This is a genomic window from Lacibacter sp. H407, from assembly GCF_037892605.1.
Classification (GTDB): Bacteria; Bacteroidota; Bacteroidia; order Chitinophagales; family Chitinophagaceae; genus Lacibacter.
Genome location: NZ_JBBKTU010000001.1, coordinates 2,018,505 through 2,076,175, shown reverse-complemented (window position 1 = coordinate 2,076,175; position 57,671 = coordinate 2,018,505). Strand labels below are relative to the sequence as shown.

The following is a 57,671-nucleotide window of genomic DNA, read 5'->3' as shown; positions in this document are numbered from 1 at the left end:
TTATATCTCTACCCCGGCATGCTACACCAATTACGTCTCCATTTTTAGTAATGGGGTTGAAGATGATCTCATCCCAATGTTCATCCACCGCTCCTCTTTCCGCCGTATGTAATTCTATCGTGAACGATTCCCCTGTTAAAGCACGGGCATAGTGCTGACGCCAGAACGTTACATTTTCTTCTGAAAATACAGACGGAATTAAAACATCATCACCTGGCTTCAGGAATAAATCATCCGATAATTTCAAGCTTTCCAGGAAAGCCTTGTTGGCTGCAAGCAATTTATAATCGCTGCTAACGCTCCATATAAGATCGGTGGTGGTGTTAATGAGCGCTTCCTTATCGAGACGATCAAATTCTTTTTGTTGTTCGTATTTCTTTTGCTCGGTAATATCCCAGCTAACACCAATAATACCTGTTAATTTTCCATTTGTGTCAGTTACAGGCGAATTATATATCTGAGCAGTAAATGGTCCTTTGGTTCTATGCATTACCAAAAACTCACCCGACCAACTCTCACCTTGCGAAAGCCTGGCCATTATTTCAGCACCTTGTTCAATCGACATTTCTGTTGGTGTTACCTCCATAATGTTGATGCCAACAACATCTTCTCTTTTCCAACCGTATAATTTTTCAGCAAACCCGTTCCAAAATATGATCGTTCCATCCAGTTTTGTAACGATCACAGATTGCTGAATGGTATTCAGTAAATGGGATTGAAACTCCAATTCCTGTTCGTACAAATTTTCAATCGTAATATCTTTTAACACACCATACACACCCGTTATCTCCTGTTGAATATAGATGGGCATAAGAATCACATTCACCGACTTCCGTACGTTGGTGCTGGTAATAATAACTGTTTCGAAACGTTGTGTTTTTCCATTGACAACTTCCAGAAAATAGTTGATGATATCACCTGCTTTATCAACATCAATATACTGTACAAAATCACTTTTCAGCAATTGCTCACGTGATGCCTCTGCCAACTCTAATGCACCATCATTTACACTGGTGAATTTTCCTGTTAAATCAAATGATACCACCGCATCGGGGTGTTGCTCAAACAACGTTTTGTATTCCTGCTGGCTGATCGCCAACTCACGCTCTACTTCTTTTAGTTCAGTAATATCATGAAATACGCCAACCAACCGCACTGCATTTCCCTCGTTATTCAAAATTATTTTTGCCTTCGATACAATGTAGCGGATACTACCGTCGGGTCGTACAAATCGCTTGTTGGCAGCGTAGTCCCGTTTATTCTGTATTGCCTGTTGCATTTCTTCAACTGAAGAAGCTTGGTCATCAGGATGAATTACCTCCAATCCTTTTTCGAATGTTACTTCAAATGCTCCGGGCTGGTAACCGCAAATGCGAAACACCTCATCGGACCAATGCAATGTATTTGTTGTAAGATCAAGTTCCCAACTGCCAACATGCGCAATTGCTTCTGCCTGGGTTAAAAGCTCTCGCTTACTGATGATCGCCTTCAGTGCATTTTCTTCTACCGTTATTTCACGTACACTTACCATGAACCGATCACATAAACCATCATCACTCACAACTGGTAAATAGGAAAGTTGCAGAGTAGCTGTTTCGCCATTTTTCGATATTGTGTGTTTGTAACGGATCGTTTCACCGTTCAATACACGATCGTATATATTTTTCAGAATTTGATACCGTTCCGGATCTGCCCACTTCAACAGACTGTCTCCACGTTTCAATGGCATGGCCAACAGTTCGGCCGAACGTTCTTCGGCAGCTTTGTTATAGTTCACTAAGCGATATTCACGATCAATGATCATGAATATTTCTTCCGTATTGTTGAGGATGGAAGCCATTTCTTCCTGCGACTGACGCAACTTCAATTCCTGTTCCTTACGATCAGAAATATCTGCAATTACTGTACTGGTTCGTTCTTCTCCGTTTTTATCAATAAAAACATAGGATGAGAACTCAATTGGAAAATGCTGGCCATTTTTTCGAATGCCCGTCAGCTCACCGGAGGCAACCCCTGTTGCACTGCGTTCTTTTAGTTTTTCAGTTAGCCGTATATCAGTATGATCAATAATTGCCTGCCTTCCCAACTTGCACAATTCCTCTTCAGTATAACCAAACATTTCACAAGCAGCTCTGTTTGCTTCTAAAATAGTGCCATCAGGTTTTGTAAGAAAAAATGCCTGTAAGGAATTTTCAAAGATCGATTCAAATTTTATACGGCTGGCTTCAAGCAGTTTTTCTGTTTTCCGTTCATTGGTAACATCACGTATCGATTTTACTTTGAACCGTTGCCCGTTATCCTGTAACAGCAAATTTGCACTGTATGAAACAATGATCTTCTCCTTATTTTTTGTGATGCCTGTCCATTCTTTTTCACCGTCGCTATCCTGTCCGTTAAAAAAAGTAACATGTGCTTCGATGGCTGCCTGTATTTCTTCTTCAATATGAAGAATTGTATGCGGCTTACCCAGTAACTCATTACGCTCATAGCCAAACATTTTACAAATGCGGTCATTTACTTCCACCAGGCTACCGGCTTCATCCACTACAACAATACCAATGGCTGTGATATTAAAGACAGCTTTCAGTAACTGATCGTTACTTTGCAAACCGGCTGTATGCTGATCGTCTATATTACTTGATATGGATTTTGAAAAAGGCACGTTTACTTATTGCGTTTGCTTATGTTAAATTCGTTATGATCATATTCTGCTAACAGTTCTTCTCTTTCACTAAAAAATTCCCGCTGGAAGTTGTTCTACTTTGTAGCGAACATCTTCCAACAACTACAGCAATTGTTTTTCTTAGCCTTGTAAACAATTACCTGCATTGTCAACATGAAGTATTTTAAACAGAAGCGGTACAGCAGTCAGTTTTATGCTCATTACAGGTATAATAACAGATCGATCCTCTTGAATGACTGCATCCGGATGATCTGGCTCGTTTAAATGTGGATTTTGGGTCGTCATTCGCCGAATTTAAAGAGTTACGCCGTTATCTGAACTTGCTGAACAGGTTAATTCTTTTAAATTGGTAATGCTTTTACAAAAGTGCATAGAAACCCTTAGGTAAAGTATAGTGTAACAGCCTGATATAATGTAGTGTAGATTCTACAAGTTGTAAGCAAGACACAGAAAGAAGAGAATTAGCTGTAAACCCTTAGTATGTAAGATGTTTGGAGATGATTACCATCGGCGGGCTTTTACTCCGATTTAGTTGAATTGAGAATTGAACAGACGCACACAAACAATGAATGAACGTTCCCTATTCGTCACAACAACAAAAAAGCCCGGAATAATTACCGGGCCTGCATTCGTGTTTTTGAAAGGTCAGTTTGCGGTTGCATTGATCATGGCATCAGCCAGTGCAGTGTAACATTTGGTCCATGCTTCCTTTACTTCCGGTGTATAATCTTTTCCGAGCCCTTGTTCCAATGTCCACAACAGGGCTTCTCCTACTTTTTGGTATTGTGCCGGTTTTACACCATATGCTACATGACGTTGCGCCATTGCAGCTATATCGCTTGATAATTCTTCCAGATTGTCGAGCCGGCCTACTATTGTGCTGAGCATATCGATTAACTTCTGATATTGCTGATTCATTTCCTTTGGAAACATTTTACGTACCGATGGATTCTCAAGAAAAAGTTTCGAATAAAATGTATCACCCACAACAACCGGGTTAATTTCCCGGAAGAGCTTCCATGTACGTTTGATCAATATGATTTCTTCCTTTGTCATCTCTGTTCATTTTCTTCAACTGTAAAATTGCATGAAAGTAAAAAACAAGCAAAAAATAAGTGAGTGAAGTGTAGCAAAAATTGATTGAAGTGTAAAAGCCCCCGATTTATATCGGGGGCAGCATCAAACCTTATATACCAGGAGAACCAATTATGCACGTTCAGGTGCTTCAGCCGTTGCTTCCAACATAGCTGATGCCAATAGATTATAGCAGTTAGCCCAAGCCTGTTTTACTTCGTCAGTAAATAGGTTTGCCAATGCCTGCGCTAATGTCCATAACAAAGCACTGCCTACAATTTCATAATGCTCTTCCTGCACTCCATATTTCACGCGACGCTTTGCTAATTGTTTTACATCTTCAAGAATTGTATCCAGCTTATCAAGCCTGTTGATCACATAACCGATCATAGCCATCAATTTTTTTGATTGCACAGGAATTGATTCGCTGAACATTGGCTTTAAATAAGGTGCCGATTCAAAAAGACGTTTGTAAAAGATTCCACCTGCCACTACAGGATCAATACGTTCAACAACCGACCAGGAATACTTTACGAGGTGAGTTTCGTTAGCTGTCATTTTTATTTATTTTAAAGTGATAATTAAACAATTAAAATTCTTGAAAGGTCATCAGGGCAATAGCGGATGTGTACCAAATCGCCAACGTGTGGCTTCTGCTCTTTGTTGAGAAGAGTTTGCATGTGCCTGTAAGTAACAACACCTTTGATCTTCAACATGACCCACAGGCGTAGTTGCACATAACCAAGTAATTGGTCATTCTCTTCCACTATATCAAGAATATGTGCTGTTGCAGGAACACCGGTGCGTAACAGAAAGCGCTGCCATTGCAGTTGCTCGTATATCAAGCGCCTGTTATTTTTCTGAAGTAAACGATTGAACCATTGTAGCAACATATCCTTTGTTTTGCTTACAAATATTCAATCAGATGAGGGGGATTAAAAATTTATCCTGTTGAAGCGTATTGAAATTAAACTGAAGTGTTGTGTTATAACAAAACAAATTATTTGTCTACCCATTTTTTAAACACCGGCGCTTTTTCCCGGCTCATATCAATTTCAAATTTATGATTGGGTTCTTTCAGGCGGATAGTGAGCTTTGAATTCTCCATTGGCTTCACTGTTTGAATAGCATCGATGTTAATGATGTATTGGCGATTGGCCCTGTAAAACTGATCTGGGTTAAGCACCTCCTCAACATCATCCAGTGTAGAAAAATCAAGCATATAGCGATCGCCATTAAACAGGTACACATAGTTGAGCGCTTCTTTGGCGAAGCAGGCAATGTCACTTGTAGCAATGGGCATCCACTGGTTGCGGATGTTTACAAGGAATCGTTCCTTGTACTTATTCACCGACTGTTGCGGATTGGCCAATGCTTTCATTAACTCAGTGAAATCGGTAGCAACCGGATTCTTTCGTTCAATAATAGCTTTGCATTTATTAATCGCTCTTGTTAACTCCTCTTCATCAACTGGTTTCAATAAATAATCAACTCCGTTCACTTTAAAAGCACGAATGGCATACTCATCATAAGCTGTGGTGAATACAATGGGGCAATTGAGTTTAAAATGCTCAAGCAGTTCGAAACTTACACCATCGCTCAATTGAATATCCATAAATAAGATATCAGGCTCGGCATTATTGAAAAACCATTTCTTTGCCACTTTCAAACTGGGGATGATTTCAACTACATCAATGGAAGGGTCAACATTTTTGATCTTGCCTTGCAATACACGTGCAATGATGTCTTCGTCTTCAATAATAACTGCTTTCATATAACTGTTTTAAAATGTGATCAGATCAACGGAATACGGATAATGAATTCACTTGTTGTTTCTTCAATTAACACCGGTCTTCTGCTCAGGTATTGATACAATGATTGTAAGCTGGCAAGCCCCTGCTTGTTGGATGTTTCCACCAAATTCTTCTTCTGCAGATTATTCTTCACCAACAAGTAACCATCTTCGCTTACTATTTCAATGATCAATGGCGTATCAAGATCAATGATGTTATGCTTCATGGCATTCTCTACTAAGTTCTGCAACGTAACAGGTGCAATTTTTTTATGGAGTTCCTCTTCGCTTACATTCATCTTTACCTGCAAGCCTTCTTTGAATCGTGTTTTTTGCAGGTTGATGTACACCTGTACAAAAGCGAGTTCTTCTTTTAAACTCACCAGCTCACTATCCCTGTTCTTTAAAATGTAGCGATAGATCTTCGACATCTGCTCCAGGAAATTACCCGCCATCTTTTGATCGGTTTGGATAAGTCCTGATAAAGATGTTAATGAGTTAAACAGAAAATGCGGATTCAACTGTTGCCGTAAGCTTTCATACATCACCATTACTTTTTCTTTTTCCAGCAATTGTGCCTTCCCTTGCAGCTCCAGCAACTTTTGTTGCTGACGAATACGGTAGCGATAGAATACATACACAAGAGCAATAGCTATTAAAAAGATCATCAACCGAAACCACCATGTTTTATAGAAAACAGTAGCAATGTGAATGTTGATCGTTTTCTCTGTGCAATTCCATTCCATACGATCATCCGATGCTTTTACATGAAACGTATAATTGCCGCCGGGCAGTTTTGTATAATCAGCAAACCGGTTTTGTGTATACTTCCAGTCTTTATCTACTCCATCTAACTTGTATGCATACCAGGTGCCCGATGCATTTTCATAATTGATCGCCGCAAAACCGATCGTGAAAAAATTCTCATCGTGCTTCAATACGATCTCATCCTGCAACAGGGCTTGTGCCTGTTTGCCCGACAATGCAAATGAAGTAAAGAAGGGTACCAACTGCTTATGCTCTTTTGTAAATTGCTGTGGTGAAAAACGCACAAAGCCGTTTTGCGTAGGCATCATCACATCACCATCAGACAATACGGAAGCAGCATGCTCGGGAAATTCAATAGAGGGCAATCCGTGCTGCAATCCAAACGATGTAAAATAAGTGCGACTGCTATCCAGCATCATTAAACCAGCTCCCGTTGCGATCCATAACCTGTTTTGTACATCAACAGCAATTGCACTGGCACTGTTATTAATAAGTCCGTTGGTTTGATTATAATTTTTGATGGTTTTCGTTTCCGGATCAATCGACGTTAACCCGGTAAACGTACTGATCCATACAATTCCTTTCTTATCCTCTGTAATATCAACAATGCTGTTACCTGAAATACCTTGTTGCCCGTTTGTTGAAGCAACCCAATGATGAGAAGTATCTGCTGCTGCATCATACATGGCCAAACCACTTCCATTAAAGCCAAGCCAGTAACGTCCCTTACTGTCGTGAAATAATTTTCGTCCGCCGTTCCCTGCAAATCTGCTCAATCCCGGAAACGAACGGATGCTGTGAAATTTTTTTTCTTTTGTATTGTAATAGTAAAAACCGTCTCCGTCTCTTGTGGAAAACCAGAAGTTACCGCTTCGGTCTTTATCGGCAGAGAAATAAAAAACTGCTGGGATCGAATCTTTCGAAGTGTAAAAAATCATTTTATTTTCCTTCTGCAAGTATTGATTGATGCCTCTGCCGGTTGCGATCCAGATATTATTCTCATCATCACACAACAAACCACGAACAGAATTGAAATGGATCATTGGTGCTTGATCATCTCTGTTATTCCATTCACGATATTCGTTTGTAACAGGATCGTACTTCACCAATCCGTCAATTGTTCCAAACCATAGTTTGCCATTCTTGTCTTCGGTTGCTATCCTTGCCACGCGGCGGTTGCGGATGTCTACGTCTTTATTAAATACCGGGATAATGTGAAACAGATTTTTATCTGGATTGAAGTAATTAACACCGTTGTTACCTGCTATCCACATTACACCATCCTTGTCGCAGTAAGCACTGCTGTGCAGGTTGGTTGAAGGCGTCCATACTTTTAACGGATCGTGAAGAATGCGTTCAAACTTATTCAAACGTTCATTATAAAACAACAATCCATCTAATTGTGTGGTGATCCAGATCCTTCCTTTTTTATCGGAGATCATTGAGGTAAAATTTCCAATGGTATTTTTTCCTGATTCAAAAAACTCGCTGTACACTTCGTACTGTTGCAGATCAGGCGATACTTTTATCACCGCTTCTTTATCATTCACCACCAGCCAGTAATTCTTTTTGTGATCGATCGTCATAGCCATTAACGGCTTGCCTTCAATAAACGGGATACTGATCTTATTCACTTGCTCCGTTGTGGTATTGAACCTGTACAAACCGTCGGTACTTATAAAAAACAGGAAATTTTCTTTCCGCTCAAATGAAAACACCCGTCCCTTCAACACTTCAACTGGCCCATCTTTATAGTAGTATGCTTTTTTTGTTACGGGATTGTATTTCACCAATCCTTTACGGGTGGAAATAAATACAGTGGTTTTATTAATGGGTTCAATTTGAAACACCCATGTTCCCTCCAATGCCTTTACCGGTGTAAACCGATCAGTATTTGCATTGTACTCCAGCATGCCGTCTTCAAGACCTACGAGGAACCCGCCGCTGCTATCGGGCGACATAGCACGTGAAAGCGAAGTTGGTAGCGAAGTACTATCGCCGGCTATGTAGCTGTAACTTTTAACTGAATAACCATCGAATCTGTTAAGCCCGGCTCTTGTTGAAAACCAAATAAAACCCCTGCTATCCTGAGAAAGCGCAAGTATACCGCCGTCGTTCAGGCCATCAGCTACTGTAAGCTTCTTGAAAAAGAAACGGCTCTGCTGTGCAGATGCATCGCTTAACAGGAAAATGGAGAACAGGATGGAAAGAAGGATTTTCATGCGTCCTCAAATTTATTATTCCTGCGCTGATATGGAAATATATCGCTGAAAAACTGCAGAATGGGAGTTGAAGTGTAGGGAAAACGGGTTGAAACGTAAAAGCCCGGAATAACCGGGCTTTGATCTCTGTATTCTTTCAAATCCAATATTGGTGATTTCAATAACTGTAACTGTATGTACCAGATGCATTATTGATCTGATCATTTTCAGTAATTTTCACGATGCGGCCAAGTGCATCGTATTGCTGCACAAATTTATAGTGACTACTGAGTGTGCCGTTGGCGTTGAATAATTTGTTTTCTGTGTACGGATTCCTGACTGTTTTTCCAAATAACGTATAAGACGGCCAGCGATAAAATGGTGTTTCAGGAACACTGGTCAGCTTTGTAACATCGTATTGTACCTCATAATTGTAAACATGCGACCCTTTATACCAATACTTTCCCGAAACAACATTTCCATTTGACCATGAATATTCACGATCGTAAACATTTCCGTTAAGCGGATACTCGTCTTTCATTTTCGTCATGTAGCCTTCTGCATTATACGTGAATGTAAGAATTTCTGACACCTTACCATCCGGCAGAGTCAACTTCATGGAAGTAATAGCACCGGCATTATTTAACACTGCCTCAAAGGTCGATTTTAGTTCACCTGTTGTTTTATTTTTTCTTTTCACCAACATAGAATTGCTTGAAGGATATGTAAACTCATCCATTTCGTTATTAAATGCAAACACACTAATTCTTCCCTTATCATCGTAAGCAATGGTGCGCATGCTTGAATAATTCGGTTCCTGGTATTCGATCTTTGTGATCTTTTGATTGGCTGGTTGTTGCGCAGGAGAATCTACACTCTTCTTACATGATGAGATAATAAGCAATGTTGCAAATGCAAAAAAAACCTTTTTCATAATTTTTGTTTTTAGATGTTTTTTAATTGATAGTGCAAAATGCAATCACAAACTGCCGGTAAAAAATAAATACAAGCTATCCGAGGGAATTTACAGTTAAGGTGTAGAAGAATCAATTTTATTTGTAAGCAGTGCTTACTTAAATCAGATGAGACAAAAACGTAAAAAGCCCTGCATGATGCAGGGCTTTGATTTTGCAACATTTCTCTTACTGAAAAGAAAAGGTGTAAGTTATTGTACCTTGCCCGTTTAATGAATAGATCATCGTTTTAATGTACCCTTCAGCATCTGTTGCGTAACTGAGATTAAGCTCAACAAAATGCTGTCCGGAAGCATCATAAAGTTTAACGTTTTTTAGCAGGTTTTTCGATTGCTTTCCAAATTGAGCATCGGTTACAAATTCTATTCGTTTAAAGTCAAACAGATCAAATTGAATCGGATTACTGAGGTTTGTGTAATAATCAAAAACAAACGAGCCCATTTTTATACCGCCTATATAAAGCGATATTGAAGTAAGGTTTCCGTTTTGGTAGTCGTATACAGATTTTTCGAAAGTATTTGAACTTGTTAGACTAATTGTCTGTTCAATAAGATAACCTTCGGCATTGTATTTAAATTCCTGTTTAGAGATTAGTGCACCTGATTTGTAACGCTCAAGTTTTGTAACCCTGCCCTGCGCATCCTGTACCGCATTTTTATATTCACTTACAGAACCCAATGCTGTTTTCTTAGCCGAGAAAGGAATACCGGGTTTATAACTTATGCTCATTTCGTTATTTTTAAACGATAGCAGTTTGCGATCGTTTGCATAAAACATTGTCCATTCACTTTGGCCGGGAGCTGAAACAGAAATAAGATTCTTTTTAAATGCAGATATTGTATCTGCGGGTGCTTTGTCTTTTTTACAACTGCTGAAAAATGCAGCAAGAAGTCCGAATAATACTAATCTTTTCATTTTGTTTTTTTTAGATGTTTGTAAATTAATTTGCCAGTTAACACACTTTACAGATTTATGTAATCGTAAAATTGTTGAATACAGATTGACTTGATTATAAAAGGATACATAACAGTTATTCAAATTTGAATGTGTATTTCACATTATAATTATTTGCTTTCTCATCTAGCGAAACAGGATATCCTTCCGCATCAAGTATAAAATTGAATTGTGTTTCTGTAAAGACGTTTCCGTTTTTATCCAATACTTTATACTTTTTGATAAGATTTTTGCTGAATTTCCCGAATTGATCATCTGTAATATGGCCAATTTGATTAAATTCATACCAATCCAGCTGAAGAGGATTTAATGTGTTGAGGTCATATTCATACAGGTATGTATTTGTAAGCTGACCATTAGAATGGTTTGTGATTTTTACAAGATTTCCATTTTCATAAAAAAAGAAAAGTTCTGTTTTGCTTACTGCGCCATCTTTACTCCAGGAAGCTTTTGTAAGATAACCATCAGGGGAATAGTTCAGTTCAACTTTTGAAAAGAGTATTCCATTCTGGAATCGTTCCGCATAAATAATCTTTCCGGAAGCATTGCGTACTGTATTTTTTAAATCATAAACATTACCGCTGCTTAAATATGTATGTTTTGATTCAAAGGCCTTTTGCTGCTGATAAACAGTAGTGGTGAACTTTCCTGATGCGTTAGTAATAAGCCCCGCATTGTTATATGAAAAGTTATAATAACCGCCATTTGAAAGTTTCATTTCTGTTAGCTTTTTGTTGAAAGCTGTTGTTTGTTTGTCTTTTTTACAGGATAACAGTACTACTGCCGCTGTTACTGCGATGATTAGATGTTTCATAAATTTTAACTGATGTTTTAATTAATACTGTAAAAATGCAATTACAAACAGCCTGCAAAAATTTTATATCATCAATGCGAAAGAATTTGCAGTTAAGGTGTAGGAGAATAGATTTTATCTGTAACCAGTTTTGTTTATAAGTGCTGTTAGATATATCGCAAATAAAAAAAGCCCGGTTGAAACCGGGCTGCCGTACCAAGAGAACTGAACTATTGAAAAATGAAATTGTACTTCCTTATCGCTTCGTTACTGGTTTCAATCTCCATCGACTTCACATATCCATCTGCATCTGTCTTATAGATGTATTGAAATGCTATCCCTACCTGTTCATTGGGGATCACTGCCTTTATACTTTTTACAAGGTTTTTCGATTGTTTACCAAACTGTGCATCGGTTATAAATCCGATCTGCTTGAAATCAAAGAGATCAATGGCCACAGAATTGAAACGGTTATTATCGTATTCCATTAGTAATGTGGATTTCAGTACCGCATCTTCGTATTCCTCTATCTTAACCAGGTTACCCGCATCATACGTATAAATAAACTCCTGAACTATACCGGACCCTTCAACACTTAGCTTTCGCTTACTTAAAAATCCATCGCTGTTGTAAGTAAACTCTATGGTGGCTTCGGCAACATCCGCACTGAATTTTTCGAGTTGAATAATTCTGTTGTGTACATCCCGTTGCGCATGCTTATAGATAATTTTTTTGTTGGTCTCTTTCAACAACTCAGTAAGAAAATGATCGCTGCCGGGTTTGTAATAATAAACAGCAGTTCCTGTTGTATGTACAAGCAGCTGCCCATGCTCATCGTATAACAAATTGAACGTTTCGCCATGATCGGTGAGGATAGTTGCCGGTTGTTTTGCAGCAACAGGTGTTATATCTGTCACAGGTGTTATTCTGCTCTTTTTGCAATTCAACAGCAACAATGCCGCTGCCAGAAAAACAATAACCAATTTCATAGATTCTGTTTTGAGGCTGTAAAAATGCATCGTCGGCTGTGCGAATAAAAATAGAACTGAGTCAACGGTAAGTTTTGTTTATTCAAAGGTGGCAAAAGTCAAATAGAGTGCTTATACTTAATCGAAGCAATCGATTATTGACTTCTGTCTTGCATTACTACGTTCAACATTTTTTCAATAAACTATTCAACTGTCATTTTCTACTATTCAAAAGCAAACCCCCACACCAACAGGAGATAAGTTTTTAAATAGGTTGATTGTTTTCCATTTTTGATCCGTCAAACAAAAAATCATTTCATCATCAACACAAAACATCTATTTATGAAACAGTTTTTCACTTCAATTTTTTTACTATTATTTACGGCAGCTGTCTGGGCACAGGCTCCGCAGGCAATCAACTACCAGGGCGTTGCCCGCAATGCAAGTGGTGTAGCTTATGCGGGGCAACAAATCAATGTAAGATTATCAATTCATACAGGTACGCCTGAAGGAAACATTGAATACAGTGAAACACGCAGTGTAACTACCAACCAGTTTGGTTTATTTAATGTACAGATCGGCAGTGCAGGCGCATCTGCAATTCAGGGAAATTTTACAACCATCAACTGGGCAGCAGGTGCAAAATTTTTACAAACAGAAATAAGTGTAAATGGCCAGCCGTATGCAAATCTTGGCACTACACAAATGATGAGTGTGCCGTTTGCTATACACAGTTTACAGGCAAAACAGTTGGTCTTTCCATTCGACACAACTGTAAACAGCAATTCTTCACCGGTTTTTACGATTAAAAATAACGCTGTGGGTCAACTTCCGGCGATTAACGGAGAAAGTATTAACGGCGTTGGTATTGTTGGTGTGTCACAAACAAAAAGTGGTATTTCCGGCTACAGCTATACAACGGGAGTGGGTGGTGTAACAGGTGTAAACGGAACAATGGGTGGCTATGGAGTTCATGGATATACATCCGGATCAAATACAACGGGAGCTGGAGTTTTAGGACAAGCTTTGAATGGCTCGGGAATAAAAGGAGAAACTGCATTTGGTAACGGTATTTTTGGTGTTGCAACAGCCGAGGGAACAGGTGTTCGTGCAATGGCTAACGACCTGGGGTATGGTGTGTATTCTTCAGCTGGTAATGGTACTGCAATCTTTGGTATTGCTACAGGTAATTCAGGAGTAGCGGGGAAGTTTTTTCAAACAAACTCGGGAGGCAAAGCACTGGAAGTTGTAGGAAATGTAAAAATAAGCGGAGGCAATACAAACCCAAGTGCTGGTAAAGTATTAACAAGTGATGCTGCTGGTAATGCCACTTGGCAAAATTTACCACCCGCACCTACAGCTCCGCCTAAAGTTGCTTTTAAAGTTTCAGGGGTTTATCCCGGCGGACTTAATAATTACAGTGAAATTAACTGGTTTAAAGTTTTCTTTAATAATGTTGATTATGATTATGGAAACACGATTAGTGTTGGTGGTACAGCGGCAAATTCTGTTTTCACAGCACCTCACAGCGGTGTATATCATTTTGATGCCTCTGTTGGCATTAGATCCGATGGCGTTGTTGGCTGGGCTGAATTAGTTCGGGTAAACAGTACCGGACAAATAAGCAGCTTGAAGGTTTCCGCTTATGCTGAAACATTGATGGATAACCCTGACAATATTGGTCAAAGACAAAACTATTCCGTAAGTACCGATGCAAAACTTTCAGCCGGTGATAAAGTTTATGTACGATTCAGATGGTTCAATGGTGAATTTAATGATCCTGAATTAACAGGTGTATCAGCATCACAGGGCGGTGCATCGTATGTAAATGTTACACAGTTTTCAGGACACCTGGTATTTGCAGATTAATAAAGACCAATAAATCAGAAAAAATGAAATCAACTTTTTTGTCTGCTACACTATTGGTTATGATTGTTTTTTCAAAAGCCCAAACAATTCAACCAACCGTATTAAACAGCAGCGGCTCATCTGGCATAGCCAATAACATTCACTTTGAATTTAATCTCGGCGAAAGCTTTACAACAACCATCGGCAATGGAACTTTTATTACACAAGGTTTGTTGCAACCGATAACACTTGCACAAGCCCCTCTTCCTGTTCTCGGCCTCGAATTCAATGCCAAACGCATCAACAACAGTAAGGTGCAACTCGATTGGAAAACGGTGCAGGAAATCGACAACAAAGGTTTTTATGTGGAGTGGAAAAAAGAAAACGAAATCAACTTTACCCAACTCCACTTTGTAAAATCGGCAGCGCCCAATGGTAATTCATCATCACCACTTAACTATTCGCATGTTGATGCAAACGACTTCAGAGGTAAAACCTATTATCGTTTGAAGCAGGAAGATATTGATGGTAAGTTTATGTATTCAATTGTGCGGTTAGTAAATGGAAATAATGGAAAAGTGATTTCAATGAAAGCATGGCCCATTCCATCCACAGGGCCTGTAAACATCAGTGCAGACGGGATAGAAAACGATGTATTATTCGTATTTGATAACAACGGACGGTTGATGAAACAGCTAACCATAACGGCACAAACACCTGTTCAACTCACAGGACTTGCACCGGGTACTTACATTGTAAAACTTGGTTCGCAAAAAGAGCTGTACCAGAAAATAATTGTACAGTAGAAAAAAGAGGCACAATAACGTGCCTCTTTTTTATTTGGCTGCAATAGGAATAAAACAACCCCAACTATATCTGCAGCTTATTCAACACAATCGCAAAAAATAGATTTTTCGGGTACTCTTATGCCTGCAGTAAACAAAAAATTAATCGAAAACTACAGTTTAAATAATTTTTATATCCGTAACTTAGGAGAGATTGGAGCACGTTTGACTAAAACCAAAACCCAACTGTTACTACTAAAACCAATATCATTTATTGCTAAGTTGATGATGTATGGAACATTGATTTGCGTTACAAGCAAATCTGTTTCTGCTGCTGACAGTATCCGTATTCATCTGAAATGGTGGCATCAGTTTCAGTTTGCAGGTTACTATGCAGCTCAACTCAAAGGGTTTTATACCGATGAAGGGTTAAACGTAAAAATTATTCCTGCCGACAAAGATCATCCGCCTGTTGCAGCGGTACTCAATGGTACTGCTGATTTTGGCATTACCGGTTCTGATCTCATTCTCAACCATGCGATGGGACAAAAGATAGTGGTGCTTGGCACTGTGTTTCAGCACTCACCCTACACCGTTATTTCACCTGCTGCGGCAAATATTAATTTTCCATCTGATCTCATAGGAAAAAAGATCATGGCTTCACAGGATCAGGGATGGGTACAGCTGCAGGCGTTGTTCTTGAAAGAAGGTATCCCATTAGATTCTCTGCGGGTTATTCCTCATACCTGGAACAATGCCGATCTTTTGAATGGCCATGCTGATGCAATGACAGGCTACATTTCTGTAGAGCCCCGTCAATTGGAACTCACCGGTATTAAAGTAAACACAATTCTTCCTGTAAATTATGGGATCGATTTTTATGGCGACTTGCTGTTTACCACACAGGAAATGGCGAAAGAAAACCCTTTGCTTACAGAAAAAATAAGAAAAGCCAGTTTTAAAGGATGGGATTATGCATTGGCACACCCCGAAGAAATTGCTGAATATATTTTAACACTGCCCGGCGTGAAAGAGCGGAATGTTAGAAGAGAAGCATTGCTGTTTGAAGCGGCAGAAATGAGAAAGCTGATCCTTCCAATGTTTGTGGAGATCGGGCATCAGAACGAAGGCAGATGGCAGCATATACTTGATGTACATAAATCACTTGGAATTATTGATTCCGCTGTTACATTGGACGGATTTATTTACAATCCCGGCAAATCAGAATCAGGACGATTGTGGCGCATTATATTCATCAGCGGTATTGTAACCGCATTTATCATTACAATGTTCTTTGCATATGGCATTACCCTTCGCAAAGCAGTGCGTAAGCGAACACGTGAATTAGAGCTGGAGGTAAAAGAACGAACACGTGCACAGGAACAACTGCTCATTAATAAAGAACGATTAAAAATGGCGGTGCAGGCTGCAGGCATTGGCATTTGGGACCTTGATCTTGACAACGATACTGTTTCTCTGGGCGATTCATTTGCAACAAATCTTGGATACGATTCAAATGAGCTTGCAAACGACAGGAATTTTTTACGTTCACAGGTTCACCCGGATGATTTGCCAGAATTAGCCCAAACATTTCGAGCTCAAATTGAAACATCAATTGAAAGTCCTGGTATTATCATACGTTTAAAAACAAAATCAGGGGAATGGAAATGGTGCCTGCTGATCAGCAGAGTACTGAAAAGAGATCATAAAAACCGGGCTACACATTTAACAGGCATCTACCTGGATGTGGATGATCTGAAGAAAAAAGAAGTTGAATTGAGCGACTTGTCTTCTACTTTATTGAAACGAAATAGTGAATTACAACAGTTTGCATACATCACCTCTCACAATCTTCGGTCGCCTGTAGCAAATTTATTGAGCCTTACACGATTATTTAAAAAAGATGAACTGGGTGAAATAAACAGCTCCTATTTTTCAAAGATCACAGAGTGTGTTTTTATTCTGCATGAAACATTGAATGATGTAAATGAAATACTTTCCTTTCGCACTGCAGCAGAAGAAAAGCCCGAAACTGTACAATTAGAACAACTACTCAAAACAGTAATTACTTCAATTGGGGAATGGATACAACGAACAGAAACGAAGATCACGCATGAATTTGCGGTGCAGGAAATTGCATTTCCAAAACGAATTCTGCATAGTGTATTTCAGAATCTTATTACGAATGCCATCAAATACAGAAAACCCGGTTCAATAGCCGAAATACATATTACCACAACAGAATCAAAAGATTCGTATACGATCGCTTTTACTGATAACGGCTCAGGTATCGATCTGGAAAAGTATGGCGCTAAAATGTTTCAGCTTTTTCAGCGTTTTCATACTGGTGTCGATGGTAAAGGAATGGGACTGTATATTGTAAAATCACAACTTGAATCGCACAACGGCAGTATCCATGTAAGCAGCAAAAAAGATCACGGTACCGTATTTACCATCACCCTGCCAAAAACACCTGGAACAATATGAGCAAGGGGAATAAACATATTCTTTTGATTGATGATGATGAGATCAATAATTTTCTGAGCAGGGAAATTATCAGCATGTATATGCCTCTCACAAAAATTGATTCGTTTACCAACCCTGAAGAAGCGCTGGAATACATTCGTGAAAAATTAAAACTACAACAACCGCTGCCCGATATTATTCTGCTGGACATCAATATGCCATTGATGGATGGATGGGAATTTCTGAAAGCAATTGACAAACTTGAACAACGAAATCATTTTAACACAACTGTGTATTTGTACACTTCTTCCGTGTATCACGAAGACAAACTAAAAGCAAAAAACTTTTCCATCGTAAAAAAACTATTCACCAAGCCACTTACGGCTGAAGCAATTGAAGAAATGGACAGATAGTCTTGTTGTTTCGTATCTTACATATTCTACTATATTATTTCTGTTGCATTTCGCTTAGATCCTGAACTTGCAATTTCTGTTTTACGCTTCAACATTCGTTTACCACATTTCGATCTATTTGTACTGCATCTCAGTCAGTAATATTTTATGCTGCTATTTAACTGTTGCATTTTTACAATGTTAAACTGATATGAACATGCTGCTATCTATGATTTTACAGGATACTCAAAACAGAAAACACCGGAATGCATGGTCAATGCTGCTGAAAAACTCCTTTTCGATCTTTAAACAAGCGTTGCAGGTACCGACGGGTTTACTGCCGGTACTTTCTTCGCTGTTGTTGATCCTTTTTTTCTCTGCCTGCTCGATGAATAAAACTGCAGGTGTAAAAAAAGATCTTACAACCGGTCTTACTTCTACATATCAAAACATGGAGTTGGAGAAAGCAATACTGATGATGAATAATGAAATACTGAATCATACAGATATTCCGATTGGTGAAAGTTTTCTCCTCATCAATGAAAATGTAACGGGTATGCAGGAGAAAGATGGAAAGGTTTCTGTTGGCTGTTCCCTTCGCATCAGCGATGAAAACGGGAAAGTGCTGTTTCAGGATAAAGATCTGTTTGCAGGTAATGATGTATTTGAAAAAGAGGAAGCAACAAGATTAAAATGTACCATCAATACCGGCAAGCCCATGGAATGGGAAAAGAATTATAACATACAAGTGATTTTTTGGGATAAATATGGCGATGGGAAAATTGTGAACGAATGTACCATCCGGAGTATCGACATTCCCTGACCGTCTCATGCAGTTGTTTTGGTTTCAGCGTTGCTTATATTGGCGACGCTTTTTACTTTCCGATACAGAACTTACTGAAAATATAATCCAACCGGTCTTCATTGGTGATCTCTCCGGTGATCTCTCCGAGAAAATGCAAACATCGTCTGATGTCCAAGGAAAGCAGATCCCCTGAAAGTTTATTATCAAGTCCTGCTTTTATATCAACAAGCGATTTTTCTACTTCCTGTAACGCTGCATAATGCCTGGCATTGGTAACAATCGTATTCTCCGGCTGAATGGTTCCCTGTACAATTTTATCAACCAACCTTTCTTTCAATACATCAATGTGCTTATTTGATTTGGCAGCTATAAAAAATACGCCATCGCCTGAAAATTTTTGTTGTGCATTTTCTTCTCCCAGCAGATCAACTTTATTGCCGATCAACAAGTAACTTTTATTCTGCTCCTGCACTTGCTGTAATGCCGTTTCTAACTCAGCTTGTGATTCACTGTTCACATCAAACAGGTAAAGAACAAGATCGGCCTGCTGCATTTTTTCCATACTCTTTTCAACACCGATCACTTCAATTGCATCTGTACTTTTACGGATGCCTGCTGTATCAATTAAACGAAATAAAATTCCGTTGATATTGATGATCTCTTCAATCGTATCCCTCGTTGTACCTGCTATTTCACTTACAATAGCACGGTTTTCATTGAGCAGTGTATTCAACAACGTGGATTTGCCTGCGTTGGGTTTGCCCACAATAGCAACACTTACACCGTTCTTGATCACATTCCCTAACTGGAACGATTGCAAGAGGTCGGTAGTTACTTTTTGTGATCGGTGAATGAGTTCGTAAAATTTTGTACGGTCGGCAAACTCCACATCTTCCTGCGAAAAATCAAGCTCCAGTTCGATCAATGCAGAAAATGTGATCAGTTGTTCCCGCAATTCTTTTAATACCAATGAAAAACCGCCACGTATATTATGCAGCGCTGTTTTTTGCGATGCTTCTGTATTACTGGCTATAAGATCGGCCACTGCTTCCGCCTGAGTAAGATCAAGCTTGCCTTTCAAAAAAGCACGTTGTGTAAATTCACCCGGCTTTGCCAAACGTGCTCCGTGCTTTACAAGTGTGTTGATGACTTGTTCCTGTATAAATGGAGACCCGTGACAGGAAATTTCGATCACATCTTCGCCGGTATAACTTTTCGGATTTTTAAATAACGACACTACTACTTCGTCCAACACATGTTCTCCATCTTTCAACAACCCAACATGAATCGTGTGTGATGCTTGTTTTGACAGATCCTTCGAAGGGAATAATTGATTAACGATGTCAATTGTTTTTGGTCCGCTTAAACGGATCACTCCAATTGCCCCAACACCGTGCGGAGTAGCCAATGCAACGATCGTATCATCCCAGCCTACTAATTTTCCAAGCATAATGCAAAAATAGCCCGATGGAAGAGAATAGCCACATCCCTAATTTGCTTTATCCTGCAACAGCACATATTTTTTAATACCGGTGATGGTCATTTCATCCAATACATCCACCATTTCTTTGTAATTCGTTTGTGATGTTGGTTGAATGAGCACGGTGTATTGTTCATCAGAACCGAGTTGTTCAATGATACGTTCTCGCTTTTCAAGCAAATGCTTACGCAACGATTGTTGCTGATACAAATGTGTGCTGCCCTTGGTCAATACATGTGCTTCACTGCCTTCCAGATAATCAATACGTCCGTTTTCCAATAGGGTTAGTGTAATGGTTGCAGATAAGGGTGCCTGCGTTTCTATACCATCTTCCGGCATATGCAAACCAAATGCCTTTGGCTCCATTAAGGAAGTAGTAAAAACAAAAAAGGTAATGAGCAAAAATCCAAGGTCAACCATTGGTGCAAAGTCGATGCGGACGGCCCGTTTGTCGTTTGTATTTTCTATTGCAGACATAAGCGTTGTTTTATACTGAGATGATAACAACAACAAAATCCATAACAACAAAAAATTTTTACTGTCAACAAAAACCGTCGGACAAAAACAAAAATCCCCATCGGAAAAACCGATGGGGAACTTGCTTGTATATTCCTTCTTGAAAAGGTCTTAGGGTTGTTCGTCTGGCAGACGGAACGTAATTTTTTGACGACGCCATGCTTTTACCTGACGGCCGTTTTGAATAGCGGGAATCCATTTAGGTCCTTTGCGGATCGCATCTGTTGCAATACGTGCAAGTACCGAACCTTTCATGGTTAATGCTTCTACATTACTTACGTTACCTTCTCTGTCCACGATGAATTGAACCTCACATGTACCAGCCTGACCATCATCAACGAGGTCGTCAATATTTTTTTCAACGGCACGTTGTACATATTGGTTCCATTTACCTTCACCACCGGGAAACTGGGCTTCCACTTCCACTTTGGTAAATACCTGGTTGGGATCTTCTTTTGGAGCTTCCACTACTTTTGTTTCTTCTTCCACTTTAGGAGGATTCACAATTTCGGGATCCTTAATACCTTCCTGGTCAATTTTACCTACGTTGGTAATTTCTTCCTGTTCCTTCACTTCGTTTTTCTCTTCAAACTTTTCGTCTTCAACGATTTTTGGAGGAGTAAACTTGGTGATCTCAATTTTTGGTGGCTCCTGCTTAGGAGGTGGCGGGGGTGGCGGTTCAATTTTAACCGGCTCTTCCTGCTTAATCTCTGAAAGAGTAACATCGGTTGACTTAACCTTTGTTTTCTCATTGGCCGATACGCTGCGGCTCACGATCACCGCTACAAAGATCAACAAGGCCAATCCGGCCGTAATTGCCAATGCAGTTGTTAACCGCTTGCGGTAGTTTCTGCGGAGTTCATAAGCACCATATTCCTTATTCCTGCCATCGAACAGGATGTCGAGAAAATCGGCGCTTAATATTTTGTTTACTTCCATAATTAACGGTTTTAATATTAGATGCTGCAATCAGAAAATTCCATACGTACCATTACTTGCCACCGGCAGGAGTACCTTCGGTAACGCCAATCAAGGCATTTTCACCCTCGGCAATATCCACTACTGCATAACGCTTAATTTCCAGGATCTGCATTTCATCCAGCATATCTACTACGTTTTTGTAACTGGCCTGTTCATTTGGTTTAATGATCACTACGAAATCTTTTTCCGGAGTGTTGGCCTTTTTACGCAGGAGCTCTGCACGGATTTCCTTGAAATTGGACGACTTAAAGTTTTTTCCTTCAGCGTCTAACTGGCCTTCGTAGAAATACACATGATTTTCTTTACTGAGCAATACCGTAAACGCACCCGAAGCTTTTGCTTCTGTTTGCTCTTCGTCCTTGGCAGTATCGTCAGGAACGTTCAGCTTAAACGCTTTGGGCGTGCTCATTGTCGTTGTAAACACGAAGAAAGTGATAAGCAAGAATCCGAGATCCACCATGGGTGTCATGTCCACCTTGGTATCCTTACGGGTTTGTTTCTTGACCCCCGGGCCTTTTTTATGACCCCCACCTTCCGGTGCTGATACATCTGCTCCCATTGTTCAGTGATTTAATGTTAACTAAATTATTTTTTATTCTGTGTTTTGTACAAAGGTGTGCCCGAAGGAACCCCTTCTAGCGATGTTACCAACTTAAACGAGAAAATACCATTCTTTTTAAATGCAGCTAATACATTTTTGAAGTAGGGATATTTTGTTGCGTTATCGCCATTTAACATCACATTTGCCGGGCGACGGCCGCCGGTTCCGGTTAACATTGCACCCAGATAATCGTTCAACTGATTGTTCAATGTATCTGATACAGGTATACCGGGCTGTTGAAACGACTTGTACTCATCATCACTGAAAGCCAGAAAGCTTTTCAGATTTTGAACGGGTACACCGATACCGCCTACCGAGAATTTGATAAAATTGGAAATTTCAGTTGGTGTAAGACCCAAGCCTTTCTGCCGGCTGAGCACCTCTGCTGTAAGCTGGGCTTTTTCTTTGCCATCCTTATCGTTACTAAAACTGATGAATACTCTTCCGTCCTTATCAAACGATACTTTTAAAACATCTTTATCTTTCACGTTCTCAGAAGAAACCGACTTTGGATTCTCAATTTTAACCACTTCAGGTGGCTTAAATTTTGTTGCCAGCATGAAGAACGACAGGATAAGGAACGCTACGTCCACAAAGGCCGTCATATCCACCCATGTACTCTTCCTGGCTATTTTATTGAGTTTAGACATTACTTGAAAGTTTTGAAATATGAAGATTCAATTTCAGCTAAATTCCACACCATCATTCCGATTATTTTTTCGGAAGATTGGTTTGATTATTTATACTGAGTAGCAAAACTCTGTGTTAATGTGAAACTTGTTTCGTCGATACCGTATGTGATCGAATCGATTTTTGTTGTAAAGATATTGTACATGATGAGGGCGAACGACGAAGTGGCAATACCCAAAGCTGTGTTGTACAAGGCTTCAGAGATACCAAGGGCCAAGGCACCTGCATCACCACCACCACCTTCTTTACCAAGAGCGGCAAATGAACGGATCATACCTAATACCGTACCCAACAAGGCGATCAATGTACCGAGTGAAGTGATGGTAGATAAGAACACGAGGTTCTTTGAAAGCATTGGCAATTCAAGTGCGGTAGCTTCTTCTACTTCTTTTTGAATAGCGCCTACTTTTTGATCATGATCCAAATCTGTTGCAGATGTCATTTCACGATACTTTCTTAAACCTGCCTTCATTACGTTTGCAACAGAACCTTTTTGCTTGTCGCACTCTGCCAAAGCAGCATCAACATTTTTATTAGCAAGATGATATTGCACTTTGCGGATAAAATCAGTTACGTTACCTGCACCCATTGCCTTGCTGATGGTAAGGAAACGCTCAATAGAAAATACAAATACCATTAAGAACAATCCGATCAGAAACGGTACAATGATACCACCTTCATAAATCGCATTCAATGCACCTTTTGGTTTGTGATGTTTCGGCCAGAACCAACCTTCCGTTGCGGGCTCATCAAAACCACTTGGGTTACCTAAAATAAAACGCCAGATAGAGTAACCGGCAATGATACACACGATTGGTGCGATCCACGAAATAACGTTGCTGCTCTGCTTTGCTTGACCTGAAGTTGCAGCCTTTGCTGCCGTTGGTTTAGTTTCAGCCATGACAATTGATTTTTTGGTTTTTAATTAAGTAAGTTTTTAAAATCTTTAATAGTGGTACAATTCTATGAAATTTTCCTTTTCAAAAAATCAAACCATTTCCCTCATGCAGGGTGGCACAAGTTAGGGAAATATTTATTTTCCGCAACTCCCAAACATTTTAATTTTTTCTTTTCTCTATCAATCGTTTGCACCATTTATCACAATTCGCCGTCTGTCCTTAACTTTTTCCACTCGTTGGTTGTATAACTCAGGTTTCGGTTATTCCAATTACCTTCAATCGATTTTTTTAAACCCCATAAAAAGTATGATGAAAAATGTAAAATCGTTATGCCTGCTCGTTTTCCTGAGCGGTGCTTTAACTACTGTGGCACAAAACAGGCCCGGCAACCCGCCAACCGGCAATGGTACACAACCTCCAACCGGTATGATGCCCCCGGCGGCTCAACGTCCAACTGCAGGGCCAAAGCCATACAAAGAAGTAATCACCGATAAAGCCAAAACCGACGACGGTTTATTTAAGGTGCACACGGTTGACGACAAATCGTATTTCGAACTACCAGATTCTTTGCTGAACAGAGATATCCTTATTGTTACACGTATTTCAAAATCGGCAAGCGGCCTCAGCAATGGCTTTTCTGGTTATGCAGGTGATATTGTAAATAACAACGTGATCCGTTTTGAAAAAGGCCCGAATAACCGGGTGTTTTTAAGAAGAGTTTCTTACGATCAACGTGGAAGCGATGCAGAAGGCATGTTCAATGCGGTTGTGAATTCAAACATTCAACCCATTATGCAGTCGTTTGCAGTAAGTGCCTATGGCAGAGATTCGGTTACCAATACACGTTCTACTGTTATTGATATGACAGAATATATTGCTGGCGATAACGATGTATTATTTTTTAATACAGGTTCCAAAGCAAGTCTTCAATTGGGCGCTATTCAATCCGACAAATCTTATACCGTTGGTATCAAGTCATACCCGATGAATGTTGAAATTAAAACGGTAAAAACATTCGGCCGTGGTGCTGCTGCCCCCGGTGCACAAACAAATCCGTTTGCTGCTGCTGCCCGTAGTGCAAACTTCACATTGGAATTAAACAGCTCAATGTTATTGTTGCCAAAAACACCTGCAAAGCCTCGCTATTTCGATCCACGAGTTGGTTTCTTTACAAGACGCTATACCGATTTCGATGCAAACCCACAGGGTGTAAAAGAAATTCAAATGGCGGTTCGCTGGAAACTCGAACCAAAAGATGAAGACATCGAAAAATACAAGCGTGGCGAATTGGTGGAGCCTAAAAATCCGATCATTTATTACATCGATCCTGCAACACCTAAAAAATGGGTGAAGTATTTGATCGATGGTGTAAACGACTGGCAGGTTGCGTTTGAAAAAGCAGGATTTAAAAATGCCATCATGGGTAAAATGGCTCCTACAAAACAAGAAGACAGTACCTGGAGTTTGGAAGATGCACGTTTCAGTGCCATTGTTTATAAACCAAGTGAAGTTGCGAACGCAAGCGGACCAAATGTACACGATCCACGCAGCGGACAAATTCTGGAAAGTCATATCAACTGGTATCACAATGTAATGAGCCTTTTACGCAACTGGTATTTCATACAAACAGCTGCTGTTGATCCGGGTTCACGCACAATGGTGCTCGATGATGATTTAATGGGACAGTTGATCCGTTTTGTATCATCACACGAAGTTGGTCATACATTAGGCCTTCGTCATAACTATGGTTCTTCTTCAACAGTTCCTGTTGACAGCCTTCGTAATAAAGCATGGGTTGAAGCAAATGGCCATACGCCATCTATTATGGATTATGCACGTTTCAACTACGTAGCACAACCGGAAGATAATATATCAAGACTGGGCTTGTTCCCACGTATTGGTGATTATGATAAATGGGCGATCGAATGGGGTTACCGCTGGATGCCTGATTACAAAACAGCAGAAGCAGAAGTTCCTGTGTTGCAAAAAATGACCACTGAGCGTTTGAAAAACAAACGTCTTTGGTTTGGTACAGAAACAAATCCTGACGATCCACGTTCACAAAACGAAGATTTGGGTAACGATGCAATGAAAGCAAGTGGTTATGGTATCAAGAACCTGCAACGTATTGTGCCGAACTTAATCAACTGGACCAAACAACCAAACGAAAGCTATGAAGGTTTGGATGAAATGTACAATCAGGTGCAAACACAATTCGGACGTTACATGGGTCATGTTGCAAAAAACATTGGCGGTATTTATGAAACACCAAAAATGACTGAGCAAGCAGGACCTGTGTATGAGTTTACGCCAAAAGCAACGCAAAAAGAAGCAATGAATTTCTTAAACCAGCAGTTGTTTGCAACCCCAACCTGGTTGATCAATAACGATATCTTCAGCCGTACAGGTATCAATCCGCAGATCATAATTGCAAACAGACAGGAATCTGTTTTGAATCGTATCATCAGCGGATCAACCATGACCAAACTGTTTGAAGCAGAAGCTACATTAGGTAACAGTGCATACAAAGCAACAGAAGTAATGGACGATCTTCGTCGTTCGATCTTCAGCGAAGTGTATACACGTAAAGCAACCGATGTATATCGTCGTAATCTGCAGAAAATGTTTGTAGAACGAATCATTACTCTGTTACCGGGTGGGGCTTCTCCGCTAACACTTGGTGGCATTGGTATTTCATTCCAGGTTTCACCTTCATTGAATATCAAGAATACCGATGCTTACTCAATTCTGAAAGGAACATTGCGTACGCTGAAGAATGATATTAAAGTTGCATTGCCTCTTACTACAGATGCAATGACGAAACTGCACTTGCAGGATTTGAGCGATCGTATCACCAATATTCTTGAACCAAGATAAGGAACAAGTGTTGATCATTATAAAAAGAGAGCCGCTTCATTTGAAGCGGCTCTCTTTTATATTTGAACAGATGCATTCAATTTACTCATAGCGTAATGCAGTAATGGGATCCAATTTCGATGCTTTCATAGCAGGATATAAACCTGCCAGTAAACCGGTAACAAAACAGATCAGCACACCCGCAATGATCCAGAGCCAGGGCACTATAAATCCTGTTTTTAAGAATACCGCTGCAAGGTTACCAACAGAAATTCCCAATACGATACCAAAGAAAGCACCGAGCAAACTGATGAGAATGCTTTCCCATAAAAACTGTGTACGGATGGTTCCACTTTTTGCGCCCAATGATTTTGATAATCCGATCTCACGTGTACGTTCGCTCACCGCCACCAGCATAATATTGGTTAAACCAATTGCCGCTCCAATAAGTGTAATAATACCAATGACCATGGCGGCTAAACGCACATACCGTAATGTATTTTTCAGTGTTTCAACAATGCTGTCACTTCGGTCCACATAAAAATTATCAGCTTCTTTAATATTGAGCTTACGAGCCTGCCTGAACACACCGGTGGCTTCTCCCACTGCCGCATCCATTTGTTTAAAGTCGTTTGCCCTGATGGTGATGCTGTAGCTTCCGGTGCTGCTGAACACCCGGCGAACGTTGTTGTAAGTAATGAGCGCAAGATTGTCCAACGATAAGAACGAACTTGCACCTCTTGCTTTTAAAACGCCGATGATCCTGTATCGGTTTGATCCGATACGGATCAATTTTCCGATGGCATAATTTGCCCTTCCCTTAAATAATTTTGTTGCCAGATCGCTTCCAATGATCACCACATTCCGTCCACTCTCCACATCCAGTTTATTAAAATCTCTCCCCTGGTCTAACACATACCCGCTATTGATCAGGTAATTTTCATCGCCACCGATCACCCGTACGGTAGGGTTTGTTTTTTGATCTTCAAACACAACGGTTGCATTTCCGCTGGCAAACTTTGAAATACTTACCGTTGCAGGAAATCCAAACTGATTTTTAAAACGGCGTGCTTCTTCAAAGCTGATCACCCGGTCGAGATTTGAGTTTCGTTCACGATTACCGCCTTTCTTTGATTTAGTCAGATCGGTACGGGAGCGGTTGCCACCGAAACGGATGTTACGTTCCTTAAAACGAATGCTGAATGAATTAGCTCCCAGTATCGAGAAGTTCTCATACAAACTCTGGTTCATTGCTTCGATGGCCGTAATAATGCCAATAAGCGCCATAATACCAAATGCAATAATTGAAACGGTAATACCTGTCCGTAACCTGTTGGATCGAATGGTGCGCCAGGCAAGCCGTAAAATGTCAGAGAATGTCATATTGAATAGATGATAAAAACAGAAGTTTGTTTTCAAACGTTCTATTTCACTCCGAAATTAAGAAAGCCTGCACGAAAAACAAGTTCTTTCTATGAGTGGTTGCCCTGCACTACGTAAACGGGCACTTCACCTGAAGAATGAAAAAAGCGACAAATAAATACCGTCACTGAAACTTAATAGATCGTGAGCCAGTTGAGCAAGATGCTTGGGTACACACCTAACAGAATAATAACGGCTGCCACAACAATCAACAAACCTTTAAAGGGAGCAGATACTTCCAATTCCTGCCCTTCACCTTCTTTGAAATACATTGCCTGGATCACACGGAAATAATAGTACACACTCACAGCTGCCATTACAACTGCGAAGATCACCAACCACAAGTAAGTACCTGTTTTAACAGCTGCTGCCAGCACAAAATATTTAGCGAAGAAACCGGCGGTTGAAGGAATACCTGCCAGAGAGAGTAAACAAACAGTTAATACCAATGCTACCAACGGTTGCTTTTTAGCAAGGCCATTGAAACCATCGAACGTATAATCTTTCATTTTCACCAACACGGCAAATATGCCGATAGTAGCAAAACAATAAGCAGCTGCGTACAACAACAATCCTTGTTTCGACATGTCGTTAATAGCAAACACCGCAAACATCATAAAGCCTGCCTGTGCAATACTGGAGTAGGCCAACATACGCTTTACGCTTTGCTGATAAACCGCCGTAATATTTCCAATGAACAAGGTTAATGCCGTTATAATAGCGATCGTCATTTGCCAGTTAGCTGTTTTATCGCCAAAGGCATTTGCAAATAAATTCAGGAATCCAATGAACACCGCTGCTTTTACAATGGTTGCCATGAAAGAAGTGAATACGGTTGGTGCACCATCGTACACATCAGGCGTCCAAAAATGAAACGGAGCTGCTGATACTTTAAAGGCTAATGCTACCATGATCATTACAATGCCGATCAACATGAAGACCTGATAATCATCCTGTGCAGTTACCAATAATTGTTCCAACTGGAAAGAACCTGTTGCGCCATAAAGAAATGCAATACCCATGAGCATGATACCTGTTGAGAATGATCCCATAAGGAAATACTTCAATGCAGCTTCATTGCCCTTGAGGTTTCGTTTATCGGACCCTGTAAGAATGTATAAAGGAATAGAAATGATCTCAATACCAATGAAAAGAATCAGCAGGTTATTGAACAAGGCCACTAAACCTGCACCACTCATGACAAAAAAGATCAAAGCAAAATATTCAAACGGATGATTGCCCACGGCTTCTACATCTTTACCGCTGAGCAGGATGTACATGATAAGCGCAAGCACAAGAACAGTTAAGAACAACAAACCAAAACGTTCGTATTGCAGCATACCATTAAAGTTGCTGTCGATGATCATTTTGCCGGAAAGATCAAAAAAGTTACCAATCAGTAAAGCGATCGATCCAATCAATGCAACAGTTTTTGCAGACGATTTGTCTTTTAAAAACAAACCGCTGAACATCATCACAATACCCCAAATCGCCGAAATTAAAATCAGGTTCATCGTTCTTCGTTGAATAAATTATTTAAACACACTCAGTATCAAGGTCACAGTATCTGTAGTTAATTCAAATACCGGTTTGGGATAAACTCCCATTACAAAAATGGCCACAACAATTACAGCAAGACTTGCTTTTTCAAACCATGTAATATCTTCTCCCTTTGCTGTTAATGTATTTTCGTTGCCGTAGAATACTTTCTGGATCATACGCAACGTATAGATCGCACTCAGAATAATGCTCAATCCGCCAACTGCTGCATACCAAACATTGAATTTGAACAAGCCGTTGAACATTAAGAATTCACCAATGAATGCATTGGTGAGTGGCAATGCCACGTTTGCTAAGGCAACAATCACCAACAAAATAGTCAAGCCCGGAGCTTTCTGCGCCAGTCCACCCAACTCGCTCATCTTGCGTGTACCGAACCTGCGTTCGATCAATTCAATTACGATCCACATACCTAACACATTCACACCATGACTGAACAACTGGATCATGGCACCTTGCAAACCGCTTTCGTTGTTTACAAATAATGCAGCGGCCATCAAACCAATATGTGCAATGGAAGAATAAGCGATCAAACGTTTAATATCATCTTGCTGCATGGCAAGAATGCTGGCGTAGATCATACCGATCACACTTAAACCAATCACTACATTATCATATTGCACAGCAGCATCGGGGAACAACGGCAATAACCAACGGATCACTGCAAATAAACCCATCTTCACCATCAATGCACTCAACACCATTGTTACAGCTGTTGGTGATTGCTCGTATGTATCGGGCTGCCATGTATGAAAAGGAAACACAGGCATCTTAACCGCAAATGCAATAAAGAATAACCAGAACAACCAGGATTGTTGATCGCCGCTCAATTTCACTGCATACAATGATTGCATAGAGAATGATAGATCAGCGGTTTGATAGTACATGTACAACAAACCAACCAACATCAACAGTGAACCTATGAATGTATAAATGAAGAATTTGAATGTAACTGCAATTCGTTTTTCACCACCCCATTTGCTGCAGAGAAAGTAAACAGGTATTAATGCCAACTCCCAGAAGAAGTAGAATAACAATCCATCAGCGGCAAGAAATACACCCGTGATGCCCGCTTGCGCCAGTAACATCAATCCATAAAAACTATTGGGTGATGCATAACTGCTTTTCCATGTAGAAGCAAAGATGATGGGATAACAAAGTGCGGTAAGGAAACAAAGTAATGTGCTTGCACCATCCATTTGTAAAGCAAATGATGAGCCAAGCATCGGTAACCATTCTGCTGTAAAGCTTCTGCCAGCTTCATCATGCATCAACAGGTTAACACTCATTGCTGCCAACGTAACCAACGATACCACAAAGCTCCACAGCTTTGCCTGGCTTTCCTGTTTCACAAAAAATGTAACAAGACCACCAATTAACGGAACCAATATCAACAATAATGCAGTCATAAACAGTTTTAACCCGATTTATTTAAGGATTGTAATTGTGATCACAAATAATATTAAAATACCCAACACCATCCAGAGCACATAAGAACCAACTTGTCCGCTTTGCATTAAACGCAATTGACGACCTCCCCACTGTACACTCTTGCCAACACCATTTACAATTCCATCGATACCACTCTTCTCAATAAAACGATTGGCGAATACGCCCAAACCATTCAATGGTTTTGTGATGATGCTGTTGTACAATTCATCTACATACCATTTGTTGGCCAATACTTTTCCAAAACCTTCTGCTTCGCCAGTTTCTGGTTTTTTACTGAAGCGATTCAACGCATAAAAAATGGAAACAACAATGAGCGTTATACTCACAGCTAATAAAATATATTCAGTTTTATGATCAACGTGATGTGCTTCTGCAATTTCTGTTGATGCTTTAAACACAGGCGCTAAATAATGTTCCAGCTTATGTGCATCAGCCGCAAACAATTCAGGAATACCAACAAAACCTGCAACGATCGCTAACACTGCCAGCACCACTAACGGCATCGTCATCTGCCAGGGACTTTCATGTAAGTGATGTTCCTGTTCATGTGTGCCACGGAATGTACCTCTGAAGGTCATTGCATATAAACGGAACATATAGAACGCAGTCATCAATGCACCTGCTAAACCAATTACATAGTAAACTGGGTTCGCAGCAAATGCATGTACCAAAATTTCATCTTTTGAAAAGAAACCACTGAACGGAGGAATACCGGCGATGGCAATACAACCGGCTAAGAATGTCCAATGTGTTGTAGGAAGTTTTTTCGCCAGGCCACCCATTTTACGAATGTCTTGCTCGTGATGCATGGCATGAATAACAGAACCTGCACCTAAGAACAACAATGCTTTGAAGAAGGCATGTGTCATTACATGAAACACTGCACCTGTGTAAGCACCTACACCTAAACCAAGGAACATATAACCTAGCTGACTTACTGTAGAATAAGCCAGTACTTTTTTAATATCGTTTTGTTTGAGGGCAATTGTTGCAGCAAGAATAGCTGTTGCCAAACCTATTACTGCCACTACTGTTTGTGAAACAGGAGCAAGCGTGTACAAAATGTTACTGCGTGCAATCATGTAGATACCTGCGGTAACCATCGTTGCAGCATGGATCAATGCAGATACAGGTGTTGGACCAGCCATCGCATCGGGCAACCAAGTGTACAAAGGAATTTGTGCACTCTTACCTGTAGCACCAACAAACAATAACAAGGTGATTACAGTTAAAATAGCTGTATCTGTTCCTTGTGCATTAGCAAATACCTCACTGTATGTTAATGACCCAAACTGTTGAATGATGAAGAATAAGCCCAACAAAAATCCAAGATCACCAATCCTATTCATCACAAAGGCTTTGCGTGCTGCATTGCCGTATTCGTTATTCTTAAACCAATAACCGATGAGTAAATAAGAACAAAGACCAACACCTTCCCATCCAATAAACATGATGAGGTAGTTAGCACCCAACACCAGCAACAACATGCTAAACACAAACAGATTCAGGTAAGCGAAGTAGCGTGCATAATGATGCGGCGCTTCTTCGTGCATATAAGAAGTGGAATACACGTGAATCAAAAAACCAACACCGGTGATGATCAACAGGAATAAAGCAGATAACTGATCAACCTGGAAAGCAAACGGAATGTTGAGTCCGGCTACATTAATAAACTCAAACAGGTTTACTGTTGTTGCTATAAAACCTTCTGCTCTTGTTTCGTTAAAGATCAACAGGCTCACAATAAACGACGCAAGAATTACTCCACTGCCGATAATGCCGCTGAGCGATTTGCTTAAATTTTTTCTTCCCAATCCATTGATCAAAAAACCAATCAACGGAAACAATGGAACCAAATAAACCAGGTCAATAATACTCTTCATAATATTAAGTACGAGGTACAAAGTACGAAGTACACCATCCGTAGATCGTACTTCGTATTTCGTACTTGCTGCTTTAGTGTTTAAGTCTGTTCAAAAAGTTTACATCCACGCTGTGAATATTCCTGTACATCATTACAATAATGGCAAGTCCCACACTTACTTCTGCTGCTGCCACCACCATAATAAAGAATACAAACAATTGTGCTTCTGTTCCAACAATTGAAGATGGGTCAACTGCTGCTGCATTAGCATAATGCATTTTTGAAAATGCAACGAGCAACAGGTTCACCGCATTCAGCATTAATTCAATACACATAAAAATGATGATAGCATTGCGGCGTGTTAACACACCCGCTACTCCAATGCTGAATAACGCAACTGCTAAATAGATATAATTATTGATCGGCATAACTCAATTTGAAAATTTCTCAATTTGAAAATTTGAAAATTGTCAATCAGTTCATCATTTTCAAATTCTCAAATTTTCTAATTATTAATTTCTTAATCTCCCTTCTTTCCTATTACCACCGCACCTACCATTGCACTCAAAAACAACACACTGCTTATTTCAAATGGTAATACATAATCAGTAAACAATGTTTTACCTAATGTTTTAATTAACCCTGCTTCACCTCCCATGTTTACTTGCTGTTCCTGCAAGATTTCAGTTTGGCGTAATGCTGCGATAAACACCAGCATCAAACTGCCCCCTGCGACGGTACCAGCAATTTTCAGCCATTTATTTTTTTGTGGCTCTGTCTCTGCGTTCATATTCATGAGCATGATCACGAAAAGGAACAATACCATGATAGCGCCTGCATACACAATGATGTTCACCACGGCAAGAAACTGTGCGTTCAATAAAATATAATGACCGGAAATAGCAAAGAATACAACAATCAACCACAGTACACTGTACACCGGGTTTTTGCTGGTAACCATCATCAAGGCTCCAAATACTGCAAGAATTGCGAGAAACCAGAATAAAATTTGAGTAATCTCCATAATCTTTTAAGTTCGAAGTAGGAAGTAGGAAGTACGTAATTCGCACCTCGTAGTTCGTACTTCTGTATTTTTACATCTGTTGATTGGCTTTCGCCTTTCGTTCGTCAATTAATCCTTTTGCTTTGGTAAATGCTTCCGGGTTTTCCTTTGGATGAGGAATCACCAGGTTGTCTTTACCATATATAAAACTTTGTCTGCTGTAATTCGCAGGCGCAAATGTTTCCGTTAAATAAATTGCATCTTTCGGACAAGCCTCTTCACACAAACCACAGAAAATACAACGCAGCATATTGATCTCGTACTTCGCTGCATATTTTTCTTCACGATATAAATGTTCTTCGCCTGGCAAACGTTCTGCTGCATCCATTGTAATGGCTTCTGCCGGACAAGCAACTGCACACAAACCACAAGCCGTACAATTTTCACGTCCCTCTTCATCACGGTTCAGGATATGCAAACCACGAAACACAGGACTGAATGGTCTTGTTTGTTCAGGGTATTGAATCGTTACCTTCTTTTTAAAAATATGCGAAAACGTGATCCCCATTCCTTTGAAAATTGCAGGCAGATAAATCTTTTCTGCAATGCTCATCGGTTTACGGTCTACCAGTTTTGCTTTGTTTGTTAATTGCATCAACGTTTTTTATAAAAGTTTGCAAATATATTTTTTGTCATCCACTTCAACTCTCTCTTCTTCTGTTGTTGCGTCGCACTCTTGTACTGCAACAATTTTATTCATCAATCCGCCCCTTCAATCTTTCTCACTTTCTAATTTCCTGCACGCTCCGCATCGTTCACTCATCACTGATCATTCATCACTCATCTTATCATTTCTTCAAAAACAAAATCACTGCCGCTGTAACCAACATATTAAACAAGGCTAAAGGAATCAATCCTTTCCAACCAAGGTTCATCAACTGATCGTAACGGAACCTTGGAACCGTCCAACGTACCCACATGAATATGAAAATGAACACAAGAATTTTAAAGAATAATGCAGCGGCACCTAACAAGGCCATGATGTTAGCAGAGAAACCCCATGCACTTTCATCATAGAAAGGAATAATATCATAGCCGCCAAAATACAAGGTAGCCATCACCGCACTGCTGATGAACATATTGATGTATTCAGCAAACAAATAGAAACCCAATTTCAAACTTGAATATTCTGAGTGGTAACCACCGATCAATTCATTCTCTGCTTCAGCAAGGTCAAATGGTGTACGGTTACATTCTGCAAATGCACATACTAAGAATATAAAAAAGCCGAGAGGTTGAACAAAAAAGTTCCACCAACCTTCCTGCTGTTGCTTCACCATTTCACCAAGGCTCAATGTTCCGGTGATCATGATCAAAGCGATCAATGCAATACCCATCGCCAGTTCATATGAAATGATCTGTGAGGCTGCACGCAAACCACCCATTAACGAGAATTTGTTGTTACTCGCCCATGAACCGATCATGATACCATATACGCCTAAACTTAAAATACCAAACACATACAGGATACCAATATTTACATCAGCAATTTGCAATGAGATGGTACGTCCGAATAATTCTACTTTGTCGCCCCATGGAATAACAGCGCTGGTTAACATGGCTGTTATCATGGCTAAAGATGGACCGAGAATAAATAAAATTTTATTGGAAGAAGTGGGGATGATCTCCTCTTTGAAAAACATTTTCAAACCATCGGCAAGCGGTTGTAAAATACCAAACGGGCCTGCACGGTTGGGACCAACACGATCCTGTATCCATGCCGCCACTTTGCGTTCGCCGAACGTCATGTACAGCGCAACCACCAATGAAACGGTGATGATGAATGCGATGAAGATGAATTTCTCCAGCACCAATGCCCAATCAACTGCTAATAAAATCATATCCTTTAATTTCCTTTCTCTATTTGTTTAAATGACTCCGACGTTGCCGGGCCTTTTATTTCACTCAACTCCACCTGGTTCACTTCAGTTACATCTTTAATGTTCATGAGCAACTTCGGATCTCTTCCACCCATTACTTTCTTAATTGTTTCATTCGGTTTCACTCCATTCTCATAATGCCCTTGTGAGATCACTGAGTGACGGTTAACATGTGATGGTCCTTCAATGATCCAGTCGCTTGCTTTTTTACGTTCAAAGCGACAAGTATTACAGATCCATCCTGTTTCACCTTTTGTTGTATCTTTTACTTCACCCCATTCATCTTTACGTGCAGTTACACGAAGTACTTCATCGCCACGCATCCACAGTTGCACTTCACCACTACATTTATCACAGTTGCAATGTGCATCAACCGGCTTTGTAAACCACACACGGTTTTTGAAACGGAATGTTCTGTCGGTTAATGCACCTACAGGACAAACATCAATTACGTTACCGATGAAATCATTATCTAAACTCTTCTCGATATAAGTTGCAATTTCAGAATGATCGCCACGCATTAAAATACCATGTTTGCGTTCATTCGTTACCTGGTCGGCAGTGTACACACAACGATAGCAAAGAATGCAACGTGTCATGTGCAACTGAATGTATGGACCAAGATCATGCTTATCAAATGTTCTGCGTTTGAACTCGTAACGGCTGGCACCTTTGCCATGTTCGTAACTGAGATCCTGCAAATGACATTCACCTGCCTGGTCGCAGATGGGGCAATCCAACGGATGATTGATTAATAAAAATTCAACCACACCATTTCTTGCATCAATCACACGATCGCTGGTAATATTTTTCACCACCATTCCGTCCATTACATTGGTACGGCAACTTGCCACCAACTTTGGCATTGGTCGTGGATCAGCCGCAGAACCTGCAGCCACTTCCACTAAGCAAGTACGGCACTTACCACCACTATCTTTCAGCTTTGTGTAATAACACATCGCCGGCGGCGCCACATCACCACCTACTTTACGTGCAGCCTGCAGGATAGTTGTTCCCGGCTCCACTTCAACGGTGATGTTGTCGATGGTTACTGTAAATAATTTCTTTTCGTCAGCCATATAAAAGGTCAAAAGTTATAATTCAAAACCAAAAACTAATCTGGTTTCTTCAGTTTAATAATTGTAGCAGCCAAAATCTTCGATAGCTCATCTGCTTCTTTCAAAATTGCCTTCAACTCATCCGATGTTTCGTCAAACCCATCTCGTAATAAACAAATCCAATATTTCGATTCATTCGCCGATTTCAATGCAATCTCATAATATCGTTTAAATTCAAGTCTTGAAGAACTGTTCTTCGCTTCTGTAACATTCGCACCAACCGACACAGAAGAACGCATCAGTTGCTTAACGATTACAAGACTCAAACTATCCCACTTCTTACTTTTTAAGAACTTTATCATCTGAAGTGAAAAACGATAACATCTATATTTCAGATCGTTTTCCACTTTTTGCTTTTCATTTTTAACTTTTGCGTTATACTGCTGCAATCTCTAATGGTTTCGCATAATTCGCTAAACCATAATTCCTCTTCAATGCATCTGCAGGATTTGTTACATGCCATTCAAACTCATCACGGAAATGACGGATAGCTGCTGCCACCGGCCATGCTGCTGCATCACCTAACGGACAAATTGTATTTCCTTCGATCTTGCGTTGAATATCCCACAACAGATCAATATCACTCATCTTGCCTTTTCCGTTTTCAATGTTGAGCAGAATTTTTTCCATCCAACCTGTTCCCTCTCTGCAAGGTGAACATTGTCCGCAACTTTCATGACGATAGAAACGGGCTAAGGTATAAGTGTGTTTCACCACGCACTGATCTTCATCCATTGCAATAAAACCACCACTACCCATCATACTACCGGTCGCAAAACCACCATCACTCAAACTTTCATAGGTCATCATCCTAGTTTCGCCCTTTGCTGTTTTCAACAAAAGATTTGCAGGTAGAATCGGAACCGATGAACCACCGGGAATACATGCTTTCAATCTTTTATTATTAGCAATGCCTCCGCAGTACTCGTCACTGTAAATAAATTCTTCAACCGAAATATTCATTTCAATTTCATACACACCGGGCTTATTTAAGTTACCGCATGCAGAAATCAATTTTGTCCCTGTTGATTTACCAATACCAATCTTCGCATACTCATCACCACCATCATTTACAATCGGCACCACAGCTGCAATGGTTTCCACATTGTTCACCACAGTCGGGCAACCCCACAAACCTTTTACCGCAGGGAATGGAGGTTTAATACGTGGATTACCACGCTTGCCTTCCAAGCTTTCGATCAATGCAGTTTCTTCACCGCAGATATAAGCACCGGCACCAGGTTGTACAAATATGTCGCAATCAAATCCGCTGCCTAAAATATTTTTTCCTAACCAACCTGCATTGCGTGCTTCCTGTACCGCTACTTCTAAAATTTCTTTCACCCACCAGTATTCACCACGGATGTAGATATATGAAACATTACTTCCCAATGCATACGATGCTGTGATCATACCTTCAATTAACAGATGCGGAATAAATTCCATCAGGTAACGATCTTTAAACGTACCCGGCTCACTCTCATCTGCATTCACTACAAGGTAACGGGGAACTCCTTCCGGCTTTGCCAGAAAACTCCATTTCATGCCCGTAGGAAAACCTGCACCACCTCTTCCACGCAACCCGCTTTTCTTTACTTCTTCTGTTACAGCTTCGGGAGCCATTGTTTTCAATGCTTTCTCCACGCTGCGGTAACCACCTTCACGGCGATACACATCATAATGCCTGATGCCTTCAATATGTGCTTTGTCTAAAAGTAATTTTCTTCCCATATACCTCTGTCTCCTAGAGGAGAATGTTTTTAATTTTTTGTTATCAGCAATATTACTCCTGTTAAGCTGCTGTTGCGTCGCACTCTTGTACGATCTCAATTCTATTCAACATTATTATCCTTAAACCAATCGGGTTTAAAACGAATCAGGTTTCTGAGAACTAATGAACCAAGCGCCAATCCAATTCCCACAAACATCATTGGGCGCATGGTTTCTTTATCGTCAGCCATCAGGAATACAATGATCACCACCATCGCTGATGTGGACAATAAAAACCCAATGATCATCGCCATTTTCTTTGTCATCTTAGTTGGCTTTTGTTTTTCCTTCTGCAATCAATGCATCGATCTTTTCTTTTGTGAGATGTTCACGGTAATCGGGGCCCAATTGCATCATCGGAGCATACCCACAGGCGCCCAAGCATTCTACTGTTTTCAACGTAAACAAACCATCCTCCGTTGTTTGTCCGGGTTTGATGCCCAGCTTCTCGTAGATATAATCTACAATTCCATCACTGCCTCTCAACATACAAGGGCCTGTTTGACAAACTTCAAATATTGTTTTACCAACGGGCTGTAAATTATACATGCTATAGAACGTAGCTACTTCATACACTTCAATGGGAGCGATCTTCAACAACTCTGCTGTATAGTCCATTGCTTCCGAACTTAACCATCCGCCATTTTCCTTCTGCACAAAATGCAGCAATGGAAGCAACGCACTTTTTTGTTTGCCTTCGGGGTAATGAGAGATCATCTCATCTACTTTCTTCAACTGTTCTTCTGAAAACTTCATTCTTCTATTTTCAAATTTTCAAATCAATTAATTTTCAAATTGCGTTTATGCGTCTAACTCTCCAGCAATCAAATTCAAACTACTCATCACTACAATCGCATCACTCAACATACTTCCTTTCACCAATTCCTCAAATGCCTGGTAATAAATAAAACATGGACGGCGGAAATGTAAACGATAAGGAGTTCTGCCACCATCACTGATGAAATAATAACCTAACTCACCATTTGCACCTTCTACACTATTATACACTTCACCTTTCGGCATTTCAATTTCACCCATGATGATCTTGAAGTGCCAGATCAGCGCTTCCATACTGGTGTACACTTCTTTCTTCTTAGGCAAATAATATTCAGGTACATGCGCATGATATACTTCTGCATCGGCACCTTTGAAATCCTGTATCTTTTGATACGCCTGCTCAATAATGCTTAAGCTTTCCCACATTTCAACATTGCGAACGAGATATCGATCGTATGTATCGCCGGTTGTTCCAACAGGAACAATAAAATTAAAATCTTCGTAAGATGAATAAGGTGTATGAACACGCACATCATAATCTACACCGGCAGCACGCAGGTTCGGACCAGTGAAACCATAGTTCAATGCACGTTCTGCAGAAATAGGACCGCAACCAATGGTACGATCCATGAAAATCCGGTTACGGGTGAACAGGTTTTCAAATTCTTTTAATGCCTTTGGATATTCTTTGAGGAACTTTTCTAATTTTTCCCAGGCAACCGGTGTGAAGTTTCGTTCGAAACCACCAATGCGCCCAATGTTTGTTGTTAAACGGCTGCCGCAGATCTCTTCATAAATTTCATAGATCAATTCACGGAACTCCATTAGATAAACGAAACCTGAGAAGGCACCCGTATCAACACCTAAAATTGAATTACAAATCAGGTGATCGCTGATGCGTGCAAGCTCCATGAGAATGACACGCAGGTAATCAACACGCTTGGGCGTTTGAATACCTAATAATTTTTCGCAGGTAAGATGCCAGCCAATATTATTAATAGGGCTGCTGCAATAATTCAGACGATCAGTAATGGGTGTGATCTGGTAAAGCGGACGACGTTCGGCCAGCTTTTCAAATGCACGGTGAATATAGCCTACTGTTGATTCAGAAGACATCACCCGCTCACCATCCATCTCCATGATGTTTTGAAACACACCATGTGTGGCAGGATGCGTTGGCCCTACATTGAGCGTGATCGTTTGCTTCTCAATGGAACCTTCCGGTAATAATATATTTTGAACGTCACTCATTATTCATTACGCATTATTCATTAATTAATACTTCCTCCTCGTCCAAACATCTCATCATCTTTATCAATACGTGTCTGATCTTCCAACGGAAATTCTTTTCGCATCGGGAAATAATCCATCTCATCTACATTCAAAATGCGTTTGAGATTCGGATGCCCAACGAAATTCACACCGAAGAAATCATATGTTTCACGTTCCATCCAGTTGGCTGATGAATACAACTGCGTTGCTGTAAATACATCAGGAGTATTGATATCAGTAAATACTTTGAAACGGATACGCACATTATCAACCAGGTTGTGTAAGTGATACACCACTGCTAATTCACGCCCTTTATCGGTTGGATAATGCACCGCCTGCAAATCGGTAAGGAAACGAAACTGCAACGTTTCGTCATCAAATAAGAACTGGAGAACTTTTAAATTCAAATCTTTTGGCGCTTCAAATGTAAGCATGCCATACGGCTCTGAGAAAGCAGATACCTGCTCTCCAAATCTCTCTATCAGTTTGTTTTGAATCTGTTCGTTGGTTAAACTCATAAACGCTTCACGCTTTTCGCTGCTTGCTGCACGCCAAAGCTTGAAGCTAATAGCGTGAGGCTGGCAGCCTTATTGTATTCCGTAACTATCCAATAATTTTTGATAATGCTCGCTGTTACGACGGCGGAGACTTTCCTGCCCCACTAACTCCTGCACTTTCATCAAACCATCCAGAATTGCTTCCGGACGTGGAGGACAGCCCGGTACATATACATCTACCGGAACTACCTGATCAATACCCTGTAACACACTGTATGTATCGAAAATACCTCCGCTGCTGGCACACGCACCCACAGCCATTACCCAACGGGGTTCAGCCATTTGCAGGTACACCTGTTTTACAACGGGTCCCATTTTTTTAGAAATTGTACCCATCACCATCATCAGATCGCACTGGCGTGGGGTAAAGGCCATACGCTCAGAACCAAAACGACCAAGATCGTAATGGGCAGCCGCAGTTGCCATGAACTCGATACCGCAGCAGGATGTTGCAAATGGCAAAGGCCAGATTGAATTCTTGCGGGCCAGCCCCACTACTTCGCTGAGCTTGGTAGCAAAAAATCCTTCACCCATGTGACCATCGGGCATACCAACCATGCTGATGTGACCTTTGTAGTCGGTTGGTATAGGATTGATATTAAATTGTACCGGACGTGACATAATATTTTTAGTTGAAGATTTGAAATGAAATGCTCTCTACCCGTCTAACAACAACTACTGCACCACAAAGTTTGCTCAGCAGCAAGTTTCACTTTTCAAATCGTGATTGTTCAGCTTAATCTTCCCAGTTCAACGCACCTTTCTTGATAATATAATAGAACCCACACAGGAAAAATCCTACAAACATCAATACAGCCATGAATCCGCTCCATCCCAGCTCACGAAAATTCACCGCATAAGGATAGAAAAAGATCACCTCCACATCAAACAACACAAACAAAATAGCCACGAGGAAGTATTTCACCGCCATTGGCTGACGGGCATTACCATGAATTTCAATACCACTTTCAAAGTTCTCTAATTTTTGTGCTGTGGGACGTTTGGGGCCGAGTAAATGGGTAAGCACCATCATTACGGCTACAAAACCAACTGCAAACAAGATCTGAATACCTATCGGGAAGTAATTGCCCGAATCATTTACCGCCTGGGTAACGGGGGCAGCAGGATTGGACTGTAAAAAGAAAAACCATTGCATGTAAAGACGGTTTTGAATGCCGCAAAAATAAGGCAGGGTAACCGAAATTCCCTGATATAAAATAAAAATCCCCCCGCTGATGCGGAGGGATATAAGAATATGCTGATTTCTGATTCAGTTAACTGTATAATACCTTAATCCGTTCGGAATTTGTTGTTACCGAATTGCTGTTTACTCGGCCGGTTGCCTTATTGTTACCATTGCCTGTGGCCTGCGACTTATTACCAGTCAACTGGCGTTTGTATTCAGTTGCTTCGGCATCAGTTGGATCGATTGCCAGTATCTTATCACAAAACTCAATTGCTACCTTGTAATCTTTTTTTACGAAGATATTATAGCCGATGAAGTATTTGTAAGCAAGTTTCACCTGCGGACGGAAGGAAACAGAATCTTTGCTGGCCGATGCTACCTGAACAAATTTTTCAAAATGAGGGTTTGCCATTCCATTCACCATGCTGGTATCAATGCTCCAGTTGGCACGAGCACGCCAGTAGTAACCATATGCCTGCTCAGGATATTGTTGTGTATATACTGCAAACACACTGTCGGATTTTGCATAATAGTTGAAATCACCTTCGCCCCCTGCATCAAAAAAGGCACGACCTAAATTATACAGATCCACATTGCTTGGAGTTTTTTTAGCATGATATTGTTTTTCAAGCCAATAAGCTGTTGCTCTTTTATCACCTTTACGTTTTGCAAAGTCAACTGCTTTTTGCAAATACGAAGCTTTGTTTTCCTGAGCAGTATCGGCGTTCATTGCTTTTTCATAAAATGAATAAGCCTGTGCTTCACTCCCGGGTGTGCCAGCCAGCACATCACCCACTAACTCATAATCTTTCGGAACAATTTCCTCGGGCTTTGCCTTTGCAAAAAACTCATCAATACTTCTTTTTGCGTTTGCAAACTGAGTTACTGCAGTGATAGAATCTTTCTCTTTTGCAGCTTTTTCAGCCAGTGATTTGTAGCTATATGCTTTTAAACGATGGATACGTGGTCTGATCACATTGGCACCAACACGCTTGATCAAGTCATCACTTTGTGAAATCGCTTCAGCAAACTGGCCAGATGCATATTTCAGATCTATACGGTAGTAATCGTTCTGCGGATCGCTGTCGATCACTGCAATGTATTTATTGAGATATTGCTCTGCTTTTGTTACATCTCTGAAATACCAGTAGGCATACAAAGAATAGTGTGCAGGTCCATAATTAGGATCCATTGTTACTGCTTCTTCAAACGCAGGAAGAAAATACTCACGGTTTTTCTGACTTTCGTAGATCAAGCCTTCTTTATGTTTCGCTGCTGCATATTTTGGATTCAAATTCAATGCATTTTTAAACGCTAACACAGCATTACCACCGTCAACCAGTTTCCTGTACGAATCACCAATTACAACAAAAATTGCCGGTTCGTTGAATTTCTTAATGGTGGTTGCTTTTTGCAGTTGGGTAATTCCATAATTGGCATCACCTGCTTTTGCGTAAGCGTTTGCACGACCTACAGCCAATAACACTTCAATATCTTTTGACTTACTGCCATTTACTGCCATGTCAAAATGGTTACGGGCATCCGTTGTTTTATTTTCCAATAATTCAACATGACCCATACCCGCCAATAAAATGGGTGATGTAGTGTTTGTTTGCAAACCTGTTTGATAGGTTTGCTTTGCCTTTGCTACATCTTCCAGCCCCAAATAAGCCTGACCCAACCAATAGGCTGCTTCTTCATTTTTAGGATTGGCAGTAACCAGTTTTTCAAACACATCTTTTGCGCTGTTAAACCGTTCGTAGTAGATGAATTGTTTTCCCTCATCCAGCGATTGCGCAAACAACTGCTGCATAAAAAACATTCCCACAAATGCTAAACTTAGTGATCGTTTCATTTTTTCTTTCTTTGGTTTAAGTAATCGGTTGCTCAGGGCTGGTAAAAATATTAAAATTATTGCTTTACAGGTGGTACTAATTTCAACTGGGTTTCCCGCAGCATAAAAATCCTTCTTGCCGGAACAAGATACCCTCTTCGAAAGATCAGTTGCCCCCTGTCGCTGTTCATAAAATTCACAAATGCTTTTCCCATACCTGCGTGATTTTCTTTTAAGACGTAATAGATCTCCCTCGTGTAGGGATAACGCTTTGTTAAAATATCTTCTTGCCAGGGTTTGGTATATGTTCCCGCTTCGTCGCAACTATCACATGGCAACCAGGCGATCCGCACTTTTTTCAACTGTTCCAATTGCTGCACATCCTCAGGGTTCCCGATCCAACTTACACCTACAAATCCAACATAACCGGGGTTTTCAGCAATATACTCCACTACTTCTTTACTGCTCCGGGCTGCTGTTATCACCGACGTATTCAGCATTTTACCTTTTAAAATACTATCGATGGCAAAACGTACCGTACTGGTTGCATTCACCCCATCAAAAACCGGTTTATAAGGTAGTTTACCTGTGCCAAGCAACATTCCTGCCACTTCTTCTTTTGTAAAAACAGAATCAGGAGCATTTCTGTTCACTACCAATGTAACTGCATCGCTGGCAAGCAATTCACTTTTTGGATATAAACCTAAGGAATCGAAATAATAACGGGCTTCGTCCTGTGTTATCTTTTTTGTAACAACCACCATGCGGATACTGTCGTTCAAAAGATCCTTCCAGCATTCTGCTTCAGGCTTGTAATGGGCAATAATTTTTGCTTTGGGGTAAGATGACTGGAATACCAGTATCTGTTCTTCAATAATAGGCTTGAACGATTCATCAACACTAATATGAATGGTGCCTTTTGTAGAAGTATCTGTTGGCTGAGGCTTTTTTTCTTTACAGGAAAAAAGGAAAACAGCCGCTGTTACACACAAGATCAAACTCCACTTTATCATGCGTTACGAAGGATTATTGTAGGTTTTGACGCCCCGGAAAATCCGGAAAGCACCGTAAAGAAAAGCTGCAATACCAAATATCATTACCGATTGAGGCGGCGGAAATGTTATTTCCAACCCGATGTACTTCGACAATGCCAACGCTCCCCCAACAAGTACATACACAATACCCATTACAATATCAAATACTGCTTTTACATTGATGGGCTTATTTTTTTTCCTGAAATCTTCCTGTATGGACATGTACATGTTTTAGGGAGCGGGCAAGTTAATTAATTTTTATTCTTCAGGTGCTGTAAAGGTTACCGGTTGTGTAAAATACGAGGCTACTGGTTTACCACGTTGTTTTCCAGGTTTCCATTTGGGCATATGGCCAATTACCCGCAGCACTTCTTTGTCGAACTCTTTGCCTGCACTTTGGCTAATCACAACGTCTGTTACTTCACCGTTTAAATTCACAACAAATTTCACCCGAACGGTTTTGCGGTCGCCCGATTCCAGTTCGTCGGGTACACGAAGCATCCGCTGCAGGTATTTTGTCCAGGCAGCCATGCCACCGGGGAACTCAGGGTTTTCATCGGGATGCTCGACGATAGCTGGTTCTTCAGGGGCGGGTGTTTGGGGTGGTGTGGGAGTGATATTTATTTCAGCTCCCTTATTGGCCTGAATCAACTCTTCTCCACCAGGTGTACCAGGGTCTTCAATTGGTCCGGGATTATATTTGGCTGTATCGGTTCTATCCGGCACTTCATTTACAACCTTATCATCATCCACAATTTTCGGCACAAAGTCGGGCTTTGTAGGAGGCTGTTCGGCCACAGTTCGTTCCTCTGTTTTTTTCTCCTTTGGCTTTTCAATTTCTTTTACTTTATCAAATTCGTGATCGGGCTTCAGATGAATTGTAACAGCTCTGTCAACCGGTTTTTTTGGCTGACTCATTACAATCACGGAGGCAACACCTACCAACAGCAACATAGTTGCCATCGCCTTTTTCAAATGTGACGGATAAGCCTTTCGGATGGAATAAGCACCATATGCTTTGTTTCTGTTTTCAAATAAAATATCCAACAGATCGGCGGTAAGAATTTGTTCGCTTTTCATGTTTTTACAGTTTGGTTGTGAAAAATGAACAGGCTATGAGTGCACACGCCTCATCAAATGCTCTGTTCGTGTTTTACTACTTCATGAAAAACAAAAGTTCATTGCATGTACGTCGGCCGACTGATGTTGAAACGATTGTTTAGAGAACAGTACTTGATTTTTTCTGTTCTGTAGTGAGATGCGTTGCTGAAATAAATCCACAAAACAAGTACGATGTCAGAAGCTCGAAGTACAAACCTGAAACTTGTATCCTGTAACTTGTAACTCTCAATTATCTTTGCGCCCATGCGTATTTTAATGGTTTGTTTGGGAAATATTTGCAGAAGTCCGTTGGCAGAAGGTGTGCTGCAACACAAAGCATGGAAAGCAGGGTTACAGTGGAGTGTGGAAAGTGCGGGTACAGGAGCATGGCATGCAGGTGAGCCACCGCATCATTTAAGCATAAAAGTGGCAAAGCTGAATGGTGTTGATATCGGTAACCAACGTGCACGGCAATTTGTGAAAGATGATTTTCTGAACTACGATTTTATTTATGTAATGGACAGCAGCAATTACATCGATGTAAAACAAATGAGCGGCAAGTTGTGGCAAGAAGAAAAAGTAGATCTGCTGTTGAATGAATTATATCCCGGTGAAAACAGAGCAGTTCCTGATCCGTGGTACGGTAAAGAGGATGGCTATCACAAAGTGTATGAAATGATTGATAAGGCATGTGAGAAAATAATACAGAAGCACCTTATAGGAAATACGAAGTATGAGGTAAGAAGTACGAAGTAAGAAGATGTCGGATGTATGATTGCTGATTTATGATTGAATGCAACAACAATAAACTATAAACAATAATTGAAGAATGGCAAAGGTGAATGTATCACTACCGCAAGGTACAAGAGATTTTGGAGCAGATGTTGTTCGCAAACGCAATTACATTTTTAATACCATCAAATCTGTTTTTGAATTATATGGTTTTGAACCATTGGAAACCCCTGCCATGGAAAATCTTGATACGTTGATGGGCAAGTATGGTGAGGAAGGAGATAAACTGATCTTCAAAATTTTGAACAATGGTTTAGATAATCCTGCCAAACAACAACAAACGAAAGATGAATTTGAAAAAATACTTGCCGGCAAAAATTCAAGTGCAATTACTGAACGTGCTTTGAAATATGATCTTACAATTCCGTTTGCACGTTATGTAGCCATGAATCACAATCAACTCACGATGCCGTTCAAACGCTATCAGGTGCAGCCGGTTTGGAGGGCTGATCGTCCGCAGAAAGGACGTTACCGTGAGTTTTATCAATGTGATGCGGATGTGGTGGGCAGTAAATCATTGTTAAATGAAGTGGAGCTGACCAATATATACGCTACTGTTTTTCAAAAGCTCGGGGTTGATGTAGAAATAAAGATCAACAGCCGGAAAATTTTAGCTGCATTAGCTGAAGTATGTGGTGGCAGCGAAAAGATGGTAGATATTACAATCGCCATTGACAAGTTGGATAAGATCGGTTTAGAAAAAGTAAAAGAAGAATTGGCACACCGTGGATTAACTGTTGAGCAGATTACCATCATTGAAAAATATTTACTCATCACAGGTAGTAATGAAGAAAAACTGCAACAGATCAAATCATTGCTGGGTGAAACGGAACTAGGTAAGCAGGGCATTGAAGAATTGGAAACTGTTAGTCTGCAATCAGCAATTGGCAATCTGCAATTCGACTTTACCCTTGCTCGTGGATTAAATTATTATACCGGTATCATCTTCGAAGTAAAAGCAACGAATGTACAGATGGGAAGTATTGGCGGCGGCGGCCGTTACGACGATCTTACGGGATTATTTGGTGTACCCAATATTCCTGGTGTTGGTATTTCGTTTGGCGTTGATCGCATTTACGATGTAATGGAAGAATTAAAACTCTTCCCGGCAGGCGTACATACTGGTACAAAAATTTTGTTTTTCAATCTGGGAGATGCGGAAAGCAAAAAAGCATTTGAGCTGATGCAGCAACTCCGCAGCAAAGGCATTGCCTGCGAACTGTTTCACGAGAACAGCAAATTCGATAAGCAATTCAAGTATGCCGAGAAAAAACAAATTCCGTTTATTGTGATCATTGGCACCAAAGAACTGGAGAGCGGCACCTGCAATGTAAAGGACCTTTCATCAGGTTTACAGGAAACCTTACGCTTCGAAGAATTGCTGACGAAGTTTTCTTAAAAGTTGTTTTACAAATCATTAAAACAAATCATTTTTCTTTTTTTGGGTTGTATGGGTGCGAATCTTTATTTTTGCCACCCTTAAAATTTCAGTCGGTGAGGTGGATGAGTGGCTGAAATCAGTAGTTTGCTAAACTGCCGTACGGGTAACTCTGTACCGCGGGTTCGAATCCCGCCCTCACCGCAAAAACCATCGCTCTGGCGATGGTTTTTTGTTTTACCTGATTCCACTTCTTTCTGTCGGCATCAATACACAATACAGCTATTTCAGCCGAAAATTCATAACTTACTACTCTAATTTCAATACATTACGTATGCGTAAAACAGCCTACCTGACTTTTGCAGCAATTTTGGTTCTTGTTTCGAGCCTGTTGATTTATCATTTTACAAAAACTGAGGTTCATAACGATAAGCAGTCAATAAGTCTTATTGTTGATCGTGAAGAAGAAAAAGAAGAGGGGGGCTATAAAAAACGATTGTATGAATGGAAAATGCTACATGACCCTGCTACCGGTGAAATACCAAAAGATATCCGTATCAAGGAAGCGGAATTCTTAGCTGCTATCAAAAGCCAACAAAGCGGCATCGGTTTCCGGCAAACAATTAACAATAGTTATACCGCTGCCGGCCCTTCACAAAACGGAGGGCGCACAAGAGCGATCGCCTATGATATACGTAATAACAACGTGGTACTCGCCGCCGGAGTTTCAGGTGGAATTTTTCGTTCAACAGATGGAGGAGCAACATGGAATTATGTACACCCGGCAGTTAGCCTCGCTAATATCAATAATGTAAGAAATGTCAGTTGTCTTGCGCAAGATCCACGACCGGGTTTTCAGGATACATGGTATGCGGGAACAGGTGAACTTCTCGGCTCGTCCCCATCATATCCAAATTCGTTTGTATTTGGTGATGGCATTTATAAATCAACCAACAATGGTCTATCGTGGAGTAAGCTGCCTGTAACATCGGGAGGATACCCTTTCAATTTCATTTTCAACATGAAAGTTGCCCCTAATGGATTCCTGTACGTAGCTGCACTCAATTATATTTTACTCACCAACGATGGTGGAACAACTTGGTTCTATGCCCTTCGCACTGTATCCAATCAGAATACAGAAGGAATGATCACCGACATCGCAATTTCGAATGACGGAAGCCGCTACTATGCAAGTTTTTCAGGTATTAATTCCAGACGTGATACCGTTGGTGTTTGGACCTCAACCACAGGAACAAGTGGTTGGTCAAGAATTGCAGGTGGTGTTAATGGACAGCCGGATTCAGTTGCTGGTTGGAAGGCTTATAACAGTAATCTAAATAATGGAACAGGTTGGGGAAGAACAATTTTAACTGTTGCTCCAAGCAATCCCAATATTTTATATGTAATGTATCAAAATTCGTTAAGTGCCGGTTCGGCTCAATCTGAAGCAGATCTGTTCCGGGCGGATTTAACTTCGTTCCCGACAGTTAATTGGACAGCCAACAGAGGGCCCAATTTAACGGCAACCAGAATACGTCCGCCAATAGTGGGAGGAGGGTCGGTTACAACATATATGGAAACACAAGAAGGTTACAATATGCTCTTAGCTGTACACCCAACCAATCCGAATTTGGTTGTGGCGGGCGGCGTAAATCTCTATAAGTCTACGGATGCTTTTGCAACTCAAGGTAGTTTTATTGGTGGTCTCACTTCTACAACCTATACAGATCCCGATCTAACAAGCCATGTGGATTTTCATTCGTTTGCATTTCACCCAGGTACGCCCAACCGTTTTGTTACAGGACATGATGGAGGACTGAGTGTTACAAACGATATCACGGCTGGAACTATTAGTTGGAGTAATTTAAACGGCCAATATCAAACCCTCCAGTATTATCATGTTGCGATTGACCCAACCCCCGGTTCGCTTACTTTTGCCGGTGGTGCGCAGGATAATTCAACGACCTATCGTGACTCTAAAAGTTTATTGAGTGGATCTCCTTTACCTGCACCAACTGAAGCAAACGATCATTATGTTGTAATTGGGGGAGATGGTGGATCAGTTGGCCTGTCCGCAAGTACAACTACACAATATCTTTATGCAAGTGTTCAGGAAGGAGCTTTATATCGTCTTTTTGCAAATGGTTTAGGCAGCACTCAATCCAGCTCAATTGCTCCGTCGGGTTCACCGGGAAGTGAGTTTATTACCTATTTTCATCATGATCCTGACAACACAAATACCATTTATTATGCTGGGTTAAATACGCTTTGGCGCACCACCAGTGCAACTACAGCAAGCGCCGCAGGTGGGTGGACCCAGATGACAGGAGTAAGCAATCTTGTGGGAGTGGGAAACAGCATATTTGCTTTGGCAACTTCACGAGGTACATATGCCAGTAACAGTAGCTATCTTTTTATTGGAACCGATAATGGAAAAATTTATCGTTTACAAAATCCAAAAGATGGTGCAGCTTCCACAACGCCAGTTGACATTTCTCCTCTTTCTTTTTTGGGTATGACAAATGAGTCGCTTGTACGAGACATTGCAGTAAACCCACGCAATCCTGATACAGTACTTGCAGTGGTATCGAACTATGGTGTAGTAAGTGCCTTTTGGACCGGAAATGCTTTGTCTGCTTCTCCTACCTGGGAGGTAGCAGAAGGAAATATCAGTTTGCCTTCTTTCAGATCCTGCGCCATTGTTGCAACTGCAACCGGCGTCGAGTATTACGTAGGTACATCAATTGGTTTATTCAGCACAACCACGATCAATGGTTCTGCCTCTCCAGTTTGGGCATTGGAAGGTTCCGCAGTACTGCAAGGTGCAATTGTGAATGACCTTGCTTTACGCCCCGCTGACAATACGCTGCTGGTTGGTACCCACGGTAATGGTATGTTTTACAGTGTTATCGGCAATGTGGCAACTTCTGTTCCGGACGTGATCACAAATGACAAACGTTTTATCACATCTGTATTTCCAACCATCGCCAGCAATAATATTTATTTCCGGAAGGGGAATTTAACAGGTATTCAAACCATCAATATTCGAATTACGAGCACCAATGGACAAGTGGTAGCCCAACAACGGCAAAGCTACCAGAACGGATCTCTTTCAACACGGCAGTTAGCCAGCGGTAATTATGTTTTGGAGATATGGAGTGATGACAGAAAATATAAACATGTACAACAATTTGTGAAATCGAAATAACGGCCTATGTAAACCAACAATGCGCTGCATCCATTCTTAAAGTTGAACAGATGATAAAATATTTTGCATCACTAATGCTATTTGTGCTTTGCAGTTCGTTTCTGCACCCCGGAAAATATCCTGTGGTAAAATTATATGCATACGAACAGAAAGTGAGCGGAGGTGCGAATTTCTCATCCGACACAAAAGGAAGAGCTGTAATGAGGCAATATGTTTATCTGTTGGTACGAAATGAGCGAACAATCGAAATTGAAAAGGTGTGGATCAATGGAAGCGAAACAGCTGTAACAACCGACATCGTCCAATCGCCGGTTACCATTGAAAAGTCGATCAAGTTCGGTAACGAAGCAGCGTTTGAAACACTTGTTCCTACAACCGACCATCGTGTGATGCAGCTACTTTTTACAACTGAACCTGGCGTTGAAAAAACAATTCCTTCACGCTACCGGCAATACCCGTTACTGATTGCTTACAAGGAAGCAGGAAAACTATATTATCTCGGATCAAAAAGCTGGCAACAGTTAAGCCCGCAAGTAAATCAATAGAATTAAAAAAAATGCCTCCCTTTCAGGAGGCATTTTTTTTAATGATTCATTTCATAAATCACTGCTGCACCTTGCCCCACTCCCACACACATGGTAGCCAATCCATATTTACTTTTTCTTCTTTTCATTTCGTGCAACAATGTGGTAGAGATACGCACACCGCTGCAACCAAGCGGATGACCAATTGCGATGGCGCCTCCATTTACATTTACTTTTTCGATATCAAGACCAAGATCATGGATACAAGCAATACTTTGGGAAGCAAACGCTTCATTTAGCTCGATCAGATCAAGATCACTAACGGCAAGCCCTGCACGCAGTAATGCTTTTTGTGTTGCCGGTACAGGACCTACACCCATGACGGATGGATCCACTCCCGCCACAGCCATTGATCTTATTTTCGCCAACGGTTTCAAGTTATATTTCTTTACCGCTTCTTCGCTGGCTAATAACATTGCCGCCGCACCATCATTGATGCCACTTGAATTCCCTGCTGTAACCGTTCCTTCGTTTGCAAAAGCAGGTTTTAATTTTGCCAGTTGTTCAATACTTGTTTCCCGTGGATGTTCATCACCTTCTACAACGATTACCTGCTTCCCCTGCACAGCGTCAACTGGAATAATTTCATCGGCCCATTTGCCTGCCACTTTCGCTGCTGCATATTTTGCCTGGCTTTCCAATGCAAATTGATCTTGAGCAAGCCGTGAAATATTCCACTGCTTCGCCACATTTTCTGCCGTTTCACCCATGCTGTAAGGATGATATAATTCAGAAAGACGGGAATTCAAAAACCGCCAGCCCAATGTTGTATCGTACAATTCTGTTTTGCGGCCAAATGCATCGCTTTGTTTCGGCATTACAAATGGCGCACGACTCATACTTTCAACGCCACCTGCAATCATCAATTCGGCATCTCCATTGGAAATAGCCCTTGCACTATCCATGATCGCCTGCAAACCACTTGCACATAAACGATTTACGGTGTTCCCGGCGACCGTTACGGGTAAGCCGGCAAGGAGCGCCGCCATTCGGGCCACATTGCGATTATCTTCTCCACTTTGATTAGCAGCGCCAGCGATCACTTCTTCAATAGCATTTACATCAATGGATGCATTGCGATGTACCAATGCCTTAATCACATGAGCAAGCAGATCATCAGGGCGAACTGTAGCTAAAGCACCACCATATCTGCCGATGGGCGTGCGGAGGCAATCGATAATGTAAACTGGGTTCATATGTAATTATAAAAGTCAAATGTAAAGAACTCAATTCAATCCATTTTTGCTTTGTACCTTTGCCGCTATGCAAGTAGCGAACGAGCGAAATATCCGCCACTTAAGTCTTGAAGAAATCACGGATTTCTTCGAAAGCATGGGGGAAAAGAAATTCAGGGCAAAACAGGTGTATGAATGGCTTTGGCAGAAGCATGCCCACAGCTTTGCCGACATGACCAATCTCAGCAAAGAACTCCGTCAAAAACTCGGCGAAACATTTACACTTCCGGCATTAGCTGTTGATGCCACACAGTATTCTGCCGATGGAACGGTAAAGTCAAGATTCCGCACACATGAAGGTCATTTGGTGGAAGGTGTATTGATTCCAACCGACGAACGCAAAACAGCATGCGTTTCTTCACAGATAGGTTGTTCACTCAGTTGTAAATTTTGTGCTACCGGCTATATCGATCGGAAACGTAATTTGAATTATGATGAGATCTATGATGAAGTGGTACTCATCAATCAGCAAAGTGAGCGTGTGTATGAAAAGAAATTGACCAATATTGTGTTTATGGGTATGGGCGAGCCTTTGCTCAATTATAAAAATGTGTTGAAGGCCATTGAAAAAATCACTTCACCTGATGGGTTGGGCATGAGTCCACGCCGTATCACAGTATCAACTGCCGGTGTAGCAAAACAGATCAGACAATTGGGTGATGATGAAGTGCGTTTTAAACTGGCGTTAAGCTTACATGCGGCAACAGATGAGAAGCGTCATGAGATCATGCCCATCAATGATACCAACAACATCAAATCATTGATCGAAGCACTGAATCATTTCTATAAGAAAACAGGAAATCAGATAACGTTTGAATATATCCTCTTTAAAGATTTTAATGATTCATTGAAGGATGCAGATGATCTGATCAAAATTTACCGACAGGTGCCGGCCGACCTCATTAACATCATTGAATATAATCCAATCGACTTAGCGAAATTTCAAAAGCCAGAGGAAGAAGTGACGAATAAATTCATGGCTTATTTAGAAAAACACAAAGTAAATGCCCGTTTAAGAAGAAGCCGTGGGAAAGATATTGATGCCGCTTGCGGACAACTAGCAAATAAAGAAGGGATCAATCATTAATCGATTCTTACAACAAGTATATTTTACAAATCAGCCCCGCAGTTTTTGTGGGGCTGATTTGTATTGAGACGTGATGCTATTTTGACTACAGTCTGTTCCTGCTGGCAGCGGGTCTGCCTCCGGTCCCATTTCCACCAGTACGTCGGCCACCCGTTGCTCCGCCAAACTTGCGGGGGAAATATGAAATCGTCAACATATAAAATTGCTGCAGCCCATTGGTAACCGTAGTAGTGACGGTGTTATTACTTGAACCGATATTGATGTTTTGATTTTGCCGTAAAATGTCCATCGCTGAAAGTTTCGCCTCGAGTTGTTTGGCTTTAAAGAAACGATAGCTGATAAACGCATTCCAAAGAGCCGAGCTTTGGTTAGTTGTATTATTCTTTACATAATTCAACGTGTTGCTGAAAGTCATATCCTTCGGATACTGAAGATTAATATTTGCACCCGTTACATAGTTGGTGTTTTTAAACGAACGCAGGTTGGCCCCTGTTTGTATACTGTTACTCATATTCACACCTTGTGAAACAGAGAAGTTCACAATTTCGCCCAGTGCAAAATATATTCCCAGCGAGTTATTAATATTCTGCGAACGGGAAACCGAGAAAATATCATCAATATAATTGGGCGATTGACTGTTGTTGATCGATCCGTTATAAGAAAACTGCAACACATTCTTTTTGTTCAAACGTATTGAGGTGTTGATGTTGCCACCGATGTTCCAGTTTCTGCGACCGTCAATATTGATGAGGTAAACATTTTTCCGGCCCAGATCATCGTAAAAACTACTATCGGCAATATCATCTTTTACAATGCCTACATTGCCATTCAATCCAAAATTAATATCCGCTTTTTTGTTTCTGTTATTGCCTCTGTTATAGGTGAAATTAACGCCAAAGTTATTTGAGCTGTATGGATTTAAAAACGCATTCCCATAGTTGAACGAATAAAGATTGGCACTATCAATAATAGGAAACAATTGATCGAGGCCGGGGATCGAATAATTTTTATTGTGCGAAATAGCTGCATTGATATTATACCCATTTGCCTTTTGATAATAATAGTTGAGGCTTGTGTTTGGTGTAAAGAATGAAAAATTCCGATTCAAATTACGCTTGTTGAAATTTGACTGATCTTTTTCCCATAAAAACTGTCCACCAAGATTTGTGGAAATGGTAATTGCACGTGTATAACGGTTGGATAATCGCTTTGTAAACGACTTTGATAAATTAAGTGCCGGCTCTTCACTTACCCTGTTATGTTTATGCAGGTTGGTGATGCTTGTATTGGGCGTAAAGAATTTTCCAACAGAATCAAAATCGCTTACATTATACCGTAGGTCCGATTGGCTGACGGTAATGTTATTTGTAAGCCGGATATTGATATTCCAGAGATTATTGCTTCCAAACAGCAATCGCTTTAGCGCATTATATGTAACATTCATTGAGTTGTTCCAGTTACTGGAGTTGGTGTTGTACAATCGATTAAATGAAGTATTTCGTGCCGGATTCTCAAACGATTCAAAATCACTTAACGTATTTCGCACATTCTCACTTTCACTATAAGTTGTATTGAACCGCAATGAAAAACTTTTCAGGTTTCGTTCATCACTATCCTTATTCAGAAAATTAGCACCCAGGTGTAAGCTGCGGTTTTTCGTTTCTGCTTCAGACGATTCGTTGCTTTCGCTCACAAGGCCTTTGTCTTCGCTTTCAGTAATAGTAGCGCCCCCTGAACTGGTTCTGGATATAAAGTCGGCCAATGATGCAACAACATTGATATCCCGGTCAACATCCCGTTTATTATAATTTACTGCAAATGTTTTTGAATCATTTTCCGTTGTTGTATTACGCTGGGATGATTTAAAAAAGGAATTACCACCTGCACTGGTCTCAGCATCTGACTGCGAAAAAATATTCGTCAAACTACCACGGCCAGTCACATCAAAGGTTAACTGGTTCGTTTGTTGATTGTTGGTGGTTTCAAGAAAACTGTGCTGTACATTCGCTCCAAGAAAATAGGTATTACTAATTCCTCTTCCTCCAAAATTTGCCACATACCTGTTGCGTGGATTAAAGCTGCGGAACGTGGTTTCGCCCAATAAGGATTGCAGATTCTCCACACTTTTATTGATGTTGTTAATAGCACCACCAAGACCAAGCCTTGTTTTTTTATTATATGCCTGTAAGCCAAAGTCGGCTTCAAATCGTTTATCAGTGCCAATGCCCGCACCACCTTTTCCAAAATAGCCACGCTTCTTATCTTCTTTTAGCTTAATGTTCATTGTAAGTAACGAATCAGATGCAGTTCGCTCTGCTGCGGTTTTCGTCCGGTCTTCTTCCGTGTACACCTGTATTTTTTCGATCGCATTCTTCGGAAGATTTTGTGTAGCAATTGCTGGATCGTTCCCAAAAAAAGGTTTGCCATCTACATATACATTGGTTACCTGTTTTCCGTTTACCGTTACCGTACCATCACCCCACAATGTAATACCCGGCACTTTCCGCAGCATATCTTCCACCACTGCATTTGAATCTAGCTTGAATGCTGCCGGATTTATTTCCAACGTATCGCCATTCATTCGGATCGGCAATACTGCTTCAATAACGATTTCTCCAAGGTTTTTGAAATTGGTACCAAGTTGAATCGTTCCAAAATTATACAATGCGTTTACACTATCAAGTTTGATCGTTTTTGAAAAGGATCCGTAGCCTGATGACGTAAGGCTTATCAGCAAAGAAACATTCAGCGGTAATTTTTGAAAATTAAATTCACCCGATGTATTGGTCAATTGATAATTGAGTAAAGTAGAATCGCTTTTCTTATAGACAAGTACAGTAACAGATTCAAGTACATAATCATTGGCAGAATCTTTCACGATACCCATAACAGTTCCACCGACAACACTTGTTTTTTCCTGAGAAATAGCCAGACAAGGTAACAGCAACAGCAGGATGGTTATAAATTTCAT

General features: G+C 40.6%; 51 protein-coding genes and 1 tRNA gene (2 of these 52 cut by a window edge). 12 read left to right on the top strand and 40 right to left on the bottom strand.

Features of this window, described 5'->3' with window-relative positions; translation table 11 throughout:
* The 10 genes from WG989_RS09030 to WG989_RS08985 form a co-directional block, all read right to left on the bottom strand.
* A protein-coding gene (locus WG989_RS09030) for a PAS domain S-box protein (protein ID WP_340428826.1) crosses the window boundary here: on the bottom strand, positions 1–2,662 show its 5' portion. 1,937 nt of this gene lie to the left of the window's left edge; the window shows 2,662 of its 4,599 coding nt (coding positions 1–2,662); the start codon lies at positions 2,660–2,662; its stop codon lies off the left edge, out of view.
* Positions 2,663–3,328: 666 nt separating this feature from the next.
* Entirely contained in the window at positions 3,329–3,739 is a 411-nt protein-coding gene (locus WG989_RS09025; protein ID WP_340428824.1) for a globin domain-containing protein, read from the bottom strand.
* Positions 3,740–3,889: 150 nt separating this feature from the next.
* The gene (locus WG989_RS09020) at positions 3,890–4,315 is read right to left on the bottom strand and encodes a globin domain-containing protein (protein WP_340428821.1); all 426 of its coding nucleotides are present in this window, start codon (positions 4,313–4,315) and stop codon (positions 3,890–3,892) included.
* 23 nt (positions 4,316–4,338) lie between these two features.
* Complete coding sequence (locus tag WG989_RS09015; RefSeq protein WP_340428818.1) at positions 4,339–4,650, bottom strand: hypothetical protein; 312 nt, start codon at positions 4,648–4,650, stop codon at positions 4,339–4,341.
* Between the two features lie 107 nt (positions 4,651–4,757).
* On the bottom strand, positions 4,758–5,531 hold the full coding sequence (locus WG989_RS09010) for a LytR/AlgR family response regulator transcription factor (RefSeq protein ID WP_340428816.1): 774 nt from the start codon (positions 5,529–5,531) through the stop codon (positions 4,758–4,760).
* 20 nt (positions 5,532–5,551) lie between these two features.
* Positions 5,552–8,539, bottom strand: a complete 2,988-nt coding sequence (locus tag WG989_RS09005; protein WP_340428814.1) for a ligand-binding sensor domain-containing protein — start codon at positions 8,537–8,539, stop codon at positions 5,552–5,554.
* Positions 8,540–8,696: 157 nt separating this feature from the next.
* Positions 8,697–9,452: a hypothetical protein gene (locus WG989_RS09000; protein WP_340428811.1), complete on the bottom strand. Its 756-nt coding sequence runs from the start codon at positions 9,450–9,452 to the stop codon at positions 8,697–8,699.
* Between the two features lie 208 nt (positions 9,453–9,660).
* Positions 9,661–10,407: a hypothetical protein gene (locus WG989_RS08995; RefSeq protein WP_340428810.1), complete on the bottom strand. Its 747-nt coding sequence runs from the start codon at positions 10,405–10,407 to the stop codon at positions 9,661–9,663.
* A 115-nt stretch (positions 10,408–10,522) separates the two neighbouring features.
* Complete coding sequence (locus WG989_RS08990; RefSeq protein WP_340428809.1) at positions 10,523–11,260, bottom strand: hypothetical protein; 738 nt, start codon at positions 11,258–11,260, stop codon at positions 10,523–10,525.
* Between the two features lie 209 nt (positions 11,261–11,469).
* A complete protein-coding gene (locus WG989_RS08985) occupies positions 11,470–12,228 on the bottom strand; it encodes a hypothetical protein (RefSeq protein ID WP_340428807.1) in 759 nt (252 codons plus the stop codon).
* A gap of 321 nt (positions 12,229–12,549) precedes the next feature.
* Between WG989_RS08985 and WG989_RS08980 the strand changes: the two genes are divergently transcribed.
* The 5 genes from WG989_RS08980 to WG989_RS08960 all read left to right on the top strand — a co-directional run bounded on the left by WG989_RS08980 (position 12,550) and on the right by WG989_RS08960 (position 18,521).
* The gene (locus tag WG989_RS08980) at positions 12,550–14,076 is read left to right on the top strand and encodes a DUF8740 domain-containing protein (RefSeq protein WP_340428806.1); all 1,527 of its coding nucleotides are present in this window, start codon (positions 12,550–12,552) and stop codon (positions 14,074–14,076) included.
* A gap of 23 nt (positions 14,077–14,099) precedes the next feature.
* A complete protein-coding gene (locus tag WG989_RS08975) occupies positions 14,100–14,861 on the top strand; it encodes a T9SS type A sorting domain-containing protein (protein ID WP_340428805.1) in 762 nt (253 codons plus the stop codon).
* A gap of 120 nt (positions 14,862–14,981) precedes the next feature.
* Positions 14,982–17,327 carry an ABC transporter substrate-binding protein gene (locus tag WG989_RS08970; RefSeq protein ID WP_340428803.1) on the top strand — a complete coding sequence of 782 codons (2,346 nt, stop codon included), beginning with the start codon at positions 14,982–14,984 and terminating at the stop codon, positions 17,325–17,327.
* Complete coding sequence (locus WG989_RS08965) at positions 17,324–17,719, top strand: response regulator (RefSeq protein ID WP_340428802.1); 396 nt, start codon at positions 17,324–17,326, stop codon at positions 17,717–17,719. The genes WG989_RS08970 and WG989_RS08965 overlap by 4 nt, the downstream gene beginning before the upstream one ends.
* A 196-nt stretch (positions 17,720–17,915) precedes the next feature.
* Positions 17,916–18,521 carry a hypothetical protein gene (locus tag WG989_RS08960; RefSeq protein ID WP_340428801.1) on the top strand — a complete coding sequence of 202 codons (606 nt, stop codon included), beginning with the start codon at positions 17,916–17,918 and terminating at the stop codon, positions 18,519–18,521.
* A gap of 52 nt (positions 18,522–18,573) precedes the next feature.
* Here the strand turns inward: WG989_RS08960 and mnmE are convergent, their stop codons facing one another.
* From mnmE to WG989_RS08930, 6 genes are all read right to left on the bottom strand, one after another.
* Complete coding sequence (gene mnmE, locus WG989_RS08955) at positions 18,574–19,953, bottom strand: tRNA uridine-5-carboxymethylaminomethyl(34) synthesis GTPase MnmE (protein WP_340428799.1); 1,380 nt, start codon at positions 19,951–19,953, stop codon at positions 18,574–18,576.
* Between the two features lie 39 nt (positions 19,954–19,992).
* Complete coding sequence (locus WG989_RS08950; protein ID WP_340428797.1) at positions 19,993–20,460, bottom strand: ExbD/TolR family protein; 468 nt, start codon at positions 20,458–20,460, stop codon at positions 19,993–19,995.
* A 150-nt stretch (positions 20,461–20,610) separates the two neighbouring features.
* Positions 20,611–21,438 carry an energy transducer TonB gene (locus tag WG989_RS08945; RefSeq protein ID WP_340428796.1) on the bottom strand — a complete coding sequence of 276 codons (828 nt, stop codon included), beginning with the start codon at positions 21,436–21,438 and terminating at the stop codon, positions 20,611–20,613.
* 52 nt (positions 21,439–21,490) lie between these two features.
* Positions 21,491–22,039, bottom strand: a complete 549-nt coding sequence (locus WG989_RS08940; protein ID WP_340428794.1) for an ExbD/TolR family protein — start codon at positions 22,037–22,039, stop codon at positions 21,491–21,493.
* Between the two features lie 26 nt (positions 22,040–22,065).
* Positions 22,066–22,731: an ExbD/TolR family protein gene (locus tag WG989_RS08935; protein WP_340428792.1), complete on the bottom strand. Its 666-nt coding sequence runs from the start codon at positions 22,729–22,731 to the stop codon at positions 22,066–22,068.
* A gap of 86 nt (positions 22,732–22,817) precedes the next feature.
* On the bottom strand, positions 22,818–23,672 hold the full coding sequence (locus tag WG989_RS08930) for a MotA/TolQ/ExbB proton channel family protein (RefSeq protein ID WP_340428791.1): 855 nt from the start codon (positions 23,670–23,672) through the stop codon (positions 22,818–22,820).
* 304 nt (positions 23,673–23,976) lie between these two features.
* On the opposite strand from WG989_RS08930, the gene WG989_RS08925 reads away from it, so the two are divergent.
* Positions 23,977–26,547, top strand: a complete 2,571-nt coding sequence (locus WG989_RS08925; protein WP_340428788.1) for a zinc-dependent metalloprotease — start codon at positions 23,977–23,979, stop codon at positions 26,545–26,547.
* A gap of 81 nt (positions 26,548–26,628) precedes the next feature.
* Here WG989_RS08925 and WG989_RS08920 read toward each other — a convergent pair whose 3' ends face one another.
* The 21 genes from WG989_RS08920 to WG989_RS08820 all read right to left on the bottom strand — a co-directional run bounded on the left by WG989_RS08920 (position 26,629) and on the right by WG989_RS08820 (position 46,395).
* Positions 26,629–27,909, bottom strand: a complete 1,281-nt coding sequence (locus tag WG989_RS08920; RefSeq protein ID WP_340428787.1) for an ABC transporter permease — start codon at positions 27,907–27,909, stop codon at positions 26,629–26,631.
* A 173-nt stretch (positions 27,910–28,082) separates the two neighbouring features.
* On the bottom strand, positions 28,083–29,462 hold the full coding sequence (locus WG989_RS08915) for an NADH-quinone oxidoreductase subunit N (protein WP_340428786.1): 1,380 nt from the start codon (positions 29,460–29,462) through the stop codon (positions 28,083–28,085).
* 18 nt (positions 29,463–29,480) lie between these two features.
* Positions 29,481–30,917 carry a complex I subunit 4 family protein gene (locus WG989_RS08910; protein WP_340428784.1) on the bottom strand — a complete coding sequence of 479 codons (1,437 nt, stop codon included), beginning with the start codon at positions 30,915–30,917 and terminating at the stop codon, positions 29,481–29,483.
* Positions 30,918–30,935: 18 nt separating this feature from the next.
* A complete protein-coding gene (gene nuoL, locus WG989_RS08905; RefSeq protein WP_340428783.1) occupies positions 30,936–32,843 on the bottom strand; it encodes an NADH-quinone oxidoreductase subunit L in 1,908 nt (635 codons plus the stop codon).
* Positions 32,844–32,916: 73 nt separating this feature from the next.
* Positions 32,917–33,252: an NADH-quinone oxidoreductase subunit NuoK gene (gene nuoK / locus WG989_RS08900; protein ID WP_340428782.1), complete on the bottom strand. Its 336-nt coding sequence runs from the start codon at positions 33,250–33,252 to the stop codon at positions 32,917–32,919.
* A 92-nt stretch (positions 33,253–33,344) separates the two neighbouring features.
* On the bottom strand, positions 33,345–33,848 hold the full coding sequence (locus WG989_RS08895) for an NADH-quinone oxidoreductase subunit J family protein (RefSeq protein WP_340428781.1): 504 nt from the start codon (positions 33,846–33,848) through the stop codon (positions 33,345–33,347).
* A gap of 70 nt (positions 33,849–33,918) precedes the next feature.
* Entirely contained in the window at positions 33,919–34,482 is a 564-nt protein-coding gene (gene nuoI, locus WG989_RS08890; protein WP_340428780.1) for an NADH-quinone oxidoreductase subunit NuoI, read from the bottom strand.
* Positions 34,483–34,675: 193 nt separating this feature from the next.
* Positions 34,676–35,728 carry an NADH-quinone oxidoreductase subunit NuoH gene (nuoH, locus tag WG989_RS08885; protein ID WP_340428778.1) on the bottom strand — a complete coding sequence of 351 codons (1,053 nt, stop codon included), beginning with the start codon at positions 35,726–35,728 and terminating at the stop codon, positions 34,676–34,678.
* 5 nt (positions 35,729–35,733) lie between these two features.
* Complete coding sequence (locus WG989_RS08880) at positions 35,734–36,846, bottom strand: NADH-quinone oxidoreductase subunit G (RefSeq protein WP_340428776.1); 1,113 nt, start codon at positions 36,844–36,846, stop codon at positions 35,734–35,736.
* A 35-nt stretch (positions 36,847–36,881) separates the two neighbouring features.
* Positions 36,882–37,232, bottom strand: a complete 351-nt coding sequence (locus WG989_RS08875; RefSeq protein ID WP_340431697.1) for a four helix bundle protein — start codon at positions 37,230–37,232, stop codon at positions 36,882–36,884.
* 28 nt (positions 37,233–37,260) lie between these two features.
* Positions 37,261–38,616 (bottom strand): NADH-quinone oxidoreductase subunit NuoF, encoded by a 1,356-nt coding sequence (gene nuoF / locus WG989_RS08870; RefSeq protein ID WP_340428775.1) that lies wholly within the window; start codon positions 38,614–38,616, stop codon positions 37,261–37,263.
* A gap of 101 nt (positions 38,617–38,717) precedes the next feature.
* Positions 38,718–38,921: a hypothetical protein gene (locus WG989_RS08865; protein ID WP_340428773.1), complete on the bottom strand. Its 204-nt coding sequence runs from the start codon at positions 38,919–38,921 to the stop codon at positions 38,718–38,720.
* A 1-nt stretch (position 38,922) separates the two neighbouring features.
* The gene (gene nuoE / locus WG989_RS08860) at positions 38,923–39,411 is read right to left on the bottom strand and encodes an NADH-quinone oxidoreductase subunit NuoE (protein ID WP_340428772.1); all 489 of its coding nucleotides are present in this window, start codon (positions 39,409–39,411) and stop codon (positions 38,923–38,925) included.
* Positions 39,412–39,456: 45 nt separating this feature from the next.
* On the bottom strand, positions 39,457–40,683 hold the full coding sequence (locus WG989_RS08855) for an NADH-quinone oxidoreductase subunit D (RefSeq protein ID WP_340428770.1): 1,227 nt from the start codon (positions 40,681–40,683) through the stop codon (positions 39,457–39,459).
* A 20-nt stretch (positions 40,684–40,703) separates the two neighbouring features.
* Positions 40,704–41,222, bottom strand: a complete 519-nt coding sequence (locus tag WG989_RS08850; protein ID WP_340428769.1) for an NADH-quinone oxidoreductase subunit C — start codon at positions 41,220–41,222, stop codon at positions 40,704–40,706.
* A gap of 69 nt (positions 41,223–41,291) precedes the next feature.
* Positions 41,292–41,882 carry an NADH-quinone oxidoreductase subunit B gene (locus WG989_RS08845; RefSeq protein WP_324229264.1) on the bottom strand — a complete coding sequence of 197 codons (591 nt, stop codon included), beginning with the start codon at positions 41,880–41,882 and terminating at the stop codon, positions 41,292–41,294.
* Between the two features lie 115 nt (positions 41,883–41,997).
* On the bottom strand, positions 41,998–42,417 hold the full coding sequence (locus WG989_RS08840; RefSeq protein WP_340428767.1) for an NADH-quinone oxidoreductase subunit A: 420 nt from the start codon (positions 42,415–42,417) through the stop codon (positions 41,998–42,000).
* Positions 42,418–42,535: 118 nt separating this feature from the next.
* Positions 42,536–44,302 (bottom strand): tetratricopeptide repeat protein, encoded by a 1,767-nt coding sequence (locus WG989_RS08835; RefSeq protein WP_340428766.1) that lies wholly within the window; start codon positions 44,300–44,302, stop codon positions 42,536–42,538.
* Between the two features lie 56 nt (positions 44,303–44,358).
* Positions 44,359–45,294, bottom strand: coding sequence for a PstS family phosphate ABC transporter substrate-binding protein (locus WG989_RS08830; protein ID WP_340428763.1), 936 nt, complete (start codon positions 45,292–45,294; stop codon positions 44,359–44,361).
* Between the two features lie 3 nt (positions 45,295–45,297).
* Complete coding sequence (locus WG989_RS08825; RefSeq protein WP_340428761.1) at positions 45,298–45,537, bottom strand: hypothetical protein; 240 nt, start codon at positions 45,535–45,537, stop codon at positions 45,298–45,300.
* A gap of 36 nt (positions 45,538–45,573) precedes the next feature.
* Positions 45,574–46,395 (bottom strand): energy transducer TonB, encoded by an 822-nt coding sequence (locus WG989_RS08820; RefSeq protein WP_340428760.1) that lies wholly within the window; start codon positions 46,393–46,395, stop codon positions 45,574–45,576.
* 285 nt (positions 46,396–46,680) lie between these two features.
* On the opposite strand from WG989_RS08820, the gene WG989_RS08815 reads away from it, so the two are divergent.
* The 5 genes from WG989_RS08815 to WG989_RS08795 all read left to right on the top strand — a co-directional run bounded on the left by WG989_RS08815 (position 46,681) and on the right by WG989_RS08795 (position 52,339).
* Positions 46,681–47,172 carry a low molecular weight protein-tyrosine-phosphatase gene (locus WG989_RS08815; RefSeq protein ID WP_340428758.1) on the top strand — a complete coding sequence of 164 codons (492 nt, stop codon included), beginning with the start codon at positions 46,681–46,683 and terminating at the stop codon, positions 47,170–47,172.
* Between the two features lie 73 nt (positions 47,173–47,245).
* Positions 47,246–48,607, top strand: coding sequence for a histidine--tRNA ligase (hisS, locus tag WG989_RS08810; protein WP_340428757.1), 1,362 nt, complete (start codon positions 47,246–47,248; stop codon positions 48,605–48,607).
* Positions 48,608–48,701: 94 nt separating this feature from the next.
* A tRNA-Ser gene (locus WG989_RS08805) sits at positions 48,702–48,790 on the top strand.
* 130 nt (positions 48,791–48,920) lie between these two features.
* Positions 48,921–51,794: a T9SS type A sorting domain-containing protein gene (locus WG989_RS08800; RefSeq protein ID WP_340428756.1), complete on the top strand. Its 2,874-nt coding sequence runs from the start codon at positions 48,921–48,923 to the stop codon at positions 51,792–51,794.
* 50 nt (positions 51,795–51,844) lie between these two features.
* Positions 51,845–52,339 carry a hypothetical protein gene (locus WG989_RS08795; protein ID WP_340428754.1) on the top strand — a complete coding sequence of 165 codons (495 nt, stop codon included), beginning with the start codon at positions 51,845–51,847 and terminating at the stop codon, positions 52,337–52,339.
* A gap of 38 nt (positions 52,340–52,377) precedes the next feature.
* Here the strand turns inward: WG989_RS08795 and WG989_RS08790 are convergent, their stop codons facing one another.
* Positions 52,378–53,574, bottom strand: coding sequence for an acetyl-CoA C-acyltransferase (locus WG989_RS08790; protein ID WP_340428752.1), 1,197 nt, complete (start codon positions 53,572–53,574; stop codon positions 52,378–52,380).
* Positions 53,575–53,641: 67 nt separating this feature from the next.
* On the opposite strand from WG989_RS08790, the gene rlmN reads away from it, so the two are divergent.
* Positions 53,642–54,700: a dual-specificity RNA methyltransferase RlmN gene (gene rlmN, locus WG989_RS08785; RefSeq protein ID WP_340428750.1), complete on the top strand. Its 1,059-nt coding sequence runs from the start codon at positions 53,642–53,644 to the stop codon at positions 54,698–54,700.
* A gap of 85 nt (positions 54,701–54,785) precedes the next feature.
* Here the strand turns inward: rlmN and WG989_RS08780 are convergent, their stop codons facing one another.
* Positions 54,786–57,671 (bottom strand): outer membrane beta-barrel protein, encoded by a 2,886-nt coding sequence (locus WG989_RS08780; protein WP_340428749.1) that lies wholly within the window; start codon positions 57,669–57,671, stop codon positions 54,786–54,788.
* Positions 57,668–57,671 carry the 3' portion of a 6-bladed beta-propeller gene (locus WG989_RS08775; RefSeq protein ID WP_340428748.1) on the bottom strand. It continues 1,235 nt past the right edge of the window, so only the last 4 of its 1,239 coding nucleotides appear in the window; its start codon lies off the right edge, out of view — the gene reads right to left on this strand; it ends in the stop codon at positions 57,668–57,670. The genes WG989_RS08780 and WG989_RS08775 overlap by 4 nt, the downstream gene beginning before the upstream one ends.

Excerpts from the sequence above, each read along its gene's own strand:
- WG989_RS09025 (WP_340428824.1), bottom strand. The coding sequence starts at position 3,739 with ATGACAAAGGAAGAAATCATATTGATCAAACGTACATGGAAGCTCTTC.
- WG989_RS09020 (WP_340428821.1), bottom strand. The coding sequence starts at position 4,315 with ATGACAGCTAACGAAACTCACCTCGTAAAGTATTCCTGGTCGGTTGTT.
- WG989_RS09015 (WP_340428818.1), bottom strand. The coding sequence starts at position 4,650 with ATGTTGCTACAATGGTTCAATCGTTTACTTCAGAAAAATAACAGGCGC.
- WG989_RS09010 (WP_340428816.1), bottom strand. The coding sequence starts at position 5,531 with ATGAAAGCAGTTATTATTGAAGACGAAGACATCATTGCACGTGTATTG.
- WG989_RS09005 (WP_340428814.1), bottom strand. The coding sequence starts at position 8,539 with ATGAAAATCCTTCTTTCCATCCTGTTCTCCATTTTCCTGTTAAGCGAT.
- WG989_RS09000 (WP_340428811.1), bottom strand. The coding sequence starts at position 9,452 with ATGAAAAAGGTTTTTTTTGCATTTGCAACATTGCTTATTATCTCATCA.
- WG989_RS08995 (WP_340428810.1), bottom strand. The coding sequence starts at position 10,407 with ATGAAAAGATTAGTATTATTCGGACTTCTTGCTGCATTTTTCAGCAGT.
- WG989_RS08990 (WP_340428809.1), bottom strand. The coding sequence starts at position 11,260 with ATGAAACATCTAATCATCGCAGTAACAGCGGCAGTAGTACTGTTATCC.
- WG989_RS08985 (WP_340428807.1), bottom strand. The coding sequence starts at position 12,228 with ATGAAATTGGTTATTGTTTTTCTGGCAGCGGCATTGTTGCTGTTGAAT.
- WG989_RS08980 (WP_340428806.1), top strand. The coding sequence starts at position 12,550 with ATGAAACAGTTTTTCACTTCAATTTTTTTACTATTATTTACGGCAGCT.
- WG989_RS08975 (WP_340428805.1), top strand. The coding sequence starts at position 14,100 with ATGAAATCAACTTTTTTGTCTGCTACACTATTGGTTATGATTGTTTTT.
- WG989_RS08970 (WP_340428803.1), top strand. The coding sequence starts at position 14,982 with ATGCCTGCAGTAAACAAAAAATTAATCGAAAACTACAGTTTAAATAAT.
- WG989_RS08965 (WP_340428802.1), top strand. The coding sequence starts at position 17,324 with ATGAGCAAGGGGAATAAACATATTCTTTTGATTGATGATGATGAGATC.
- WG989_RS08960 (WP_340428801.1), top strand. The coding sequence starts at position 17,916 with ATGCTGCTATCTATGATTTTACAGGATACTCAAAACAGAAAACACCGG.
- mnmE (WP_340428799.1), bottom strand. The coding sequence starts at position 19,953 with ATGCTTGGAAAATTAGTAGGCTGGGATGATACGATCGTTGCATTGGCT.
- WG989_RS08950 (WP_340428797.1), bottom strand. The coding sequence starts at position 20,460 with ATGTCTGCAATAGAAAATACAAACGACAAACGGGCCGTCCGCATCGAC.
- WG989_RS08945 (WP_340428796.1), bottom strand. The coding sequence starts at position 21,438 with ATGGAAGTAAACAAAATATTAAGCGCCGATTTTCTCGACATCCTGTTC.
- WG989_RS08940 (WP_340428794.1), bottom strand. The coding sequence starts at position 22,039 with ATGGGAGCAGATGTATCAGCACCGGAAGGTGGGGGTCATAAAAAAGGC.
- WG989_RS08935 (WP_340428792.1), bottom strand. The coding sequence starts at position 22,731 with ATGTCTAAACTCAATAAAATAGCCAGGAAGAGTACATGGGTGGATATG.
- WG989_RS08930 (WP_340428791.1), bottom strand. The coding sequence starts at position 23,672 with ATGGCTGAAACTAAACCAACGGCAGCAAAGGCTGCAACTTCAGGTCAA.
- WG989_RS08925 (WP_340428788.1), top strand. The coding sequence starts at position 23,977 with ATGATGAAAAATGTAAAATCGTTATGCCTGCTCGTTTTCCTGAGCGGT.
- WG989_RS08920 (WP_340428787.1), bottom strand. The coding sequence starts at position 27,909 with ATGACATTCTCTGACATTTTACGGCTTGCCTGGCGCACCATTCGATCC.
- WG989_RS08915 (WP_340428786.1), bottom strand. The coding sequence starts at position 29,462 with ATGAACCTGATTTTAATTTCGGCGATTTGGGGTATTGTGATGATGTTC.
- WG989_RS08910 (WP_340428784.1), bottom strand. The coding sequence starts at position 30,917 with ATGACTGCATTATTGTTGATATTGGTTCCGTTAATTGGTGGTCTTGTT.
- nuoL (WP_340428783.1), bottom strand. The coding sequence starts at position 32,843 with ATGAAGAGTATTATTGACCTGGTTTATTTGGTTCCATTGTTTCCGTTG.
- nuoK (WP_340428782.1), bottom strand. The coding sequence starts at position 33,252 with ATGCCGATCAATAATTATATCTATTTAGCAGTTGCGTTATTCAGCATT.
- WG989_RS08895 (WP_340428781.1), bottom strand. The coding sequence starts at position 33,848 with ATGGAGATTACTCAAATTTTATTCTGGTTTCTCGCAATTCTTGCAGTA.
- nuoI (WP_340428780.1), bottom strand. The coding sequence starts at position 34,482 with ATGCAATTAACAAACAAAGCAAAACTGGTAGACCGTAAACCGATGAGC.
- nuoH (WP_340428778.1), bottom strand. The coding sequence starts at position 35,728 with ATGATTTTATTAGCAGTTGATTGGGCATTGGTGCTGGAGAAATTCATC.
- WG989_RS08880 (WP_340428776.1), bottom strand. The coding sequence starts at position 36,846 with ATGGCTGACGAAAAGAAATTATTTACAGTAACCATCGACAACATCACC.
- nuoF (WP_340428775.1), bottom strand. The coding sequence starts at position 38,616 with ATGGGAAGAAAATTACTTTTAGACAAAGCACATATTGAAGGCATCAGG.
- WG989_RS08865 (WP_340428773.1), bottom strand. The coding sequence starts at position 38,921 with ATGACAAAGAAAATGGCGATGATCATTGGGTTTTTATTGTCCACATCA.
- nuoE (WP_340428772.1), bottom strand. The coding sequence starts at position 39,411 with ATGAAGTTTTCAGAAGAACAGTTGAAGAAAGTAGATGAGATGATCTCT.
- WG989_RS08855 (WP_340428770.1), bottom strand. The coding sequence starts at position 40,683 with ATGAGTGACGTTCAAAATATATTATTACCGGAAGGTTCCATTGAGAAG.
- WG989_RS08850 (WP_340428769.1), bottom strand. The coding sequence starts at position 41,222 with ATGAGTTTAACCAACGAACAGATTCAAAACAAACTGATAGAGAGATTT.
- WG989_RS08845 (WP_324229264.1), bottom strand. The coding sequence starts at position 41,882 with ATGTCACGTCCGGTACAATTTAATATCAATCCTATACCAACCGACTAC.
- WG989_RS08840 (WP_340428767.1), bottom strand. The coding sequence starts at position 42,417 with ATGCAATGGTTTTTCTTTTTACAGTCCAATCCTGCTGCCCCCGTTACC.
- WG989_RS08835 (WP_340428766.1), bottom strand. The coding sequence starts at position 44,302 with ATGAAACGATCACTAAGTTTAGCATTTGTGGGAATGTTTTTTATGCAG.
- WG989_RS08830 (WP_340428763.1), bottom strand. The coding sequence starts at position 45,294 with ATGATAAAGTGGAGTTTGATCTTGTGTGTAACAGCGGCTGTTTTCCTT.
- WG989_RS08825 (WP_340428761.1), bottom strand. The coding sequence starts at position 45,537 with ATGTCCATACAGGAAGATTTCAGGAAAAAAAATAAGCCCATCAATGTA.
- WG989_RS08820 (WP_340428760.1), bottom strand. The coding sequence starts at position 46,395 with ATGAAAAGCGAACAAATTCTTACCGCCGATCTGTTGGATATTTTATTT.
- WG989_RS08815 (WP_340428758.1), top strand. The coding sequence starts at position 46,681 with ATGCGTATTTTAATGGTTTGTTTGGGAAATATTTGCAGAAGTCCGTTG.
- hisS (WP_340428757.1), top strand. The coding sequence starts at position 47,246 with ATGGCAAAGGTGAATGTATCACTACCGCAAGGTACAAGAGATTTTGGA.
- WG989_RS08800 (WP_340428756.1), top strand. The coding sequence starts at position 48,921 with ATGCGTAAAACAGCCTACCTGACTTTTGCAGCAATTTTGGTTCTTGTT.
- WG989_RS08795 (WP_340428754.1), top strand. The coding sequence starts at position 51,845 with ATGATAAAATATTTTGCATCACTAATGCTATTTGTGCTTTGCAGTTCG.
- WG989_RS08790 (WP_340428752.1), bottom strand. The coding sequence starts at position 53,574 with ATGAACCCAGTTTACATTATCGATTGCCTCCGCACGCCCATCGGCAGA.
- rlmN (WP_340428750.1), top strand. The coding sequence starts at position 53,642 with ATGCAAGTAGCGAACGAGCGAAATATCCGCCACTTAAGTCTTGAAGAA.
- WG989_RS08780 (WP_340428749.1), bottom strand. The coding sequence starts at position 57,671 with ATGAAATTTATAACCATCCTGCTGTTGCTGTTACCTTGTCTGGCTATT.